The 57671-nt window shown below is 59.3% G+C and carries 48 protein-coding genes (1 of these 48 running past the window's edge); 26 read left to right on the top strand and 22 right to left on the bottom strand.

The features are described 5' to 3' along the window. Positions 1–2043, bottom strand: partial view of a TonB-dependent siderophore receptor gene (locus tag DK871_RS09750; protein WP_161904861.1) — the 5' portion only. It extends 258 nt beyond the left edge of the window; 2043 of the gene's 2301 nt are visible here — the first part of the coding sequence; it begins with the start codon at positions 2041–2043; the stop codon falls past the left edge of the window. A gap of 205 nt (positions 2044–2248) precedes the next feature. On the opposite strand from DK871_RS09750, the gene DK871_RS09745 reads away from it, so the two are divergent. The 4 genes from DK871_RS09745 (at position 2249) to DK871_RS09730 (ending at position 4375) form a co-directional block, all read left to right on the top strand. Then, a complete protein-coding gene (locus tag DK871_RS09745; protein WP_161904860.1) occupies positions 2249–2929 on the top strand; it encodes a Fe2+-dependent dioxygenase in 681 nt (226 codons plus the stop codon). Positions 2930–2931: 2 nt separating this feature from the next. Next, the gene (locus DK871_RS09740) at positions 2932–3690 is read left to right on the top strand and encodes a tetratricopeptide repeat protein (RefSeq protein WP_161904859.1); all 759 of its coding nucleotides are present in this window, start codon (positions 2932–2934) and stop codon (positions 3688–3690) included. A 143-nt stretch (positions 3691–3833) separates the two neighbouring features. Next, on the top strand, positions 3834–4100 hold the full coding sequence (locus DK871_RS09735) for a CopG family ribbon-helix-helix protein (protein WP_032893597.1): 267 nt from the start codon (positions 3834–3836) through the stop codon (positions 4098–4100). Next, positions 4100–4375, top strand: coding sequence for a type II toxin-antitoxin system RelE/ParE family toxin (locus DK871_RS09730; protein ID WP_080765562.1), 276 nt, complete (start codon positions 4100–4102; stop codon positions 4373–4375). Before DK871_RS09735 ends, DK871_RS09730 begins: the two co-directional genes overlap by 1 nt. 66 nt (positions 4376–4441) lie before the next feature. Here the strand turns inward: DK871_RS09730 and DK871_RS09725 are convergent, their stop codons facing one another. The 5 genes from DK871_RS09725 to DK871_RS09705 all read right to left on the bottom strand — a co-directional run bounded on the left by DK871_RS09725 (position 4442) and on the right by DK871_RS09705 (position 9500). Then, a complete protein-coding gene (locus DK871_RS09725; RefSeq protein WP_014716890.1) occupies positions 4442–5605 on the bottom strand; it encodes a type III PLP-dependent enzyme in 1164 nt (387 codons plus the stop codon). A 445-nt stretch (positions 5606–6050) separates the two neighbouring features. Further along, positions 6051–7208, bottom strand: coding sequence for a betaine/proline/choline family ABC transporter ATP-binding protein (locus tag DK871_RS09720; protein WP_003188471.1), 1158 nt, complete (start codon positions 7206–7208; stop codon positions 6051–6053). Further along, positions 7205–7858, bottom strand: coding sequence for an ABC transporter permease (locus tag DK871_RS09715; RefSeq protein WP_003188473.1), 654 nt, complete (start codon positions 7856–7858; stop codon positions 7205–7207). Before DK871_RS09715 ends, DK871_RS09720 begins: the two co-directional genes overlap by 4 nt. 12 nt (positions 7859–7870) lie before the next feature. Beyond that, on the bottom strand, positions 7871–8764 hold the full coding sequence (locus tag DK871_RS09710; RefSeq protein ID WP_003188474.1) for a glycine betaine ABC transporter substrate-binding protein: 894 nt from the start codon (positions 8762–8764) through the stop codon (positions 7871–7873). 19 nt (positions 8765–8783) lie between these two features. Then, the gene (locus tag DK871_RS09705; RefSeq protein ID WP_003188475.1) at positions 8784–9500 is read right to left on the bottom strand and encodes an ABC transporter permease; all 717 of its coding nucleotides are present in this window, start codon (positions 9498–9500) and stop codon (positions 8784–8786) included. Positions 9501–9832: 332 nt separating this feature from the next. Here DK871_RS09705 and DK871_RS09700 point away from each other — a divergent pair, with 332 nt between their 5' ends. Together DK871_RS09700 and DK871_RS09695 are read left to right on the top strand one after the other, a co-directional pair. After that, on the top strand, positions 9833–11416 hold the full coding sequence (locus DK871_RS09700; RefSeq protein WP_020301283.1) for a peptide chain release factor 3: 1584 nt from the start codon (positions 9833–9835) through the stop codon (positions 11414–11416). A 279-nt stretch (positions 11417–11695) separates the two neighbouring features. Then, the gene (locus DK871_RS09695) at positions 11696–11956 is read left to right on the top strand and encodes a hypothetical protein (RefSeq protein WP_161904858.1); all 261 of its coding nucleotides are present in this window, start codon (positions 11696–11698) and stop codon (positions 11954–11956) included. A gap of 80 nt (positions 11957–12036) precedes the next feature. Here the strand turns inward: DK871_RS09695 and DK871_RS09690 are convergent, their stop codons facing one another. The 12 genes from DK871_RS09690 to DK871_RS09635 form a co-directional block, all read right to left on the bottom strand. After that, entirely contained in the window at positions 12037–14295 is a 2259-nt protein-coding gene (locus tag DK871_RS09690) for a TonB-dependent siderophore receptor (protein ID WP_161904857.1), read from the bottom strand. 404 nt (positions 14296–14699) lie between these two features. Continuing rightward, positions 14700–15671, bottom strand: coding sequence for a peptide ABC transporter ATP-binding protein (locus DK871_RS09685; protein ID WP_161904856.1), 972 nt, complete (start codon positions 15669–15671; stop codon positions 14700–14702). Further along, complete coding sequence (locus DK871_RS09680) at positions 15671–16639, bottom strand: ABC transporter ATP-binding protein (RefSeq protein WP_014716896.1); 969 nt, start codon at positions 16637–16639, stop codon at positions 15671–15673. Before DK871_RS09680 ends, DK871_RS09685 begins: the two co-directional genes overlap by 1 nt. Positions 16640–16649: 10 nt before the next feature. Further along, a complete protein-coding gene (locus DK871_RS09675; RefSeq protein WP_003188486.1) occupies positions 16650–17561 on the bottom strand; it encodes an ABC transporter permease subunit in 912 nt (303 codons plus the stop codon). A gap of 10 nt (positions 17562–17571) precedes the next feature. Beyond that, positions 17572–18582: an ABC transporter permease subunit gene (locus DK871_RS09670; RefSeq protein WP_003171721.1), complete on the bottom strand. Its 1011-nt coding sequence runs from the start codon at positions 18580–18582 to the stop codon at positions 17572–17574. 76 nt (positions 18583–18658) lie between these two features. Then, positions 18659–20257 carry an ABC transporter substrate-binding protein gene (locus tag DK871_RS09665; protein WP_032893592.1) on the bottom strand — a complete coding sequence of 533 codons (1599 nt, stop codon included), beginning with the start codon at positions 20255–20257 and terminating at the stop codon, positions 18659–18661. 80 nt (positions 20258–20337) lie between these two features. Further along, complete coding sequence (locus DK871_RS09660; RefSeq protein ID WP_161904855.1) at positions 20338–21735, bottom strand: OprD family outer membrane porin; 1398 nt, start codon at positions 21733–21735, stop codon at positions 20338–20340. Between the two features lie 171 nt (positions 21736–21906). After that, the gene (locus tag DK871_RS09655) at positions 21907–23451 is read right to left on the bottom strand and encodes an ABC transporter substrate-binding protein (RefSeq protein WP_375139734.1); all 1545 of its coding nucleotides are present in this window, start codon (positions 23449–23451) and stop codon (positions 21907–21909) included. A gap of 366 nt (positions 23452–23817) precedes the next feature. Beyond that, positions 23818–25446 carry an ABC transporter substrate-binding protein gene (locus tag DK871_RS09650; protein WP_161904853.1) on the bottom strand — a complete coding sequence of 543 codons (1629 nt, stop codon included), beginning with the start codon at positions 25444–25446 and terminating at the stop codon, positions 23818–23820. 258 nt (positions 25447–25704) lie between these two features. Further along, positions 25705–27306 carry an ABC transporter substrate-binding protein gene (locus DK871_RS09645; RefSeq protein WP_161904852.1) on the bottom strand — a complete coding sequence of 534 codons (1602 nt, stop codon included), beginning with the start codon at positions 27304–27306 and terminating at the stop codon, positions 25705–25707. A 117-nt stretch (positions 27307–27423) separates the two neighbouring features. After that, positions 27424–30756, bottom strand: a complete 3333-nt coding sequence (locus DK871_RS09640; RefSeq protein WP_161904851.1) for a dermonecrotic toxin domain-containing protein — start codon at positions 30754–30756, stop codon at positions 27424–27426. A 182-nt stretch (positions 30757–30938) separates the two neighbouring features. Further along, positions 30939–31652 (bottom strand): SIMPL domain-containing protein, encoded by a 714-nt coding sequence (locus tag DK871_RS09635; protein ID WP_161904850.1) that lies wholly within the window; start codon positions 31650–31652, stop codon positions 30939–30941. Positions 31653–31900: 248 nt separating this feature from the next. Here DK871_RS09635 and DK871_RS09630 point away from each other — a divergent pair, with 248 nt between their 5' ends. The 3 genes from DK871_RS09630 to DK871_RS09620 all read left to right on the top strand — a co-directional run bounded on the left by DK871_RS09630 (position 31901) and on the right by DK871_RS09620 (position 35540). Further along, positions 31901–33163, top strand: coding sequence for an ATP-binding protein (locus tag DK871_RS09630; RefSeq protein ID WP_003188495.1), 1263 nt, complete (start codon positions 31901–31903; stop codon positions 33161–33163). Next, positions 33156–33716, top strand: a complete 561-nt coding sequence (locus DK871_RS09625; RefSeq protein ID WP_003171731.1) for a response regulator transcription factor — start codon at positions 33156–33158, stop codon at positions 33714–33716. The genes DK871_RS09630 and DK871_RS09625 overlap by 8 nt, the downstream gene beginning before the upstream one ends. A 99-nt stretch (positions 33717–33815) precedes the next feature. Continuing rightward, entirely contained in the window at positions 33816–35540 is a 1725-nt protein-coding gene (locus DK871_RS09620; protein WP_161904849.1) for an ABC transporter ATP-binding protein/permease, read from the top strand. A gap of 134 nt (positions 35541–35674) precedes the next feature. On the opposite strand, the gene DK871_RS09615 is transcribed toward DK871_RS09620, so the two are convergent. Next, positions 35675–36112: a YhcB family protein gene (locus DK871_RS09615; protein ID WP_003171734.1), complete on the bottom strand. Its 438-nt coding sequence runs from the start codon at positions 36110–36112 to the stop codon at positions 35675–35677. A gap of 146 nt (positions 36113–36258) precedes the next feature. On the opposite strand from DK871_RS09615, the gene DK871_RS09610 reads away from it, so the two are divergent. The 3 genes from DK871_RS09610 (at position 36259) to zapE (ending at position 39434) form a co-directional block, all read left to right on the top strand. Further along, complete coding sequence (locus DK871_RS09610; RefSeq protein WP_161904891.1) at positions 36259–36888, top strand: alpha/beta hydrolase; 630 nt, start codon at positions 36259–36261, stop codon at positions 36886–36888. 16 nt (positions 36889–36904) lie between these two features. Then, positions 36905–38260 (top strand): tryptophan--tRNA ligase, encoded by a 1356-nt coding sequence (locus DK871_RS09605; RefSeq protein WP_161904848.1) that lies wholly within the window; start codon positions 36905–36907, stop codon positions 38258–38260. A gap of 79 nt (positions 38261–38339) precedes the next feature. Then, the gene (zapE, locus tag DK871_RS09600; protein ID WP_032893582.1) at positions 38340–39434 is read left to right on the top strand and encodes a cell division protein ZapE; all 1095 of its coding nucleotides are present in this window, start codon (positions 38340–38342) and stop codon (positions 39432–39434) included. 138 nt (positions 39435–39572) lie between these two features. Here zapE and DK871_RS09595 read toward each other — a convergent pair whose 3' ends face one another. After that, entirely contained in the window at positions 39573–40493 is a 921-nt protein-coding gene (locus DK871_RS09595; protein WP_178116039.1) for a GlxA family transcriptional regulator, read from the bottom strand. Between the two features lie 220 nt (positions 40494–40713). Between DK871_RS09595 and DK871_RS09590 the strand changes: the two genes are divergently transcribed. Then, on the top strand, positions 40714–41850 hold the full coding sequence (locus tag DK871_RS09590) for an acyl-CoA dehydrogenase family protein (protein WP_161904846.1): 1137 nt from the start codon (positions 40714–40716) through the stop codon (positions 41848–41850). A 113-nt stretch (positions 41851–41963) separates the two neighbouring features. Here the strand turns inward: DK871_RS09590 and DK871_RS09585 are convergent, their stop codons facing one another. Further along, on the bottom strand, positions 41964–43004 hold the full coding sequence (locus DK871_RS09585) for an NADP(H)-dependent aldo-keto reductase (protein ID WP_032893580.1): 1041 nt from the start codon (positions 43002–43004) through the stop codon (positions 41964–41966). Positions 43005–43253: 249 nt separating this feature from the next. Between DK871_RS09585 and rplM the strand changes: the two genes are divergently transcribed. From rplM to DK871_RS09545, 8 genes are all read left to right on the top strand, one after another. Continuing rightward, positions 43254–43682: a 50S ribosomal protein L13 gene (gene rplM, locus DK871_RS09580; protein ID WP_003188508.1), complete on the top strand. Its 429-nt coding sequence runs from the start codon at positions 43254–43256 to the stop codon at positions 43680–43682. A gap of 14 nt (positions 43683–43696) precedes the next feature. Continuing rightward, positions 43697–44089: a 30S ribosomal protein S9 gene (gene rpsI / locus DK871_RS09575; RefSeq protein WP_002555064.1), complete on the top strand. Its 393-nt coding sequence runs from the start codon at positions 43697–43699 to the stop codon at positions 44087–44089. A 266-nt stretch (positions 44090–44355) separates the two neighbouring features. Then, positions 44356–44949: a ubiquinol-cytochrome c reductase iron-sulfur subunit gene (gene petA / locus DK871_RS09570; protein ID WP_161904845.1), complete on the top strand. Its 594-nt coding sequence runs from the start codon at positions 44356–44358 to the stop codon at positions 44947–44949. Further along, complete coding sequence (locus DK871_RS09565) at positions 44949–46160, top strand: cytochrome bc complex cytochrome b subunit (RefSeq protein ID WP_003188526.1); 1212 nt, start codon at positions 44949–44951, stop codon at positions 46158–46160. Before petA ends, DK871_RS09565 begins: the two co-directional genes overlap by 1 nt. Further along, a complete protein-coding gene (locus DK871_RS09560) occupies positions 46160–46939 on the top strand; it encodes a cytochrome c1 (RefSeq protein WP_003188528.1) in 780 nt (259 codons plus the stop codon). The genes DK871_RS09565 and DK871_RS09560 overlap by 1 nt, the downstream gene beginning before the upstream one ends. A 148-nt stretch (positions 46940–47087) precedes the next feature. After that, complete coding sequence (locus DK871_RS09555; RefSeq protein ID WP_003188529.1) at positions 47088–47705, top strand: glutathione S-transferase N-terminal domain-containing protein; 618 nt, start codon at positions 47088–47090, stop codon at positions 47703–47705. 17 nt (positions 47706–47722) lie between these two features. Beyond that, a complete protein-coding gene (locus tag DK871_RS09550) occupies positions 47723–48142 on the top strand; it encodes a ClpXP protease specificity-enhancing factor (RefSeq protein WP_161904844.1) in 420 nt (139 codons plus the stop codon). A 159-nt stretch (positions 48143–48301) separates the two neighbouring features. After that, positions 48302–49051 (top strand): FadR/GntR family transcriptional regulator, encoded by a 750-nt coding sequence (locus DK871_RS09545; protein ID WP_161904843.1) that lies wholly within the window; start codon positions 48302–48304, stop codon positions 49049–49051. A 261-nt stretch (positions 49052–49312) separates the two neighbouring features. On the opposite strand, the gene DK871_RS09540 is transcribed toward DK871_RS09545, so the two are convergent. After that, positions 49313–50470 carry a phospholipase gene (locus tag DK871_RS09540; protein ID WP_161904842.1) on the bottom strand — a complete coding sequence of 386 codons (1158 nt, stop codon included), beginning with the start codon at positions 50468–50470 and terminating at the stop codon, positions 49313–49315. A 233-nt stretch (positions 50471–50703) separates the two neighbouring features. Here DK871_RS09540 and kdgD point away from each other — a divergent pair, with 233 nt between their 5' ends. From kdgD to DK871_RS09515, 5 genes are all read left to right on the top strand, one after another. Continuing rightward, complete coding sequence (gene kdgD / locus DK871_RS09535) at positions 50704–51615, top strand: 5-dehydro-4-deoxyglucarate dehydratase (protein WP_161904841.1); 912 nt, start codon at positions 50704–50706, stop codon at positions 51613–51615. Positions 51616–51669: 54 nt separating this feature from the next. Beyond that, positions 51670–53115, top strand: a complete 1446-nt coding sequence (locus DK871_RS09530) for an aldehyde dehydrogenase family protein (RefSeq protein ID WP_161904840.1) — start codon at positions 51670–51672, stop codon at positions 53113–53115. Positions 53116–53298: 183 nt separating this feature from the next. After that, entirely contained in the window at positions 53299–54663 is a 1365-nt protein-coding gene (locus DK871_RS09525) for an MFS transporter (RefSeq protein ID WP_003188541.1), read from the top strand. A gap of 10 nt (positions 54664–54673) precedes the next feature. Then, complete coding sequence (gene garD / locus DK871_RS09520) at positions 54674–56227, top strand: galactarate dehydratase (protein ID WP_161904839.1); 1554 nt, start codon at positions 54674–54676, stop codon at positions 56225–56227. A gap of 200 nt (positions 56228–56427) precedes the next feature. Next, positions 56428–57369 (top strand): AEC family transporter, encoded by a 942-nt coding sequence (locus tag DK871_RS09515; RefSeq protein ID WP_161904838.1) that lies wholly within the window; start codon positions 56428–56430, stop codon positions 57367–57369. Positions 57370–57671 lie beyond the last annotated feature (302 nt).

Below are 57671 nucleotides of genomic sequence, written 5' to 3'. Positions count from 1 at the left end.
GTCGTAGGTGGTCCACAGGCTGAACGAGTTCTTTGGCGTGTTGGGCATCTGGTTGCCTTTGCTGGAGCCAGCACTCACCACACCGTTACGCCCGTTGAGGCCGGATTTGACCAGTTCGCTGTCCAGATAGCTGTAGCCCGCGAACACCTGCCATTGATCGGTGATTTTGCCGCTGGCGGACAACTCGATGCCGTCGACCTGGGATTCACCGGCGTTCTGGTAGGTGAGTGCATCCACCAGGATGCGGGTGTTTTTCTTCTCGGTGCGGAACACGGCTGCGGTCAGGGACAGGCGGTCGTGGAACAGGTCCCACTTGGTGCCCAGTTCGTAGTTGACGGTTTCTTCTGGCTGCAAGTCGCTGGTGGCGGCACCGGCAGACAGTGGGTTGCCGTCGGAACCTTCGCCTATCAGGCCACCGGCTGGCGTGGCCGATGTGGCGTACGAGGCGTAGATGCTGCCGTTCTCCACCGGCTTCCAGACCAGGCCGGCCTGCCAGTTGAAGAACTGACTGTCGTCCTTGATCTTGCTGCGGGCTTTTACCGTCGCGCTCGGCACTGCGTTGGTGTTGGCTTCGGTGTCAAAGGTGTCGTAGCGCAGGCCCACGTTCAGCAGCCATTTCGGATCGAGCTCGATGGTATCGAACACGTACGCGGCGCGGCTGGTGGCTTTGGTGTTGGTGCCCATATAGTTGCGCGCAATGCTGCCGTTCCAGGCGTCGTCCGGGTTCGGGTTGCTCAGCGACGTGCACTGGCCGCCCAGGCTGCCCTTGGCCGTTGTGCACACCGGGTTGGCGTTAGGGCTGACGGTGTAGCCGCTGACACGGGTTTCTTCGCCGGTAAATTCCAGGCCAGTGGAGTAAGTGTGCTTGAAGCCCAGGGCCTGGAAGCTGCCAAACAGGTCAGTCTGGTTGGTGGTTGTGGTCGTGGTGGAGACACGGCTGTTGGCGCGACGCCAGACGGTGCCGTAGCGGTTGACGTTGAACTTGCTGTCATCCGGCTGAGTGAGCACATAGTCCTGGCCGGTGCTGCCATGACGCAGGGTGTTCTTGAGCGTCATGTTGTCGTTCAGGTCGTGCTCGATGGAGAACGTGCTGATGTCGGCGCGGGTCTTGCGGAAGTCACGGCTTTTCAAACCGTAGAAGTTGTTGCTGTCGCCGCCGTCGTTGGGTTTGTCATGCGCGTGGGCCGTGGCGGTCGCTGAGCCATAGCCATACGGAATCCCCGAATCCGGCAGGTCATCACTTTCCATATGGTAATAGCTGAGGTTGACGCGGGTCGGTGTGCCCAGGCCGAAAGTAAGGGACGGCGCCACGCCCCAACGGTCGTAATTCACCGCGTCGCGACCCGCCACGTTTTGTTCATGGCTCATCAGGTTCAGGCGGAATGCCGCGCTGTCGTCCAGGAACTGGCGGTTCACGTCGAGCACGTAGCGGCGGGTCTGGTCGGAACCGTAGGTAAAGCCGCCGTTGGTGAAGTCACGCGCTTGAGGGGTCTTGCTCACCAGGTTGAGGCTGCCACCGGCCGAGCCACGGCCGCCGAAGGAAGAGTTCGGGCCTTTGCTGACTTCGATGGACTCGATGTCGAAGATCTCGCGGCTCTGGCCGCCGGTATCGCGCACGCCATCGAGGTAGGTATCGCCCTGGGCATCGAAACCACGGATGAACGGACGGTCGCCCTGGGGGTTGCCACCTTCACCGGCGCCGAAGGTGATACCCGGTACGGTGCGCAAGGCATCCTGCAACGAGGTGGCGGCGGTGTCCTTGAGCACCTGCTGCGGCACCACCGTGACCGAACGCGGCGTGTCCACCAGCGGCGCGGTGTACTTCTGCGACGAGGCTTTTTCCACCTGGTAGGAGGTGTTGTCCTGCTCTTGGCCGGTGATGTTGGTGGCGCCGAGGGAGATAGGGTTGCGCTCGCCTTTTGGCTCGGTATTTTCAGCCGCCTGCGCCAGGTGGGCGGCGGAGCCGGCACTCAGGGCAACGCCGATGGCCGAAGCCAGCATGCGTGGTGAACTGACCGGTATTTTTAGAATAGTGCGCGACATGACGTGTCCCTTCCCCAAGGATGTGAGGCCGCGGAATATAGGGCCAACAAGACTTTGTATCAATTGCGAGATATTGCTATTTGCATCAAATTTACATTCTTTACACTTTTTCTTTACGGAATTTGCCTTCTCGTTCGTCCCCGTGTTTTACAGAGAGGATAAGAATCAATACCATTGGCGCCTCTTTGATCGCAGGTATTGCCCCATGTTGCTGCACATTCCCGGCCTGTTCTCTCGCGAGGAGGTGCTGCGCATTCGCCAGGCCCTGGAAGAGACCGAATGGGCTGACGGCAAAATCACCGCCGGGCACCAGTCGGCCAAGGCCAAGCACAACCTGCAATTGCCCGAAGGCCACCCTCTGGCCAAGGAAATCGGTGCGGCGATGCTGGAACGGTTGTGGAGCAACCCGCTGTTCATGTCCGCTGCGCTGCCGCATAAAGTCTTCCCACCATTGCTCAACTGCTACACCGCAGGCGGCAGTTTCGACTTTCATATCGATAACGCCGTGCGCCAACCCAAAGGCAGCCATGAGCGCGTGCGCACCGACCTTTCGTCCACGCTGTTCTTCAGCGACCCCGACGACTACGACGGTGGCGAACTGGAAATCCAGGACACGTTCGGCCTGCAGCGGATCAAGCTCCCCGCCGGCGACATGGTGCTGTACCCCGGCTCCAGCCTGCACAAGGTCAACGCGGTGACCCGTGGAGCGCGCTATGCCTCGTTCTTCTGGACCCAAAGCCTGGTGCGCGAAGACAGCCAGCGCACCTTGCTGTTCGAGATGGACGGCGCGATCCAGCAATTGACCCGCGATGTGCCCGACCACCCGGCGCTGATCCAGCTCACCGGCACCTACCACAACCTGTTGCGCCGCTGGGTCGAGGTCTGAGCATGGGCTTTTTATTGCGCCGCGAAGAAGTGCTCAACGTCGAGCAATTACAAAGCATGCTCGATGATTCCCCGGTGCGCGCCGCCCAGGCCATCCTGATCGCCGCCAAGGCAGGGGTGGTCGATGCCCAGGCCCTGCTCGGGCAAATCTTGCTGCAAGGGCGCGGCATCGAGCGCGATGAGGCCCTGGCACTGCGCTGGTTCCAGATTGCCGCGCAGGGCGGGCACCTGATGGCGCGCAATATGATCGGGCGTTGCCGGGAGCATGGCTGGGGCTGCGCCGTCGATGAAGCCGCAGCCGCGCGGGAATATCGCCTGGCGGCACACGCCGGGTTGGATTGGGGGCAGTACAACTACGCCAACCTCTTGGCTACCGGTCGCGGCATTGAGCAAGACCAGGCCCAAGCGCTGACGCTTTATCGCCAGGCCGCAGTGCAGGGCCACGCCAAGTCGATGAACCTGCTGGGGCGTTATCTGGAAGACGGCCAGTATTGCCCCAGGGATCTAGAGACAGCCGTTGAATGGTACCGACGCTCCGCCGAAGCCGGGGATTTTCGGGGGCAGTTCAGCTATGCAGCGGTGCTGGCGGACAGAGGGAAGATCGACGCTGCGCTGGAATGGCTGCGCAAGGCGTTGGCGGCTGGGAATTTCAAATTCCTGCGAACGGCGCACAAGGCGCTGGCACTGGCCAATGACCCGCAGATTCGCGCCATGGCCGAGGCTTATCAAGGGCACGCGGACCAATTGGAGAAAACGCTGTAGGAACCCGTTTCTACACATTCACGTGTTCCGGTTTGTCGATGAACGGCAAGGATCGAAGGTTGAAGCTCTGGCTTAAGTCACTATGATTAAGCTCGAATCATTTTTAATCGCCTGCTTGTCATTTATCCGCAGAGAGAGTTTTCATGGGTGCCGAAACCAAAGTAATGACAGCTCATATTCCCACTGCCCTTGCTCAGAAAGTTGACCAGATGGCCGCGCGAATGGATCGCTCACGCGGATGGGTGGTGAAACAGGCCCTCGCTGATTGGGTCGATCAAGAAGAAGAGCGCAGCCGGCTGACGCTTGAGGCTATGGCAGATGTAGATGCGGGGCGCGTGATCGATCACCAGGCAGTGCAGGCCTGGGCAGATAGCCTGAGCACCGATTCGCCGCTACCGGTACCGCGCTGATGGAGCTGAGGTGGACAAGTAAAGCCTTATCCGACCTGGCTCGATTATATGACTTCCTCTCTGTTGTAAACCGCGAAGCTGCCGCCCGCATCGTGCAGTCACTGTCTCAAGCGCCCGACACGCTGCTCGATAATCCGCGCATCGGTGAGAGAATTGAAGAGTTTTCACCGCGCGACGTAAGAAGACTTTTAGTCGGCCATTACGAAATGCGCTACGAAATTCAACAGTCGACACTCTACATTCTACGGTTATGGCACGTTCGCGAAGATCGCTGAGGGCGCGTACCACAGACAGAAAAAAGCCCATGAAACGTCATGGGCTTTTTAGTTATAACCGTCTTATTACACGTAAAACGACTTCAACGGCGGGAACCCGTTGAACTCAACCGCGCTGTAGCTGGTGGTGTAGGCACCGGTCGACAACCAGTACAGACGATCACCAATGGCCAGGTTCAGTGGCAGGCCGTACTTGTAGTTTTCGTACATGATATCGGCGCTGTCGCAGGTCGGGCCGGCGATGACCACTTCTTCCATCTCGCCTTTCTTCTCGGTCCAGATCGGGAACTTGATGGCTTCGTCCATGGTTTCGATCAGGCCGGAGAACTTGCCCACATCCGTGTACACCCAACGCTCGACGGCGGTACGCGACTTGCGCGCCACCAGTACCACTTCGCTGACCAGGATGCCGGCGTTGGCGATCAGCGAACGACCAGGCTCCAGGATGATTTCCGGCAGGTCGTCACCGAAGTCTTCCTTGAGGAAACGGATGATTTCTTCAGCGTAGGTTTCCAGGCTGTTGGTGCGGGTGATGTAGTTGGCCGGAAAGCCGCCGCCCATGTTGATCAGCTTCAGGTGAATGCCGTCTTCTTCTTTCAGGCGTTCGAAGATCACCTTGACCTTGGCGATGGCCGCGTCCCACACGCTGATGTCGCGCTGTTGCGAGCCAACGTGGAACGAGATGCCGTAAGGCACCAGGCCCAGGTCGCGGGCGAGGATCAGCAGGTCCATGGCCATGTCGGTCTGGCAACCGAATTTGCGCGACAGCGGCCAGTCAGCAGTGGTCGAGCCTTCGGTGAGGATGCGCACATACACTTTCGAACCCGGCGCGGCCTTGGCGATGTTGCGCAGGTCGGCTTCGGAGTCGGTGGAGAACAGGCGCACGCCCTTCTCATAGAAGTAGCGGATGTCCTTGGATTTTTTGATGGTGTTGCCGTAGCTGATGCGGTCGGCGCTGACGCCGCGGTCCATGACCTTGTCCAGCTCGTAGATCGAAGCGATGTCGAAGCTCGAGCCTTTGTCTTTCAACAGGTCGATGATCTCGACGGCCGGGTTGGCCTTGACGGCGTAATACACCTTGGCGAATTCGAAACCGGCGCGCAGGTCATCGTAGGCCTGGCTGATCATCGCGGTGTCGATCACCACGAACGGGGTTTCTTGCTTGTCGGCGAACGCCTTCATTTTGTCAAAAGTGGCGCGCGCGAAATAATCTTCGACGTTGATCGACATGCTGGGAACTCCTAAGGGCAAACTGAAATTAGCAATGGGTGCAAATGAACGTCCTCCGTATCCCCACTTTGGTTCGCCTACTTCCCAAGGCATGTCGCCGAAAGCAAAAAGGCCACGGGGTAAGTTGCCCTTGGCCTTGCTGTCTCGTCGTCAGTACTTGAGCCGGATGGATCGTTTCCAGCATGGACGTTCGGCGCGAACTTTAGGGCTTGGCGGGCGTGGGATCAACTAAAAATGTCGCGTTTTTGCACGCGTTCGTCGCGCGGCCACGTGCAGCTACTTATGTAACCGACCGGTGTGACGGATTGATGTTCCCCGGATGGGGCCAATCAGATGGATTTGCGGTGTATTCATCGCAGGCAAGCCAGCTCCCACAGGGGAATGCATTCCAACATGAGAACGCAGTTCAAAATGTGGGAGCTGGCTCGCCTGCGATAGCGATCTATCAGGCCAAAGCAGTTTCGGCAGGGGAAACGATGCTGGTCTTGCCCCCACGGGACTTACCAGAACTCAGGTACTCGGCAATCGACTCCTGGGTCACTTCCCCAAGGAACACCCGCTCCGCATCCATCACCGGCAACCACGAGCGGTTGAACTCGTACATACGCGACAGCAGGATGCGCAAATGCTCGTCATACGCCGCCGTGGCGTTGAACTCGCGCAGGTACTGGCCGCAGGTGCCTGCCTGGCGGTGCAGATCGCGGCGGCGAACATAGCCCAACGCCTTGTTCTCGGCGCAGGTGACCACCACGTAGCGGCGGTCATGCTCGTCCATCAGCTCCAGGGCATCGGCCACCGGGGTTTCCGGGCTCACCGACGGGGCGTTGTCCGCCGCGTCTTCTGCTTTCACCAGCAGCAGGCGCTTGAGGGTGCTGTCCTGGCCCACGAAGTTGCTGACGAACTCGTCGGCCGGGTGCGCCAGCAGCGTGTCCGGGTGGTCGATCTGCAGCAGCTTGCCGGCACGGAAGATGGCGATCTTGTCGCCCAGTTTGATGGCTTCGTCGATGTCGTGGCTGACCATGATCACGGTCTTGTTCAGCGCCCGCTGCATCTCGAAGAACTCGTTCTGGATCATCTCGCGGTTGATCGGGTCGACCGCGCCGAACGGCTCATCCATCAGCAGCAGCGGCGCATCCGCCGCCAGGGCACGGATCACACCGATGCGCTGTTGCTGGCCACCGGACAGTTCACGCGGGTAGCGATGCAGGTACTGCTTGGGCTCCAGCTTGATCATGCTCATCAGTTCGCGGGCGCGGTCGTGGCATTTTTGCTTGTCCCAACCGAGCAGCTTGGGCACCACCACGATGTTTTCCTCGATGGTCATGTTGGGAAACAGGCCGATCTGCTGGATCACGTAGCCGATGTTGCGACGCAGGGTCACCTCGTCGAGGTCGGTGGTGTCTTCGCCGTTGATCAAAATCTTGCCCGAGGTGGGCTTGATCAGGCGGTTGATCATTTTCAGCGTGGTGCTCTTGCCGCAGCCCGAGGGCCCCAGGAATACGCAGATCTCGCCTTCGTTGACGGTCAGGCTTACATCGTTGACGGCGGTGACAGTCTTGCCGTTGCTTTGAAAAGTCTTGGACAGGTTTTGAAGTTCGATCATTTGAGCAATCCTTTTGGAGTCAGCGAGCGTTGCAGCCATTGCAGAAGCAGGTCGGCGAAGATGGCCAGAAGGCTGACCAGCACGGCGCCGACGATCAGCATCGACATGTCGCTGCGGCTGATGGAAGCCAGAATCAGTACACCCAGGCCACCGGCGCCGATGGTGGCGGCGATGGTCATCACACCGATGTTCATCACCACGGCGGTGCGTACGCCAGCGAGAATCACCGGCACCGCAATCGGCAGTTCGACCATGCGCAGGCGCTGGCCAAAGGTCATGCCGATGCCGCGTGCGGCTTCGCGAATGCCTGGCTCTACGCCGGTCAGCGCGAGGTAGGTGTTACGCATGATCGGCAGCAGGGAGTAGAGGAATACGGCCGTGATCGCCGGCATTGGCCCCAGGCCCTGGCCGAACTTGGAGTAGAACGGCAGCAGCAGGCCGAACAGGGCAATGGAGGGCACCGTCAGCAGCACCGTGGCACTCGCTTGCAGGGGACCTGCCAGGGTCGGAAAGCGCGTCATCAGAATGCCCAGGGGCACGCCGATAAAGATCGCGAGGATCACGGCGATGCCGACTAGGGTGATGTGCTGCCAGGTCAAGTGCAGGACTTGGGCCCAATCAAGATGGGAAAAGGCGTTCAAAAATTCCATGTCTTCTCCTTTTTAGTTGATTGGATGTTGGCGCAGGAAATCGGCGGCAACGGCGGACGGGCTTTCATGGTCGACGTCGACCCGTGCATTGAGCTGACGCATGGTTTCATCGTCGAACAGATTGGCCAAAGGCTTGAGCTCGGCAGCCAGTTGCGGGTGTTTGTCGAGGTATTCCTGGCGGATCACCGGGGCTGCGGTGTAGTCGGGGAAGTAGTGTTTGTCGTCTTCCAGCAGCTTCAACTTAAAGGCGTTGAGGCGCCCGTCGGTGGTGTAGACCAAACCGGCGAATACCTGGCCGTTACGCAGCGCGGTGTAGACCAGGCCGGCGTCCATCTGCCGGGTGTTCTTGCGCGTCAGGTTCATGTCGTACAGCTTGACCATGCCGGCCAGGCCATCGGAGCGGTTGGCGAACTCGGTGTCCAGGGCGACCAGGCGATGCTCTTTGGTCTCCTGGGCCATGGCTTGGGTGAGGTCGCTGATGCTGTTGATCTCGGGATGTTCCTGCGCGACTTTCTCCGGCAGTGCCAGGGCGTAGGTGTTGCTGAAGCGCGACGGCGACAGCCAGACCAGGCCTTTTTTTGCGTCGAGTTCCTTGACCCGTGCGTAGGACTGTTCGCTGTCGAGTTTCTCGTCGATATGGTTGTAGGCCACCAGCGACACGCCGGTGTATTCCCAGATCAGGTCCAGTTGCCCGCTTTCCTGGGCACTGCGCGCCAGGTTGCTGCCCAGGCCGCCGGTCACGCGGGCGTCGTAGCCCTTGGTGCGCAGGTACTGGGAGGTGATTTCGGCGAGCAGGGTCTGCTCGGTAAACACCCGGGCGCCGATGCGGATCACGGGTTTTTCGGCGGCTTGTGCAATACCTGCAAGCAGCAGGACGCAGCCTAATATCAAGCTCAGTTTTTTCATGTGAATTCCTTTACCGGGCTTAAGACGGGCGCAACCCGCGTTCCAGCCAGAGGCGGCTGGCCATGGTCACCAGGCCATCAAGCAGCAATGCCAGCAGCGCGGTACACGCGGCGCCGAGCAACAGTTGCGGCTGGTTGTTCAGGGCGATGCCGGGGAATATCAGGCTGCCCAGGCTGTTGGCGCCAATCAGGAAGGCCAGCGGCGCGGTGCCGACGTTGATCGCCAGGGCCACGCGCACACCGCCGATGATGATCGGCACGGCGTTGGGCAGCTCCACGCGAAACAGCACCTGGCGCGGGGTCATGCCGATGCCAGTGGCGGCTTCTTTCAGGGAGCCCTGAACGTTTTTCAGGCCTTCGTAGGTGTTGCGCACGATGGGCAGGAGCGAGGCGAGGAACAGCGCGAAGATGGCCGGGCCGCTGCCGATGCCGAGGACGCCGAGGGCGATGGCCAGTACGGCCAGGGGAGGGACGGTGTTGCCGATGTTGAAGATTTGCATGAAACGTTCTGCGCGCCCGACCATATTGGGTCGGCTGAGCAGGATACCGGCGGGGATGCCCACAATCAGGGCTGCCAGCATGGAGACTAGGACGAGAATCAGGTGAGCTTGCAGGTAAAACAACAAATCGTCGCGGTACAGTTCGATCGTGTTGATGCCGATCCAGTGGACCAGCAGGGCCAGGAGAGCGACGACAACCACTGCTCCTATCAGCCCTTTGCCATAGCGAATAGCCACAGGCGGACTCCTTTTTTTCTTCTGTCGGCGAACACATTTCCGAGCGGCAGGGCCATGGCTGGCTGCCTTGGAATGGGTTCGCGAAAAGCAACTCGCCGATACTGGCAATGCAGTATGCGATCGAGCCATGAGCGCAGCCTCGTCAGGCTAACTTGCTGATTTTTCAGCCCCTGTTCCGAGTGCGATAGCAGGGGAGTGGACGTCTCTACCTTTTAAAAGGTTCCACACTTGGGCGCATTTAGCCACCCCCAATGGGCTCAACGGTGGTCCGTACCCTCGCGTTTGCGCTATACTCGCCGCCCTTTTTTGACTCACCTGCCAGGCGATTTCCCATGACCCACCAGGCCGCCGAAGTCGCGAAACGCCGCACTTTCGCCATTATTTCCCACCCCGATGCCGGTAAAACCACCATCACCGAAAAGCTGTTGCTGATGGGCAAGGCAATCACGGTGGCCGGCACGGTGAAATCGCGCAAATCCGACCGCCATGCCACCTCTGACTGGATGGAAATGGAAAAGCAACGGGGTATTTCCATTACCACGTCGGTCATGCAGTTCCCGTATCGCGAGCACATGATCAACCTGCTCGACACTCCGGGGCACGAAGACTTCTCCGAAGACACCTACCGCACCCTCACCGCGGTGGACTCGGCGCTGATGGTCCTTGACGGCGGTAAAGGCGTCGAGCCACGTACCATCGCGCTGATGGACGTGTGCCGTCTGCGTGACACGCCGATTGTCAGCTTCATCAACAAACTCGACCGCGATATCCGCGACCCCATCGAGCTGCTGGATGAAATCGAAGCCGTCCTGAAGATCAAGGCCGCGCCGATCACCTGGCCGATTGGTTGCTACCGCGACTTCAAAGGCGTTTACCACCTGGCCGACGACTACATCATTGTCTACACCGCTGGCCACGGTCATGAACGCACCGAAACCAAGATCATCGAGAAGCTCGACTCCGATGAAGCCCGCGCCCACCTGGGTGACGAGTACGACCGTTTCGTCGACCAGCTGGAACTGGTGCAGGGTGCCTGCCATGAGTTCAACCAGCAGGAATTCCTCGACGGCCAACTGACGCCGGTGTTCTTCGGTACCGCGCTGGGCAACTTCGGTGTCGACCACGTGCTCGACGCTGTAGTGGACTGGGCGCCAAAACCCCTGGCCCGCGTTGCCAATGAACGCACCGTAGAGCCGGTCGAAGAGAAATTCACGGGCTTTGTGTTCAAGATCCAGGCGAACATGGACCCCAAGCACCGCGACCGTATCGCCTTCATGCGTATCTGCTCCGGCAAATACGAAAAAGGCATGAAGATGCGCCACGTGCGCACCGGCAAGGACGTACGCATCGGCGACGCCCTGACGTTCTTCTCCTCCGAGCGTGAACAGCTGGAAGAGGCGTTTGCCGGCGATATCATCGGTTTGCACAACCACGGCACCATCCAGATCGGCGACACCTTCACCGAAGGCGAAGCGCTTGGCTTTACCGGTATCCCGCACTTTGCCCCGGAACTGTTCCGCCGCGTGCGCCTGCGTGACCCGCTCAAGTCCAAGCAACTGCGCCAAGGCTTGCAGCAATTGGCCGAAGAGGGCGCCACCCAAGTGTTCTTCCCCGAGCGCAGCAACGACATCATCCTCGGCGCCGTGGGCGTGCTGCAGTTCGACGTGGTCGCCAGCCGCTTGAAAGAGGAATACAAGGTGGAGTGCTCCTATGAGCCGATCACCGTGTATTCGGCGCGCTGGATTGATTGCAGCGATAAGAAGAAGTTGGAAGAGTTCTCCAACAAGGCTGTGGAAAACCTGGCGATCGACGGCGGTGGTCACCTGACCTACCTGGCACCGACGCGGGTGAACCTGGCGCTGATGGAAGAGCGTTGGCCGGATGTGAAATTCCGTGCGACCCGCGAACACCATTAAGGTTTGAGCGGTTCAGAGAAGGGCGAAGCTGTGATGGCTTCGCCCTTTTTTATGGTCGCCCAAAGGCTAAGTGTGGGAGCGGGCTTGCTCGCGAAGGCGGTGGATCAGCCGACGCATCTGTTGAATGACGCCCCGCATTCGCAAGCAAGCCCGCTCCCACAGTTAATCTCGATTTGACCAGAAATTGGCGCAAACCCTTGATCAGAACTAGCTTCAAAGACTGGCGATGGTAATGGGTCTGTCGCGTGGGCTTTACCTACTGACTGGACGGAATCGATCATGAGTATTTTTCAACGAATAGTGCTGTTGATGAAAGTGCTGGTGCTGTTGTCGTTGGGGATGTCGACGGCCTGGGCGCATAACCCGGTGCAGAGCGCAGCGGTGGTGACGAGTGGCCAGGCATCGCACTTGCAGTTGGCCAAGTCCGAAGCCGAACCAGGCGATCAAGGCCAGGGCGGCAGCGAGGGTGATGATGACTCTACTACCAACGACACTGACAGCGACGACGCAGACGAAGGCGAAGGCGATAGCCAGACGTAGGCTCGCCAAGGGATAGCGCTTCAAACAACCAATGCCTTGGATAGGGTTCTCCAAGGCATTTTTATTGGTCGCCCCTTTCCTCAGAACGATGTGGTCACCGACGCGAAGTAAGCCCGACCCGGCTCATTGTAGGTCTGCGCCCCCGCATCGTCCGCGTTGCCTTTGCGCGACAGGCGCTTGTCCAGCAGGTTGTTGATGCCCACCCGCACGCTCAGGTTCTTGCTGAATTCGTAACCACTGCTCAGGCCCATCAACCCGTACGGATCGACATCCTGCTGGGCGCTGCGGTCATAGCTGTTGGCGCTGCGTGAGTTGAGTGTCGGCGCTTCCTGCTTGCCGTAATAGGTGCCGCTGACCTGGAATGACAGCTTGTCAGTGGCTTGCCAGTCCAGCGTGGTATTGACGGTGTACTTGGGGATGATGCTCAAGGGCTCGCCAGTGTCTTTGTCCTTGGAGTCGATCATGTAGGTCAGGTTGGTGTTCCAGTCCAAGTCATCGCGCAGGCTGATGAACAGGTTACCTTCAACGCCCTGTACCAAGGCTGGGCCGCTGTTTTCCCACTCCAATACACGTCGGCCGTTGCCCAGACGGAACGCCGCCTCGTTACTGGCGTTGATCTTGTTCTTGTAGTCATTACGGAAATACGTCGCACTGGTGCGCCAGGTGCCCTTGTCGAAAGCCAGGCCAATCTCCTTGTTGACGCTGATTTCCGGCTTCAGGTCGCGGTTGCCCACCAGGTAGCAACCGCCCATGTTGGCTTCGCTGGCGTTGCAGCCATTGCCCCGGCTGTACAGTAGATAGTTCGGGTTGGACTGGTACAGGTTGGGGGTTTTGTAGGCGCGGGCGATGCCGCCCTTGATGCTCAGTTCATCGGTCAACTGGTGCGAGGCGTTGAAGCTGGGGCTCCAGTTGCCGCCGTATTCCTCATGATCATCGAAGCGCAAGCCAGGCGTGATCACGGTCTTGCTGCCCAGCTCGATGTTGTCCTCGGCAAACAAGGCGTAGCTTGAAGCGGTGGTCTTGGTGCTGTTGCGGCTGACGCCCGGGATGGCGGGGACGCCGCCGGTGCCTGGGTCGTAAGTTTGCGGGCGCAAAGAGCCTGGGTCGTTCATCGATTCGTAGAGGTATTCGCTGCCCAGGGTCAGCACCTGTTCGGCACCGAGGCTCAGGGGCAGGTTGACCTCAGCGGTGGCCCGGGTATTGCGCAAGCGCGACTCGAAACGACCTGCACTGGCGGAGGGTGCGCCTTCGCCGGAACCGGCCAGGCCTTCGTTGAGGCGCTCGTTGCGGGTCAGGTCGTGGGTCAGCGTGGCAAGGGTCGAGCCCCAGTCGAATTCGCCGCGATGGGTGGCAGAAAAGCTGCTGCGTTGAATCACACTGGTTTCCTTGCCCACCAGGCTTTCCACGAACGCGCCACCGCCGTTGAGCATGGTATCGCCGGCGAAAATATTGCCCTGGCGGCTGTAGCTGGCTTCCAGGTCGAGGGTTTGCTCGGGGGTGAACTGCCAGCTCAGCAAGCCATTCACGTCTTTATTGCGCACGCCTTCGCGGCCGGCTACCAACGAGTCCGGCGTCGCTTGCGCTGCGCGGTTGATGTCGGCGTCATCGGCGTCCGTCTTGTTCAGGCCGCCATAGACGCGGAACGCCAGGGTGTCGGTCAATGGGCCGCTGAGGTTGAAGTTGGTGCGCTTGCTCGCGCCTTCGGCATCGTTTTCGGGGAAGGCGGTGTAGGCGGTCAGCGAGCCGTGCAGTTGGTCGGTGGGGCGTTTGGTGATGATGTTGATGACACCGCCCATGGCACCGGAGCCATAACGGGCGGCGGCCGGGCCGCGCAGGATTTCAATGCGTTCGACTTCTTCGGCCGGTACCCAGTTGGTTTCGCCACGGGTATCACGGTCGCCGCTCCAGCCATAACGCACGGCGTTGCGGGAGGTGGACGGCTTGCCATCGATCAGGATCAGGGTGTTTTCCGGGCCCATGCCGCGCAGGTCGATCTGGCGGTTATTGCCACGGCTGCCGCTGGAACTGTTGCCGGTCAGGTTCACACCCGGCTCGCGGCGGATGATCTCCGACAGATCGTTAGTGGGCGGGCGTTTCTTGATGTCTTCGGCGGTGATGATCGACACGCCGGGCGCTTGCTTGAGTTCTTCGGCGGCGGTGCCCAGTACACGTGTCTCGCCCAGCACCAGGGCTTGGGGCGTGCCATCCACAGGCAGGTCTGTCGCTTGGATCGGCACTTTGTCGCGCTCTTTTTCCACACTCTGCGCCAGTAGCGCGGGGGACGAAAGGGTAGCGATAAACGCCAGCGAGAGATGGCTGAGCCTGAATTGAGACGACATGTCCACAAAGTCCTTTAGGAGGGGCGATTGAACGAGAGGCGTCTGAATTTTTTTCGTGCATCCAGCGCTCTCCGTGCGCCGTAATGGTATTGATTCTCAAACAGAAGTAAATTGCATTTACAATCTATACACTTTTCAAAACGGTCTGGCTCAATGTTTTCAGGCGTTTTGGCATAGATTCAAACGGTATGTTTTTTGTTACAAGCGCGCAAAAAAAAGCCCCTCCGGCCAGACTGATGCGCAATCTGGTGGGAAGGGCGATGGAACTCATTGAAACCGCAGCCCCTTGTAGGAGCGAGCTTGCTCGCGAAGACCCATGGACACCGCGTTAAACCAGACTACCCGCGTTATCGTTGACGTTTTTCGCGAGCAAGCTCGCTCCTACAGGGGGAGGTTGTGTTGCTTCAGGCCACGAATTGCTCCGCGTAGTGGCAAGCCACCTGCCGGTTATCCAACGGACGCAACAGCGGCTCCTCGCTACTGCAGCGCTCAGTCGCATACGGGCAACGCTTGTGGAACGCACAGCCAGGCGGTGGGTTCAGCGGGTTGGGCAGTTCGCCGACAATCTTGATTTTCGGCTTGCTTGGGTCCGGGTGGATGGTGGGGGTGGCCGACAACAGCGCCTGGGTGTAGGGATGCAAAGGCCGTGCGTAGATGTCTTCCTTGGGACCCACCTCAACCGGGCGGCCGAGGTACATCACCATCACATCATCGGCAACGTGCTGCACCACCGCCAGGTTGTGGGAAATGAACACATAGGCGGTGTTGAATTCCTGCTGCAAATCCATGAACAGGTTAAGCACCTGGGCCTGGATCGACACGTCCAGCGCCGAGGTCGGTTCATCCGCCACCAGCACTTTGGGTTGCAGCATCATCGCCCGGGCCAACGCGATGCGCTGGCGCTGGCCGCCGGAGAACATGTGCGGGTAGCGCTGATAATGCTCAGGGCGCAAGCCCACTTGCTTCATCATCGCCTGCACTTTCTCGCGGCGCTCAGCGGCCGACAGGTTGGTGTTGATCAGCAACGGCTCGGCCAGTTGATCGCCGACTTTCTGGCGTGGGTTCAACGAGGCATAGGGGCTCTGGAACACCATCTGCACGTCTTTGCGCAATTGCTTGCGTTGAGCCTTGTCGGCGCCGGCCACTTCTTGCCCGGCGATTTTCAACGAGCCCGACGAGGGCTCTTCAATCAGCGTGAGGGCGCGGGCCAGGGTGGATTTGCCACAGCCCGACTCGCCCACCACGGCGAGGGTCTTGCCGGCTTCCAGCTCAAAAGACACGCCATTAAGGGCACGCACGGTGGCATGGCCCTTGAACAGGCCACGGGACACTTCGTAGTGACGGGTGAGGTCGCGGGCGGTAAGTACGACGGCCATTACGCCACCTCCTGGTTCAGCGGGTAGAAGCAGCGGGCAAGGCTGTTGCTTTTCGGATCAAGGCCCGGGCGCTGGGCTCGGCAGGAGTCCTGCACATACGGGCAGCGCGGCGACAGCAGGCAACCCTGCGGACGGTCATAGCGGCCCGGCACGATGCCCGGCAGCGTGGCCAGGCGCGTAGCCCCCAGGCTGTGCTCGGGAATCGCCTTGAGCAGCGCTTCGCTGTAAGGGTGCGCCGGAATGTCGAACAACTGCGGCACCTGGCCGACTTCCACGGCTTGGCCTGCGTACATCACGCACACGCGCTGGGCGGTCTCAGCCACTACCGCAAGGTCGTGAGTGATCAGCACCAGGCCCATGTTCTGCTCTTTTTGCAGGGCCAGCAGCAGTTCCATGATCTGCGCCTGGATGGTCACGTCCAGCGCGGTGGTTGGTTCGTCGGCGATCAGCAGTTTCGGCTCGCCAGCAATCGCCATGGCGATTGCCACGCGCTGGCTCATACCACCGGACAATTGGTGCGGGTAGGCGTCCATGCGGCTGGCGGCGCCTGGGATTTCGACTTTTTCCAGCAGCTCAATGGCGCGTTTGCGTGCTTGTTTGCCGGACATTTTCAAATGCAGGCGCAGCACTTCTTCGATCTGGAAACCCACGGTGTAGCTGGGGTTCAGCGCGGTCATCGGGTCCTGGAACACCATCGCCAGGTCTTTGCCGACGATCTGGCGGCGCTGGCGGTTGCTCAGCTTGAGCATGTCCTTGCCGTCGAAGTTCAGGGCATCGGCGGTGACGATGCCGGGATGCTCGATCAGGCCCATCAGCGCCATCATGGTCACGGATTTACCCGAACCCGACTCGCCAACGATCGCCAGTACTTCGCCTTTGTCGACCGAAATGTCGAGGCCATCGACCACCGGCACGGCGGTCTTGTCGCCGAAGCGCACGTTGAGATTCTTGATTTCTAACAGTGACATGGGAATCTCCTCAGGCGGCGTTCTTGAGTTTCGGGTCCAGCGCGTCGCGCAGGCCGTCACCCATCAAGTTGATTGCCAGCACGCTGAGCAAAATGGTCAAGCCAGGCAGGCTCACCACCCACCAGGCGCGTTCGATGTAGTCTCGGGCCGAAGCCAGCATGGTGCCCCACTCAGGGGTTGGCGGTTGTACGCCAAGGCCCAGGAAGCCCAGGGCCGCGGCATCGAGAATCGCCGAGGAAAAGCTCAAGGTCGCCTGTACGATCAGCGGCGCCATGCAGTTAGGCAGCACGGTGATGAACATCAGGCGTGGCAGGCCGGCACCGGCGAGGCGGGCGGCGGTCACGTAGTCGCGGTTCAGTTCGCCCATTACTGCGGCGCGGGTCAGACGCACGTAGGACGGCAACGACACGATGGCGATGGCGATCACGGTGTTGATCAGGCCAGGGCCGAGGATGGCGACAATCGCCACGGCCAGCAGCAGCGACGGCAGGGCCAGCATGATGTCCATCAGGCGCATGATGGTCGGGCCGAGCAAGCGCGGGAAGAACCCGGCGAACAGGCCCAGCAGGATGCCCGGGATCAGCGACATCACCACCGACGACAAACCGATCAGCAACGACAGGCGCGAGCCCTGGATCAGGCGCGAGAGCAAGTCACGGCCCAGTTCGTCGGTGCCCAGCAGGAACTGCATCTGCCCGCCTTCCAGCCATGCCGGCGGGGTGAGCAGGAAGTCGCGGTATTGCTCGCTGGGGTTATGCGGGGCAACCCACGGGGCGAAGATCGCGCAGAACACGATCAGCAACATGAACAGCAGGCCGGCAACCGCGCCTTTGTTCTTGGAGAAGGCTTGCCAGAATTCTTTGTACGGAGACGGGTACAGCAGGCTCTGATCGACTGCTGACACTTGAGTAGGTGTGGTCATGGTCATGATCTCAGCGCTGGTGACGGATGCGTGGGTTGGCGAAGCCGTAGAGGATGTCCACCACGAAGTTCACCAGGATCACCAGGCAGGCGATCAGCAGAATGCCGTTTTGCACCACCGGGTAGTCCCGCGCGCCAATGGCTTCGATCAGCCATTTGCCGATGCCGGGCCACGAGAAGATGGTTTCGGTCAGTACCGCACCGGCCAGCAGCGTGCCGACTTGCAGGCCGACCACGGTGAGCACCGGGATCAGCGCGTTGCGCAGGCCGTGCACGAACACCACGCGGGCCGGCGACAGGCCCTTGGCCTTGGCGGTACGGATGTAGTCCTCACGCAGCACTTCGAGCATCGACGAACGGGTCATGCGCGCGATCACCGCCAGCGGGATAGTGCCGAGCACGATGGCCGGCAGGATCAGGTGGTGCAACGCATCCCAGAACGCGTCCGGCTCGTCGGCCAGCAGGGTGTCGATCAGCATGAAACCGGTGCGTGGCTCGATGTCGTAGAGCAGGTCGATACGCCCGGAAACCGGGGTCCAGCCCAGGCTCACCGAGAAGAACATGATCAGGATCAGGCCCCACCAGAAGATCGGCATCGAATACCCCGCCAGGGAGATGCCCATCACCCCATGGTCGAACAGGGATCCTCGCTTGAGTGCCGCGATCACCCCGGCCAACAGGCCCAGGATACCGGCGAACAACAGCGCGGCCATGGACAGTTCCAGGGTCGCGGGGAAGAGGGCGGTGAACTCGGTCCACACGCTTGTGCGGGTGCGCAGCGATTCGCCAAGGTCACCCTGGGCGAGCTTGCCGACATAGTCCAGGTATTGCGCATACAGCGGCTTGTTAAGGCCAAGGCGCTCCATTGCCTGTGCGTGCATTTCGGGGTCAACCCGTCGCTCGCCCATCATGACTTCTACGGGGTCGCCTGGAATCATGCGAATCAACGCAAAGGTCAGCAACGTGATGCCGAAGAACGTGGGGATCAATAACCCCAGTCGGCGGGCAATAAAACTAAACATCTTGGTGTGTACCTCAATCAGCCGGTTAGGCAGGTCCGGCACCGTCAGTGTCGACGGTGCCGAGCGTTTTTCTTATTTACTTCACCTGGGTGGTGGCGAAGTTATTTGTACCCAGAGGGCTTTGGGTGAAGCCTTCTACGTTCTTGCGCATGGCGGTGAACAGTTTCGGGTAAGCCATTGGAAGCCATGGCTGGTCCTTCTCGAAGACATCTTGTGCTTGTTCATAGAGCGCAGCCCGTAAGGCCGGTTCCTTTTCCGCACGAGCCTTGTCGATCAAGTCCTGAAACTCTTTGTTACACCAGCGCGCGTAGTTTTCGCCGTTTTTGGCTGCATCGCAACTCAGGTTTGGTGTGAGGAAGTTGTCCGGATCGCCGTTATCACCGACCCAGCCAGCCGAAACCATGTCGTGCTCGCCGTTTTTAGCGCGCTTGAGCATTTCGCCCCATTCCATGACTTTGATATTGACCTTCAGGCCAACCTGCGCCAGATCCGCCTGCATGCGCTGGGCGCCGAGCATGGGATTGGGGTTGGTTGGGCCGCCGCCGTTGCGGGTGAACAGAGTGAATTCGGTGCCTTCCGGTACGCCGGCTTCCTTGAGCAGGGCGCGGGCCTTGTCCAGGTCACGGGGTGGGTTCTTCAGCTTTTCGCTGAAACCCAGCAAGGTCGGTGGGTAGGGGCCGGTGCCGACCACCGCATTGCCTTTGCCGAACAGCGCTTCGGTGTAACCTGCCTTGTCGAACGCGATGTTAATCGCGTGTCGTACCCGGGCATCGCTCATGTATTTGCGCGTGGTGTTCAATGCGGTGTAGCTGGTGGTCATCGCCGCCAGTTCATCGACTTTCAGGTTCGGGTCTTTCTTGATGCTTGGAATGTCATCCGGCTTGGGGAACAACGCGATCTGACATTCGTTGGCCTTGAGCTTCTGCAGCCGCACGTTGTTATCGGTGGTGATCGCCAGAATCAGCGGGTCGACCGCCGGCTTGCCGCGGAAGTAGTCCGGGTTGGCCTTGAAGCGCGCCTGGGCATCTTTTTGATATCGGTTGAAGACGAATGGGCCAGTGCCGATAGGCTTGGCGTTGAGGTCTTCAGTTTTACCCGACTTGAGCAACTGGTCGGCGTATTCCTTCGAGTGGATTGAAGAGAATGCCATGCCCAGGTCGGCCAGGAATGGCGCTTCAGGACGGGTCAGGGTAAAGACGACGGTGTGATCATCGGTCTTCTCTACGCTCTTGAGCAGTTCCTTGAAGCCCATGCTTTCGAAATACGGGTAACCCACGAGAGATTTGTTATGCCAAGGGTGATTCGGGTCCAGCTGGCGCTGGAAGCTCCAAAGCACATCATCGGCGTTCAGGTTGCGCGTGGGTTTGAAATAGTCGGTGGTGTGAAACTTGATGTCGTCACGCAGGTGGAACGTATAGGTCAGGCCATCGGCGCTGATTTCCGGCAGGTCTTTGGCCAGGGCAGGCACCACTTCTGTGGTGCCGGGCTTGAAGTCCACCAGACGGTTGAACATGGTTTCAGCGGCGGCGTCAGCGGTCACGGCAGTGGTGTACAGGACCGGGTCGAAACCTTCCGGGCTGGCTTCGGTGCAGACCACCAGTGGTTTGGCCGAAACGCCGATCGCCACGCTCAACAGCGCAGCGGCCATGGCGGCTTGTAGTGGGAGCATTTTCATTCAGAGCCCTCTGCAATCGATGGTGCCAGAAAAGCGTAGGCGGCGGGCCCGTCCTGAGCTCGCCGCCTGCCTGGCACTAATTAAAGGATGTTGAACGGGATGGTGGTAACCAGACGGAACTCTTTGATGTTGCCATCAGCTTGTTCGGAGCTGGCACGGTGCGTGACGTAGGTTGCACGGATGGTGGTGGCCTTGAGGGGGCCGCTCTGAATCGCGTAGGTCGAGCCAACGCCGTATTCCTGGTGTTTCTCACCGTCCATCAGGCGCAGGTCGCTGCGCGATTCGCCGGCGACACCATAGGCAGTGCCTTTGTAGTGAGTACCGTCGATGCCCCAACCGCGAGCCGAGTAGATGTTGAATTTCAGGCCTGGTATGCCGTACTCGGCCATGTTGATGCCGTAGGCGATCTGGAAGGACTTCTCGTTCGGGCTGTTGAAGTCAGACGTCAGGGAGTTGGCCAGGTAGATGCCGTTGGTTTCGTGCAGGTAATCGAAGTATTCGTCGCCATTAACAGCTTGGTACGCGAAGGTCAGGCTGTGGGCCTGGTGGGTCAACCCCAAGGACAACGAGTAAGTGTCGTTGTCGATGTCGCCCATCTTCTTGCTGCCGGTATCGGTGGTCTTGTAGTAGTTCAGGCCGGTGGTCAGTGCCAAGGTCTGTGCATCACCCAGTTCGTGGGTCGCGCCGAAGTAGTACTGGTTCCAGAAGTCTTCGACATTGGCGGCGAAGAGGCTGGTTTTCAGGCTCTTGAACGGCTGATAGTTGAAGCCCAGGGTTTTGACTTTGTCGGTTTCCTGGCCATTGCCGTATTCGGAACGGAACTTCGACAGGCTTTGTTCGGTACGCGGCGAAACGCGATCGAAAATACCGCCCTGGAACGACAGGTTACTGAACTCTTCGCTGTTGAAGCTCACACCTTCAAAACTCGACGGTAGGGCACGGTTACCGATGGTGTCGACGATACCCGTGCTGAAGTTTTGACGACCGGCAGTCAGGGTGGTGTTCGACACGCGGAACTTGACGTTAGCCAGGCCCAGTTTGCTCCATTGACCGACTGCGTCACCACCGGAGTCGGCCAGCGTACGGTTAGAGCCACCGGCGATATCCTTGCGGTCGCGGTCAAGGGCGATGAAATTGTAGGCGGCGACTTCGGTGCTGACGCCAACGGTACCTTGGGTGAAACCCGAGGTGTAGTTGAGGATGGTGCCCTGGGCCCAGTTGATACGGCGGGAAATGGGAACTTTCACCCCGTCTTTGCGATAGCTGAAGCGGTCATTGCGAAACCTCATTTCGTTCGCATACCAGTTACGCGTGGTGCCGCCCAAGCTTTGACCATCGATAAAGCCTTTGGCCTCGCTTTGGGCGCTGGTGCCGGCCAGGGTGGTAGGAACGAAGTCCTGGCTTTGCGTTTCAGCGTAGGCGGTGGCCGTGATGCTGCTGATGGCCAAGGCCAGAAGCGCTTTGCTGCTCAGTTTCATGGGTGAAGCTCCTTTGGTTCTCTTTTTTAATGCCGGTCTTTTTGGGTGATCCGGCTATTGGGTGTGGAACTCGTTCAAGCTGTTGCAAACGTTTGGCGTAGGAAATTTCCCAACAAAAGCCTGCACGTTTGCCGGGAAGCGAACCTCGCTCCCCGCCATCCGGTTATTGTCTTATGGGGTGATGCTGACGCCCGAGAACACGTTGCGGCCGAAGGGGCTTACCTTGAAGCCTTCGACTTTGGCGCTTAACGGCTGGTTGACCGTCGAGTGGGCGATAGGCGTGATCGGCACCTGCTGCTTGAGCAATTGCTGCGCCTGTTTGTACAGAACAGTCCTTTGTTCACGGTCGGTCACGACCTTGGCTTGCTTGATCAGCTTGTCGTACGCCGGGTCGCACCACATGGAGTAGTTGTTCCCGCCGATGGCGTCGCAGCTGTAGAGGGTGCCGAGCCAGTTGTCCGGGTCACCATTGTCGCCGGTCCAGCCGATCAGGCTGACATCGTGCTCACCGTTCTTGGTGCGCTTGATGTACTCGCCCCACTCATAGCTGACGATCTTGACCTTGAGGCCGATCTTGGCCCAGTCGTTCTGCAGCATCTCGGCCATCAGCTTGGCGTTGGGGTTGTACGGGCGCTGTACCGGCATGGCCCACAGGGTGATCTCGGTGCCTTCCTTGACGCCGGCGGCCTTGAGCAACTCCTTGGCTTTTTCCGGGTTGTAGGCGGCGTCCTTGATGCTGTCGTCGTAAGACCACTGCGTCGGCGGCATGGCGTTGACCGCCAGTTGCCCGGCGCCCTGGTACACAGCATTGAGGATGCTCTGCTTGTTCACCGCCATGTCCAGCGCCTGGCGTACTTCAAGCTGATCGAATGGCTTGTGGCGCACGTTGTAGGAGATATAGCCCAGGTTAAAGCCCGGCTTGGTCAGCAGTTGCAGGTTCGGGTCGGCCTTGAGGGCTTCGACATCGGCGGGGCGTGGATGCAGGGTCACCTGGCATTCGCCGGCCTTGAGTTTTTGCACGCGCACCGACGCGTCGGTGTTGATGGCGAAGATCAGTTGGTCCAGCTTGACGCGGCTCGGGTCCCAGTACTGTTTGTTGCCCACGTAGCGGATCTGCGAGTCTTTCTGGTAACGCTGGAACACGAACGGGCCAGTGCCGATCGGCTTCTGGTTGATGTCGCTGGGCCGGCCTTGCTTGAGCAACTGCTCGGCGTATTCGGCCGAGAGGATCGCGGCGAAGCTCATGGCGATGTTCTGCACGAACGCGGCGTCGACCGTGTTCAGGGTCATCACCACGGTGTAGGGGCCTGTTTTCTCGACCTTGGCGATGTTCTTGTTCAGGCTCATCCCGTTGAAGTACGGGAACTCGGTAGGGTAGGCCTTGCGAAACGGATGGTCGGGGTCAAGCATGCGGTTGAAGGTGAACAGCACGTCGTCGGCGTTGAAGTCGCGCGTCGGCTTGAATTCCTTGTTGCTGTGGAACTTCACCCCTTCACGCAGGTGGAAGGTGTAGGTCAGGCCATCCGGGGAGATATCCCACTTGGTTGCCAGCCCAGGGACGACGTCGGTGGCGCCTTTTTCGAACTCCACCAAACGGTTATACAAAGGCTCCGCCGCATCGTTGTCGGTGGCGGTGGTGTATTGCGCAGTGTCAAACCCTGCCGGGCTGCCTTCGGAGCAGAACACCAGGCTCTTCTTCTCGGCGGCTTGGCCCATGGTGGCCACGGCCAGCAGGCTGGTGGCAAACAGAGCGGATACAACGGTTGTATGGCGCATGACGTTCCCGGTCCTTGTTTGTAGTTATCAACAGCGAGCCTTCCTGCTGGCGTGCAGCCAGGCAGACTTCACTGATCCCACACGCAGCAAGTGCCCTTCCCCAGAATGATGCCGCTGCTGTCCTACGACCTTATGGGGCGTTGACCTTGCAGTAAATGCGTCAATTCTGACTGACCTTGTAGGCAACGGAGGCACGGGTCGCAGTTCATTGCTGTAAGACGGCAACGCTTGCAAACGTAGTCTGTTTCCTAAGGTCCAGGCGGATGGAATAACGGCGACGTTATGAAACGTCGCCGTTATTGATCCTTACTTGCCGCTGACGCTAACGCCGTAGAAGGAATTCAAGCCAAACGGGCTGATCTTGAAGTCCTGTACGGTATTACGCATGGGTTGATACACCGTCGAGTGCGCGATAGGTGTCATCGGGACTGCATCTTTGAGGATATGTTGCGCCTGCTTATACAGCTCGGTGCGTTTGGCGACATCCGATGTGGCCTTGGCTTCTTTCACGATGCCGTCGAATTTCTTGTCGCACCACTTGGAGAAGTTGTTGCCCGACAGCGAGTCGCAGCCGAACAGCACGTTCAGCCAGTTGTCCGGGTCACCATTGTCGCCGCTCCAGCCAATGATCATGGCCTGGTTCTCGCCGCCCTTGGAGCGCTTGATGTACTCGCCCCACTCGTAGCTGACGATGTTGACCTTCAGGCCGATCTGTTTCCAGTCGTTCTGCAGCATCTCGGCCATCAACTTGGCGTTGGGGTTGTAGGGGCGCTGAACCGGCATGGCCCACAGGGTGATCTCGGTGCCTTCCTTGACGCCAGCGGCCTTGAGCAATTCCTTGGCTTTGGCAGGATCGTACTTGGCATCCTTGATGGTGGTGTCATAGGACCACTGGGTTGGCGGCATGGCGTTGACTGCCAGCTGGCCGGCACCCTGGTACACGGAGTCGATGATCTGCTGCTTGTTCACCGACATGTCCAGGGCTTCACGGACGCGCAGGTCGGCCAGCGGGTTCGCGGCGGTCTGGCCCTTGAGTACTGGCATGACGTTATAGGCGATGTAGCCCAGGTTGAAACCGGCCTGGTGCGGCAGTTTCAGGTCCTTGTCCTCACCCAGCGGCTTGAGGTCGGCCGGACGTGGGAACAGGGTGATCTGGCATTCGTTTTTCTTGAGCTTCTGGATACGTACCGACGGGTCAGTGGTGATAGCGAAGATCAGGTTGTCGATCTTCACGTCTTCAGGTTTCCAGTAGTCCTTGTTGCCGGTGTAGCGAATGTTCGAATCTTTCTGGTAGCTCTTGAACACGAACGGGCCAGTGCCGACCGGCTTCTGGTTGATGTCGGCAGGCTTGCCTTCCTTCAACAGCTGCGCAGCGTATTCGGCGGACTGGATCGAGGCGAAGCTCATGGCCAGGTTCTGGATGAACGCGGCGTCCACGGTGCCAAGGGTGAACTTGACAGTGTGGTCATCGATTTTCTCGATGTTCTTGATGTTGGTGTCCATCCCCATGTCCGTGAAGTACGGGAACTCGGTGGGGTAGGCCTTACGGAATGGATCGTCTTTATTGATCATCCGGTTGAAGGTGAACAGTACGTCGTCAGCCGAAAATTCACGAGTAGGCTTGAAGTACGGGGTGGTATGGAACTTGACGCCTTCGCGAAGGTGGAAGGTGTACGTCAGGCCATCCGGGGAAACATCCCAGCTGGTAGCCAGGCCAGGAACCACGGCGGTGCCGCCACGTTCGAACTGGCTCAGGCGGTTGAACATGGTTTCGGCCGAGGCATCGAAGTCTGTTCCGGTGGTGTACTGGCCTGGATCGAAACCGGCCGGGCTCCCTTCGGAGCAGAACACCAGGTTAGTTGCCGCGAGGGCTACGGGGGCTGCGGCCATAAGGCCAGCGCTCACTAATAACGGAAGGACTGCGTGTTTAAGCATGTTGGCCTCATGATTTGTTGTCATTTTTGGTGGTGAGGGCGACCTCGTGAGTCGGCCTGCGGATACTTATGCAGGCGCCATACCCAATGCAAGATGCAGAGCGGTTGCAAAGGGAAAACTGTGGTACGAACGTACAGGAATGTCGCAATTATGAAAGTTTTGACACAAAAGTGCTTATTTGGAGGGTTTTTTCGGTGCAAATGGCGCACCAAAAAAGCCCAGCCGAGGCGTCTAGCGCACTCGGTTGGGGCGCCGCTGTTACTTATCTAGACCCACACCGTAGAACGGCGTTAGCCCAAACGGGCTGATCTTGAAGTCCTGCACTTGCTTGCGCATAGGCTGGAAAACCGTCGAGTTCGCAATAGGCGTTATAGGTACTTGTTCCTTAAGGATTTTCTGCGCCTGTTGATACCACTTGATGCGCTGCTCGCGGTCGCTGCTGACCTTGGCCTGCTGCACCAGCTTGTCGTAGGCCGGGTTACACCATTTGGCGTAATTACTGCCCTTGACCGCGGCACAACTGTAGAGCACGCCGAGCCAGTTATCGGGGTCGCCGTTGTCGCCGGTCCAGCCATAGATCATTGCATCGTGTTCGCCATTTTTGGCGCGCTTGATGTATTCGCCCCACTCATAGCTGACGATGTTGGCCTTGATGCCGACTTTGGCCCAATCCTGTTGAATCATTTGTGCGGACATCCGCGCATTCGGGTTCGAGGCGCGTTGTACGGTCATTGCCCACAGGTTGATGGTGGTACCTGGTGCAACCCCTGCTTCTTTTAGTAGCAACCGTGCCTTGGTCGGGTCGTAGGGGGCGTCCTGGATTTTCGGGTCATAAGACCACTGCGCGGGAGGCAGTGCGTTTTGCGCCAATTGTCCGGCGCCCTGGTAAACGGCCTTGATGATGGCGGGCTTGTCGATGGCCATGTCCAGGGCCTGACGCACCTTGAGTTGGTCCAGCGGTGGGTGCGTCACGTTATAGGCCAAAAAGCCCAGGTTGAAGCCCGCTTGTTGCAGCACGCGCAGGTTGGGGTCTTGCTTCATGACCTCGATATCGGCAGGGCGCGGGTAACCGCTGACCTGGCATTCGCCGGCCTTGAGTTTCTGCAGGCGCGCGGCGGCGTCCGGGGTGATGGCGAACACCAGGTTGTCGAGTTTCACATCCTCGGGTTTCCAATACTGTGTATTGGCTGCATAGCGAATCTGCGCGTCTTTCTGGTAGCGCTTGAACACAAACGGCCCGGTGCCGACCGGTTGCTGGTTGATCTGCTCGGCCTTGCCTTGTTTCAACAACTGGGCGGCGTATTCGGCCGATTGCACAGAGGCAAAGCTCATGGCCAGGTTTTGCACGAACGAGGCATCGACATTATTCAGGTTGAACCGCACGCTGTGCTCGTCGAGTTTTTCGACGTTCTTGATCGTGGTGTTCAAGCCCATGTCGGTGAAGTAGGGCGATTCGGACGGGTAAGCCTTGCGAAACGGGCTCTCGGCATCCAGCAGTCGATTGAAGGTGAACAGCACGTCATCGGCGTTGAAGTCGCGGGTTGGGGTGAAGAAGTCCGTGGTATGGAACTTGACGCCTTCACGCAGGTGAAAGGTGTAAGTCAGGCCATCCTTGGAAACATCCCAACTGGTGGCCAGGCCAGGTTCGACCTCGGTGCCGCCGCGCTTGAACTGGGTCAGGCGGTTGAACACGGTTTCGGCGGAGGCATCGAAATCGGTGCCGCTGGTGTACTGGCTGGGGTCGAAGCCTGCGGGGCTGGCCTCGGAGCAGTAGACCAGGGTCGTGGCGGCCTGGGTCATGGGCATCAAAGCCAGGAGACCGGTGGCGAGAAGGAGCTGTTTGAAGGCGATTCTGTCCATGGAGTCCCTTGAAGTTGCGGGCAAAAAACTGTCTGTACGAAAACGGAGGTAACTGAGGTTACCTCCGTTGAGGTTTGCCAGGTAGCAGTTGATGCTCGCTTAAGCGCAAAGCTCCTTTTAAGGGAGTGGCGCAACCACTACGTTTGCTAGGCCAGGAGCCGTTTGGTCGATCTTGAATGGCTCATTTACATCGTTTGTAGCGCGTATTTTGAAGCGCTTGGTTATTGTCACCTCGATACCAGGAACCGGGTCGATATCCCGTTCTATATCCTGTATATGGCCAATGCCGATTACGTTGACCTCAGTCACCCCGCTCGCCGGGTCGTAGACGATGGTATAAGAAGGAATGTCTACTTTTAGTCTGAAGTCCTTTTGCAGCTCCGAGTCCTCGAGTGACATAAAGCCCGCCGAAATGTCGGCCATCGATCCTTGGTGAGCGACCTCGGAGATACGCGCCCTGAGATCGGGGTCGGGGATCAGCGTTTCGAACTGTCTGATTCTTGCGTCGCGTATGTCCTCCCCATTCTCTCCGCCTTGATTCAACTCCATGATTTGCGTATCACCGTCTGTTCTCACCTCCACACGGTACGTGCCGCGATTGACGTCTTTGACGAACTGGTCTGAATATGGAGTTGTGCCGTAATCTGCCGGGCCTGCTCTTTCTGTTGTGCTAACAGAAAAGTCATTGTCGGGAACTTCCCAGGAGACCACCAACTTTGTCTGGTCGATACCGTCGCTATTAACGTTTCGAGTGGAAAAAACGTAGTTCTGGCGGCCACTATTTTTTAACAGCTCATCGAATCGCTCTGCCCCGGCTAATTTCTTGCCTTCGAGATCAACGAAGTTGTCCGAAATAGTAGGCGAGATTTTCATGTCTGGATCCAAGGGGGGCGAAACCGAGCGGTGCCACGGCCACTTCACCCCGCCATCGCCCGTTGCACGGGCCCACTCCCCATCACGTCCAGGGGTTATGACGGTCAGCCCCGCGCCGTTCTCGGGATTGATGATCCTGGCAAACGCGTCGCCGGTCCGGTAGCGCCCCGATATCTCAAATACCTTGCTCGTTCCCGTCTCGTCGGTAAGGCGCACAAATTGGCGCAGTGCTCCCTGGCCGTCGGTTACGCGATAGACACCCAGCGCGTCGCGGGTCGCATTCTTGATCAACTGTTCACCCTCAGCGACGGCATAGGGCGCCATTGGCAGGAGCGGTTGGGGTTTTGGCGGTGCCACCCCTGGTTCGCTGACCACGCGTGTGCCGCTGGATGGGCCAGGTATGGGGTCCTCGGTGTTATTGACACGCGGTTGGACACTTGGGGTCGCACCCGGCAGCTCTTGCTCCGGCGGCAGTGCAAAGGGATCTTCAGGGACCGAACTTGCCCCGATTGAGAACAGTGTGTTCAGCAAACCATCGAATGCCCTGGATGCCCCGTTGTCGCGTTCGGCCTCGGTGTCGCCGGAGGCTGATTGTTCTGCCCCCAACGCCAGTTCGGTCAACCCGGCAAGTATCGCTGCGCCGGTAACCGGTGCAGCGATAGGCGCAAGCTTGACCAGCAACCCCGCCGCCACGGTGATGTCGTTCAACCATGTATCTCGGGTCACTTCGCTGTTGGATTTGATGACAGCATCGGCATCACTGGTCATGCGGTTTTTGGCCGAGGTTGCCAATGTGGAGAACACGTCCTTTTCAATCTTCCAGTGAGGACTATTGGTTACCGGTTTTTTCAGGTCCCCGTCGGCCATTTTTTTGAAGAGGGTGACCAGGCCATCTTTTTTGTCACCGACACCCGTAAAGCTCAAACCCGGCACAAAGCCAATTCCAATCTGCGTTAGCGCATCGGGCTTATGGTCCTGGTGATCAATCAACGAAAAGTGCGCGAGCAGCGACGCGCTTTTTTTCGGGTCCAGGGTTTGGTCAATGACCCACTGGTTGAGTTTTTCCAGGGAGTCAAAGCGCAGGAATGCGGGTTTGGCTCCTGGTATGTAAAGCACTTGGCGACCTGTATCGTCAGCGCTGAATCGCACAATGTCGCTGGACGTAAAGCCGTGGATGTCCAGGGCGTGCACTTGTGTGGCACCGTTTATCGGTGCTTTGGCCTTGAGTTGTTCAAGGCTCAGGGGCGCGTTTTCGTCGAGGGGCAGGTTGTCTACAGCGCCCATCACCAAACGGTAGTCATCCCGCGTGAATTGGTGCTCGGGCGCTTGCAGGGCTTGCTCGGCGGGTAATCTGGCTTCGGCCTTTTTCAGTTGCTCGCGGGCCTGGGAAACGAATTCGCCTTTGATTGCCGTCTGATAGTCATCGGTATGTGCGCTCCAGAACGCGTCGAATTTCTGGGTCATTTGGGTTTGAAAATCTGTTTTCCAGCTTTCATGCATCACTTGGGACGGCTTGAGGTCGATTTGATTGTGTTTGCCGTAGCCGCCTTTTTCGCTTTGCCCTGCGGGCTGTGTGTATAACCCCGCATCGAGGTCCAGGTTGCCAGGCACCCAGTCGTGCTCGGAGAAGTTTTTCAGCAGGGCGTCGGGCAATCGCAGCGAAGACCAGGGCTCCTGGAATGTGTGTTCCCAACGGGTCGCCGTGTCCGCGCTTTCGCCGCCTTTGAAGCGATTCAAGTACACGGTGTCGGAATCGATAGGTTTGCCCGTGAGTTTGAGCAACAGTTCATCGGCCCACTTTTTGGCTTCTGCCCGCGTATTGGGCAGGTTGTTGGCGACGTCAACCGCCAGACGCTTGTAAGCCAAAGCCTGCGGTGCGCTGCTGTAGTAGTTGGCGGCGTTGTGTTTTTGCACTTGCAGGGCGTGTGCCGAGCGGCTGCTGGCTGGGCGCAGGTGGTCATCGGCGGGGATAGGGTCGAAGGTGTCCTTATGTTCCAGGTGCCTTATTTGTGCGCGGGCCTGGGACAGTGTTTGCGGCAGGGAAACACCTTCAAAGTTGGCCACCACCTTTGCGCTGACCTGTATTGCGTCTTCACCCAGCCTCACGCGCAACTCACCGCTATTGCCCGGAGCGATGACTTTTGCGGCGGCCAGCAGTGGCCCTGAAATTTGCCCCCAGCCTGATGTGTCCGACAGATGGAAAGTTTTCTTTTTACCATCGACCTCGAAGGACAAGGTACCTGTAGAAGGATTGATTGAAAGCAAGGTGCCCGGGGCGGCGTGTTGTTCGCGCAGCCAGCCCTGTACAACGGCGTTCTCCAAATGCGTGCGATACAGCCCAAGCCATTGGCCCAGCGTGCTTTGGGGCGGCACGGTTATCAGCCCGGCATTGCCGTGTAACACCTTGCGTTGTGCGGCCTCGATATAGGCCTTGAGCAGTGCTGCTTCGTCGAGGTGGACGGCCTTTGCAGTCGATGGCGGCGGTGCTGATGAAGTCTGCACTTGAGTGTTTGAAGTCGGATGGGTGACGTTCGATGGCAGTGTTGAAAAGGCTGTTGGATTAACGGATAAGGACATAAATTCGGCTCTCATTGTGTGAATAAATGCCAGCACAGCCCTCCCTGGTAGCTATGGCAGTAATGAGTCGTGAAAGCCGGGCACTTGATTCCTGCCAGATGTGCTGCTGGATATGACGTGGCGCCAACGCAAAAAAAAGGCGCACGCCCCGTGGGGCTGCGCCTCTGTGCTGTCTAAAAAAGTTACTGTAAAACTTCGATCACGCCGTCGGCACTCATGGTGACTTGGCTGGTGCCGGCTTCCACTTCAGGCGTCGGCGCTGAATCGGCCATGGCGGCCTTCATCATCATGCCGCCATTGCGGGCGTAAGGCATTGGGTAGCCATTGGTGTTGAAGTTCAGGTTGACGATCTTGTAGCCCTTGCCGCCGAGTGCATCGGTAGCCAGTTGCGCGCGGGCCTTGAACGCTGCAACCGCGTCCTTGAGCAGCGCATCTTCGCTGGCCTTGCGCGTGGCGTCGGCAATGGCGAAGTCCATGCCGTCCATTTTCAAGGTGTTCAACAGCTCGCCGGTGAGTTTGGACAGCGCCGGGAAGTCCGCGCTTTCCAGGCGCAGCTCGGCGCGTTCACGCCAGCCGGTGATCTTCTGGTTCTTGCTGTCGTAGATCGGGTAGCTGTTGCGGCTGCCTTGGCGCAAGGTCACGCCTTTGACTTCGCGGGCCTGGCCCAGGGCCTGGTTCAGGGTGGTGGTGATCTCGGCCGCGAGCTTGGCCGGGTCGGCGTTTTGCGATTCGGTGTAAAGGGTGACGATCATCTTGTCGCGGGCCACTTCCTGGCTGGCTTCGGCGCGCAGGGAGATCTGGTTGTAATGCAATGCATCAGCGGCCATGGCCGGCAGGCTGGCAATGGCGCTGGCACTGAGGGTGATGATGGCTGCACTGCGAATGAAACGAGACATGGAAGCTCCTTGAGATAGTCGTGCTCGGTAAGACTGTAGACGTTGGCATTGGGTTCTTCGGGTTTACGAATTAGAAAAAAAAGTTTCAAGCTGCGAGCTGCAAGTAAACGCGAGGTGAACTTGCAGCTTTCAACTTGCGGCTTGTAGCTGCAGCGCCCGCTGCGGCAAAGAGCCACACGTCCAGTGTCCGAGGCGCTGCTTCGTTTATACTCGTGCCGATCCGCCTGCAGCGCTCAACGGGAGAGCTCATGCTCGCCGCCGTAAAACTGACTTCCGCCACTCGCCAGAACCTCTGGCGCCTGACGTTCATTCGCACCCTGGTATTGGCCGCGCAGGCCGGTTCCGTCGGGCTTGCCTATTGGTTCGACCTGCTGCCGCTGCCCTGGCTGCAACTGGCCGTGACCCTGGGTTTTTCCACCGTATTGTGTGTGTTCACCGCCATTCGGTTGCGTACCACTTGGCCTGTGACCGAGCTGGAGTACGCCCTGCAACTGGCCTGTGACCTGTTTATCCACAGCGTGTTGCTGTACTTCTCCGGCGGTTCCACCAACCCCTTTGTCTCTTATTACCTGGTGCCTTTGACCATCGCCGCCGTCACCCTGCCGTGGCGCTATTCGGTGGTGCTGTCGGGCATCGCGCTGACGCTGTACACCTTGCTGTTGGCGCAGTTCTACCCCTTGCAGACATTCCCCATCGCCCGGGAAAACCTGCAGATCTACGGGATGTGGTTGAGCTTTGCCCTGTCTGCGGCAGTCATTACCTTTTTCGCCGCGCGCATGGCCGAAGAACTGCGCCGCCAGGAGGAATTGCGCGCCATTCGCCGGGAAGAGGGCCTGCGTGACCAACAGTTGCTGGCCGTCGCCACCCAGGCCGCCGGCGCCGCCCATGAGTTGGGCACGCCGCTGGCGACCATGAGCGTGCTGCTCAAGGAGATGACCCAGGATCATCACGACCCGGCCCTGCAGGATGATTTGAGCGTGCTGCAGGAACAGGTCAAGCAGTGCAAGCTGACGTTGCAGCAACTGGTGCGCGCCGCCGAAGCCAATCGCCGTCTGGCGGTCGAAATGCAGGACGTCACCCAGTGGCTCGATGAGGCGCTCAACCGCTGGCACCTGATGCGTCCCGAAGCCAGTTACCGTTTCAACCTGCTGGGCCAAGGCAGTGTGCCGCGCATGGCGCCACCGCCAGACCTGACCCAGGCGCTGCTCAACTTGCTGAACAATGCCGCCGACGCCTGCCCTGAAGGCCTCGGCGTGCAGTTGGACTGGGACGCGGAAAACGTCACCATCAGCATTCGTGACCACGGCGCGGGCGTGCCGTTGGCCATTGCCGAGCAGATCGGCAAACCCTTCTTTACCACCAAGGGCAAAGGCTTCGGCCTGGGCCTGTTTTTGAGCAAGGCCAGCGTGACCCGCGCGGGCGGCTCAGTGAAGCTCTATAGTCATGAGGAAGGTGGCACGCTCACCGAGCTGCGCCTGCCCCGTGTCGCACGAGGAGATATCGATGAGTGACGAGATCCAAGTCGAAGGCGAAGAACTGCCGCACCTGTTGCTGGTAGATGACGACGCGACCTTTACCCGCGTGATGGCACGCGCCATGAGCCGGCGCGGTTTTCGTGTCAGCACCGCAGGTTCTGCCGAAGAGGGCCTGACCATCGCCCAGGCCGACCTGCCGGACTACGCCGCCCTGGACCTGAAAATGGACGGCGACTCGGGCCTGGTGCTGCTGCCCAAGCTGCTGGAACTCGACCCGGAAATGCGCGTGGTGATCCTCACTGGTTACTCCAGCATCGCCACCGCCGTCGAGGCGATCAAGCGCGGCGCCTGCAATTACCTGTGCAAGCCGGCGGATGCCGACGACGTGCTGGCCGCCTTGCTGTCCGAGCATGCCGACCTCGACACCCTGGTGCCGGAAAACCCGATGTCGGTGGACCGCCTGCAGTGGGAACACATCCAGCGCGTATTGACCGAACACGAAGGCAATATCTCCGCCACTGCCCGCGCCCTGGGCATGCACCGCCGCACCTTGCAACGCAAGTTGCAGAAGCGCCCTGTACGGCGCTGAACAACGTCTGAACAAACTGCTTCAGGCTGCACGGAGCCCTGAACCGATCGTCTATGATCGGTTCAAACGCCTGTCATTTTTCCCTACCGAGCCTGAACGATGAATCAGAACGCTGAATACCGCGCGGTCAACGACGCGGTGCGTGGGCACTTCTTCCGCCGAACCTGGGCCATGATCACACCCTATTGGCGCAGTGAAGAGAAAGGCAGGGCCTGGCTGTTGCTGGCCGCAGTGATTGGCCTGTCGCTGTTCAGCGTGGCGATCTCCGTGTGGATCAACCACTGGTACAAGGACTTCTACAACGCTCTGGAGAAGAAGGACACCGCGGCCTTCTGGCAACTGATCGGCTATTTCGGCGGGATCGCGGCGGTGGCGATACTCGGTGCAGTGTACCGCCTTTACCTGACCCAGATGCTGACGATCCGCTGGCGCGCCTGGCTCACCGAAAAACACTTCAGCCGGTGGCTGGCCCACAAGAATTACTACCAGCTGGAGCAGGGCGGCTACACCGATAACCCGGACCAGCGGATTTCCGAAGACCTCAACAACTTCACGTCCGGCACTTTAAGCCTGGGGCTCGGCTTGCTGCGTAACGTGGTCAGCCTGATGTCATTCTCGATCATCCTGTGGGGTGTCTCGGGCAGCATCGAAGTGTTCGGCGTCACCATCCCCGGCTACATGTTCTGGTGTGCGTTGCTGTACGCCGCCGTGGGCAGTTGGCTGACGCACCTGATCGGCCGGCGCTTGATTGGCCTGAGCAACCAACAACAACGCTTTGAAGCGGACCTGCGTTTTTCCATGGTGCGGGTGCGTGAGAATGCCGAAAGTATCGCCCTGTACAACGGCGAGCCGAATGAAAGGCAGCGCCTGAGCACGCGCTTTGGCAAGGTCTGGCAGAACTTCTGGGACATCATGAAAGTGTCCAAGCGCTTGACCTTTTTCACCGCCGGCTACAGCCAGATCGCGATCATCTTCCCGTTTATCGTCGCCGCGCCGCGCTACTTCACCGGCAAGATCGAGCTGGGCGAGCTGATGCAAATCAACTCGGCGTTCGGCAACGTACAAGAGAACTTCAGCTGGTTTATCAACGCCTATTCGGAGCTGGCGACATGGCGCGCCACCAGCGACCGTCTGCTGAGTTTCCAGCAAGCCATGAGCGACAACGAGCAACGCACGCCGGCGATCGACGTGCGCCCTGAAGGCGAGCGCCTGGTGATCAACGACCTGGGCATGGACCTGGCCGACGGCCGCCATTTGCTCACCGACGCCGACATGACCGTGGAGCCTGGTCAGCGCGTCATGCTCAGCGGGCGTTCCGGCAGCGGCAAGAGCACGTTGCTGCGGGCGATGGGGCACCTGTGGCCCGCCGGTCATGGCAGCATTCGCTTGCCGGCGACACGCTACCTGTTCCTGCCACAGAAACCTTACTTGCCGATTGGTACGCTCAAGGCCGTGTTGAGTTATCCACAGGACGACAGCGTCTATCCGGCAGAACGTTATGCACAGGTGCTGGAGACCTGCCGCCTGCCGCACCTGGTCAATCGCCTGGATGAAGCCAACCACTGGCAACGCATGCTCTCGCCCGGCGAGCAACAGCGCCTGGCCTTTGCCCGTGCGTTGTTGTTTGCACCGCAATGGCTGTACATGGACGAGGCGACCTCGGCCATGGATGAAGAAGACGAGGCAACCTTGTACCAGGCGTTGATCGATGAGTTGCCGGGGTTGAGCATCGTCAGCGTCGGCCACCGCAGCAGCCTCAAGCGTTTCCACGGGCGGCATGTGCGCATCGACGGTGGTCGGTTGCAGGAGCAACAACTCACTTAAGCTCTTGCCCGCTCAATGTAGGAGCGAGCAAGCTCGCTCCTACATGATGTTCGGTGTTGTCTGATGGTTCAGGCACCCAACAAAAAGCCCGGCTGATCATCGATCAGCCGGGCTTTTTGTTGCTCGAAGATGACTTACTTCTTCAAGCCGTAATGCTCATCCAACATGCCTGGAGCGTTCGGCGTTTTTGGCGCGTAGTCCCGTGGTGGCTCCTGGTTTTCCCGTGGAGGGGTCAGGCGTTCCCGTGGGGTTTGCGGTGCATCGGAATGCAGCGCAGCCAGCAGGCGCTGGCGGGTGATGTCGTCGAGGGCCAGGCGGTTAGCGCCATCGGCGAGGTGATCCTGTACTTCCTGGTAGCTCTGGGTGAGCTTCTTGACCAGGGTCGCGGTGCTGTTGAAGTGGGTAACAACCTCGTTCTGATAACTGTCAAAACGTTCCTGAATGTCATCCAGCTGACGCTGCGTGCGGTTAGGCGCGGCATTGGGCAGCAGGCGGGCAACCAGGAAACCAATGGCGACACCGGCAACCAGGGCAAGAGTCGGCAACAACCAAACTAAGAGCGAGTGTTCCACGAGTCCTTCCTCTATAAACGGCTTTGCTTTACGTTAACGGCTCAAACCTGCGCTGTATACCGCGATTAAGCTCGCAATGATGCCATGCACAGACTTTTAGCTAGACGAGTCGACCCCTTGAGAGGTCACGGAGTTCATCCTTGCTCATGCGTGAAACCCCCGTTTTGATCGATGGCCCGGTGGGCCAATTGGAAGCCTTGTACCTGGATCACCCCGAACCACGTGGCCTGGCGCTGGTTTGCCACCCTAACCCGGTGCAGGGTGGGACCATGCTCAATAAAGTCGTATCGACCTTGCAACGCACCGCCCGCGATGCGGGTTTGATTACTTTGCGTTTCAATTACCGGGGCGTCGGTGCCAGTGCCGGCACCCACGATATGACCGCCGGTGAAGTCGACGATGCAGAAGCGGCCGCCACCTGGCTGCGGGAAAAACACCCGGACCTGCCGATCACCTTGCTGGGTTTTTCCTTCGGCGGTTACGTGGCAGCCAGTCTCGGCGGGCGTTTGGAAGCCAAGGGCGAGAAGCTCGCGCACCTGTTCATGGTGGCTGCGGCGGTGATGCGCCTGGGCGAGTCGGACGTGTTGCCCCAAGGCTGCCCGTTGACCCTGATCCAGCCGGAAAGCGACGAAGTGGTCGACCCGCAAGTGGTCTACGCCTGGTCCGCTGCCCTGAAACGCCCCCATGAGTTGCTGAAAGTGGCAGAATGCGGACACTTTTTTCACGGCAAGCTGACCGATCTCAAGGATCTGGTGCTGCCACGCCTTTCGAATTGATGACAAGCGATCACCCATGACGACCCGTACCCGTATCCTCACCGGCATCACCACCACCGGCACGCCGCACCTGGGCAACTACGCCGGTGCGATTCGCCCGGCGATCCTCGCCAGCGAAGACGCGAATGCCGATTCCTTCTACTTCCTGGCCGACTACCACGCCCTGATCAAATGCGATGACCCGCAGCGCATCCAGCGCTCGCGTATGGAAATCGCCGCGACCTGGCTGGCCGGTGGCCTGGATGTGAACCGGGTGACGTTCTACCGCCAGTCGGACATCCCGGAGATCCCCGAGCTGACCTGGCTGCTCACCTGCGTTGCCGCCAAGGGCCTGCTCAACCGCGCCCATGCCTACAAGGCCTCGGTGGACAAGAACGTCGAAAACGGTGAAGACCCGGATGCGGGCATCAGCATGGGCCTGTACAGCTACCCGGTGCTGATGGCAGCGGACATCCTGATGTTCAATGCGCACAAGGTGCCGGTGGGCCGCGACCAGATCCAGCACGTGGAAATGGCCCGCGACATCGGCCAGCGCTTCAACCACCTGTTCGGCAACGGTAAAGAATTCTTCACCATGCCCGAGGCGCTGATCGAAGAAAGCGTCGCCACCTTGCCGGGCCTGGATGGCCGCAAGATGTCCAAGAGCTACGACAACACCATCCCGTTGTTCACCAGCGCCAAGGACATGAAGGACGCGATCTCGCGGATCGTCACCGACTCCCGCGCGCCAGGTGAGGCGAAGGACCCGGACAATTCCCACCTGTTCACCCTGTACCAGGCGTTCGCGACCAAGGCCCAGGAAGCCGAATTCCGTGGCCAGCTGCTAGAAGGCCTGGGCTGGGGCGAGGCAAAGAACCGTCTGTTCCAACTGCTCGATGGCCAGCTCGGCGAAGCGCGCGAGCGTTACCACCAACTGATGTCGCGCCCATCGGACATGGAAGACCTGCTGCAGGTCGGCGCCAAGAAGGCCCGCGCTGTGGCGGCACCGTTCCTGGCCGAGCTGCGTGAAGCGGTGGGCCTGCGTTCGTTCGTCAACCAGGCGGCGGCGCCAGTCGCCACCAAGAAGAAAGCGGCAAAGGCTGCGCGGTTTGTGAGCTTCCGTGAAGCTGACGGCAGCTTCCGCTTCCGCCTGCTGGCCGCTGATGGCGAGCAACTGCTGCTGTCGCGCAACTTTGCCGATGGCAAAGCGGCCGGCGCGGTGACCAAGCAACTGCAAAGTGGTGATGTGCTGGACGTGCGCGCCGAGGCCCTGAGCTTCAGCGTATGGCTGGACGGCGCCGCAGTCGCTGACAGCGCCGAGTACGCCGACCAAGCATCGCGTGACGCGGCCATCGAAGCCTTGCGCGCTGCGTTAGCCCCAATCGAGGATTAACCCGACCAAGGGTTGATTGCCATTATCCAGGGCCGTCGTTACAGTGTCGGCCCGTTTTTGTTGCCTTGCTAACGAAATTATGACGCCCCTAGAACGATATCAAGCTGATCTGAAACGCCCCGAGTTCTTCCACGACGCGGCCCAGGAAAATGCCGTGCGTCATTTGCAGCGCCTGTACGAGGACCTCGTGGCCGCGTCGCAAAGCAAGCCAGGGATGTTCAGCAAGCTGTTTGGCAAGAAAGACCACACGCCGGTCAAGGGCCTGTATTTCTGGGGCGGCGTGGGCCGGGGCAAGACTTACCTGGTAGACACCTTCTTTGAAGCGCTGCCGTTCAAGGAAAAGGTACGTACGCACTTCCACCGCTTCATGAAGCGCGTGCATGAAGAGATGAAGACCCTGCCGGGCGAGAAAAACCCACTGACCATCATCGCCAAGCGTTTCTCCCAAGAGGCCCGGGTGATCTGCTTCGATGAGTTCTTCGTCTCCGACATCACCGACGCCATGATCCTTGGTACGCTGATGGAAGAACTGTTCAAGAACGGCGTGACCCTGGTGGCCACGTCGAACATCGTGCCCGATGGCCTGTACAAGGACGGCCTGCAACGTGCGCGCTTCCTGCCGGCCATTGCCCTGATCAAGCAGAACACCGATATCGTCAACGTCGACAGCGGCGTCGACTACCGCCTGCGTCACCTGGAGCAAGCCGAGCTGTTCCACTTCCCGCTCAACGAAGCCGCACACGAAAGCCTGAAGAAAAGCTTCCGTGCGCTGACGCCGGAATGCACCCAGGCGGTGGAAAACGACAAGCTGATGATCGAGAACCGCGAAATCATCGCGCTGCGCACCTGCGATGACGTGGCCTGGTTCGATTTCCGCCAACTGTGCGACGGCCCGCGTAGCCAGAACGACTACATCGAGCTGGGCAAGATTTTCCACGCCGTGATCTTGAGTGGTGTGGAACAGATGGGCGTGACCACCGACGATATCGCGCGACGGTTTATCAACATGGTCGATGAGTTCTACGACCGTAACGTCAAGTTGATCATCTCGGCGGAAGTCGAACTCAAGGACCTCTATACCGGGGGGCGCTTGAACTTCGAATTCCAGCGCACCTTGAGTCGCCTGCTGGAAATGCAGTCCCACGAGTTCCTGTCGCGCGGGCACAAGCCCTAATCCATCTCCAGCCCAATGGAGATCCAATGTGGGAGCCGGGCTTGCCCGCGATGGCGGTGTATCAGCCAACTATAGGCTGGCTGATACACCGCCATCGCAGGCAAGCCAGCTCCCACAGTGGTTTGTGTTGGGCTGAGGTCAGGCAGCCTGTTGGAATTGCTGCCTGTACTGGTTCGGCGACAGCTCCGTGTGCTGCCTGAACAACCGCGCAAAGAAACTCGCATCGTCGTAGCCCACCTCATAACTGATGGTCTTGATGCTCTTGCGGCTGCCCGAGAGCAGGCCCTTGGCGGTCTCGATACGCAGGCGTTGCAGGTAATGCAGCGGCTTGTCACCGGTGGCGGCCTGGAAGCGGCGCATGAAGTTGCGGATGCTCATGCCGTGTTCCCGGGCGACGTCTTCAAAGCGGAACTTGTCGGCAAAGTGCTCTTCAAGCCAATGCTGGATCTGCAGGATGATCACGTCCTGATGCAACTTCTGCCCGCCAAACCCGATACGCCCCGGGGAATAGTTGCGCTGCACTTCATAGAGAATGTCGCGGGCCACGGCCTGGGCGATGTTGGCGCCACAGAAGCGTTCGATCAGGTAAATATAAAGGTCGCAGGCCGAGGTGGTGCCGCCGGCGCAATACAGGTTGTCGGCGTCCGTGAGGTGCTTGTCCTGATTGAGCTGCACCTTGGGGAAGCGCTCGCTGAAGGCATTGAAGAAGCGCCAGTAGGTGGTCGCCTCCTTGCCATCGAGCAGCCCGGCTTCGGCCAGCCAGAACACCCCGGTGGCCTCGCCGCACAGCACAGCCCCGCGAGCATGTTGTTCGCGCAGCCACGGCAGCACCTGGGGGTAACGGGCGCACAACACATCGAAGTCGTCCCAGAAGGCCGGCAGCACAATGATGTCGGCGTCTTCGAGGCCCCCGTCCACCGGCATGATTACATCGCTGAAGCTGCGCACGGACTGGCCGTCGGGGCTGACCAGGCGCGTTTCGAACCCTGGGGTCAGGCCCAGGCCTTGCTGTTTGCCATGGCGCAGGCTGGCGAGATGGAAGAAATCCTTGGCTTGCATGAGGGTTGAAGCGAATACCCGATCAATGGCCAAAATGCTGACGCGCCGCAACGGCGTGGAGATTTGGTTAGACATAATTTCATTTATTCTTATAGGGGAAAGTGGTCACCAGACGGCTGGATCGTCTTATTTTTTGTCGCATGTGTCCAGTGTCCCGTGACGCCTTCGGGGCATAGGCTCTGTGGGCTCGTCTTTGTCCGACAATCCACACAGGTGACCCATGATCCCCAGAACCTTGTTCAGCTCGGAGCACGAACTCTTCCGTGAGAGCGTGCGCACCTTCCTCGAAAAGCACGCCGTGCCCTTCCATGGGCAATGGGAAAAGCAGGGCTATATCGACCGTAACCTGTGGAACCAGGCGGGGGAGGCGGGCATGTTGTGTTCCCACCTGCCAGAGGAATATGGCGGCCTGGGCGCGGATTTTCTCTACAGCGCGGTGGTGATCGAAGAGGTCAGCCGCCTGGGTTTGACCGGCATCGGCTTTTCCCTGCATTCGGATATCGTCGCGCCGTACATCCTGCATTACGGCAGTGAAGCGCTGAAGCACAAGTACCTGCCCAAATTGATCTCTGGGGAAATGGTCACGGCCATTGCCATGACTGAGCCGGGTGCTGGTTCCGACCTGCAGGGCGTCAAGACCACAGCGGTTTTGGACGGCGATGAGTATGTGATCAACGGCTCCAAGACCTTTATCACCAACGGCTACCTGGCCGATCTGGTGATCGTCGTTGCCAAGACCGACCCCAAGGCCGGCGCCAAGGGCACCAGCCTGTTCCTGGTGGAAGCCGATACGCCGGGTTTTGACAAGGGCAAGCGCCTGGAGAAAGTCGGTATGAAGGCCCAGGACACGTCGGAGCTGTTCTTCCAGGACGTGCGCGTGCCCAAGGAAAACCTGCTGGGCCAGGCGGGCATGGGCTTTGCCTACCTGATGCAGGAACTGCCGCAAGAACGCCTGACTGTTGCAATTGGCGCACTGTCTTCAGCCGAAGCGGCGTTGCAGTGGACCCTTGAGTACACCCGTGAGCGCAAGGCGTTCGGCAAGGCGATTGCCGATTTCCAGAACACTCGGTTCAAGCTGGCGGAGATGGCCACCGAGATTCAGATTGGCCGTGTTTTTGTGGACAAGTGCATGGCTATGCACCTGGAAGGCAAGCTGGACGTGCCTACCGCAGCGATGGCCAAGTACTGGGCCACGGACCTGCAATGCAAGGTGCTTGATGAGTGCGTGCAGCTGCATGGCGGCTACGGCTTCATGTGGGAATACCCGATTGCCCGGGCCTGGGCGGATGCGCGGGTGCAACGGATTTATGCGGGGACCAATGAGATCATGAAGGAGATCATTGCGCGGGCGCTTTGATTGTTTGGTGCTCTTGATGGCCTCATCGCAGGCAAGCCAGCTCCCACATTCCGATTTGTGAATACATTCAAGTGTGGGAGCTGGCTTGCCTGCGATAGCGGTCTAAGGATCAATCAAGGTGCTGGGTTCGGATGATCCTTCTGAATCGCCTCAATCCCTTCCAACACCTCTTTCGACAATTTCAGATCGGCACTGGCGATGTTGCTGTCCAATTGTTCCAGCGATGTGGCCCCAATAATATTGCTGGTCACAAACGGCTGCTGCGTCACAAACGCCAGCGCCATCTGCGCCGGGTCCAGGCCATGTTCCCGCGCAAGAGCCACATACCGGCTGCACGCCGCTTCCGACTGCGGGTTGAAGTAACGGCTGAAGCGGCTGTATTCAGTCAGGCGTGCCTTGGCCGGGCGAGCGCCATTCTCGTACTTGCCACTGAGCATGCCGAACGCCAAAGGCGAATAGGCCAGCAAGCCACACTGTTCACGAATGGCAACCTCCGCCAGGCCTACTTCAAAGCTGCGGTTGAGCAGGTTGTAGGGGTTCTGGATCGACACTGCACGCGGCCAGCCGCGGGCTTCGGCCAGGGCGAGGAATTTCATGGTGCCCCACGGCGTTTCGTTGGACAGGCCAATGTGGCGGATCTTGCCGGCCTTCACCTGTTCATCCAGGGCTTCGAGCGTTTCCTCCAGTGGGGTGAGGTCGTCTTCGTCCTTGTGCTTGTAGCTCAACTGGCCGAAGAAGTTGGTGCTGCGCTCCGGCCAGTGCAGTTGGTAGAGGTCGATCCAGTCGGTCTGCAGGCGCTTGAGGCTGGCGTCGAGGGCTGCGCCGATGTGCTTGCGGTTGTGGCGCAGGTGGCCATCGCGGATGTAGTCGATGGTGTTGCCGGGGCCGGCGATCTTGCTGGCAAGCACCCAGTCGGCGCGGTCGCCACGGCTTTTGAAGTAGTTGCCGATGTAGCGTTCGGTGGTGGCGTAGGTGTCGGCCTTGGGCGGCACCGGGTACATTTCTGCGGTGTCGAGGAAGTTGATCCCCGCGGCCTTGGCCCGTTCGATCTGCGCGAAGGCCTCTGCCTCGCTGTTCTGCTCGCCCCAGGTCATGGTGCCCAACGCGATGGCGCTGACATTCAGATCGGTGCGGCCCAGCTGTCGGTAATCCATCGGGTACTCCTTCGGGGAAAACAATCATAAAAGCAGGTTGAATTTTTTTTCGCAATCTGCATAATTGCCCACCTCTTTCTGCAGTGGAAGTGATGCGCCGCCTGCCGAAGAATCTTGCCGTTGAACGGACGCGCCGACCCGAGCCCCCGATAGCGTCTGTATCCGGCTGCCTTTGACCTTGTCAAAGTACGCACTATTCAGTAAGATCCGCCGTCTAAATTTACAGGCGGCCCCTGAGGCTATTAAAGAATGACAACTTTTACTGCAAAACCGGAAACAGTTCAGCGCGACTGGTTTGTCGTCGACGCCGCTGGTCAGACCCTGGGTCGTCTGGCCACTGAAGTCGCCAGCCGTCTGCGTGGCAAGCACAAGCCTGAATACACCCCGCACGTTGATACCGGCGACTACATCGTCATCATCAACGCTGAGCAGGTTCGTGTAACCGGCAACAAAGCAAGCGACAAAATGTACTACCGTCACTCCGGTTTCCCAGGCGGTATCAAGTCTTCCAACTTCGAAGGCCTGATTGCCAAGAAGCCTGAAGCCCCGATCGAAATCGCGGTCAAAGGCATGCTGCCTAAGGGCCCACTGGGTCGCGATATGTTTCGCAAGCTGAAAGTCTATGCGGGCGCTGTACACCCTCATGCTGCTCAGCAGCCCCAAGAACTGAAGTTTTAACGGAATAGTTCATTATGTCGGCGACTCAAAATTACGGCACTGGCCGTCGCAAAACCGCAACCGCACGCGTTTTCCTGCGTCCGGGCACTGGTAACATCTCGATCAACAACCGCTCCCTGGACAACTTCTTCGGCCGCGAAACTGCCCGCATGGTAGTTCGTCAGCCGCTGGAATTGACCGAGACCGTTGAAAAGTTCGACATCTACGTCACCGTTATCGGTGGCGGTGTAAGTGGTCAAGCTGGCGCAATCCGCCACGGTATCACTCGCGCTCTGATGCAGTACGACGAAACCCTGCGTGGCGCTCTGCGCAAAGCTGGCTTCGTGACTCGCGATGCTCGTGAAGTTGAACGTAAGAAAGTCGGTCTGCGTAAAGCGCGTAAGCGTCCGCAGTACTCGAAGCGTTAATTCGCTTTACGTTCCACAAAAACGCCCAGCCTCCTCACGGAGCTGGGCGTTTTTTATTGCCTGCGATTTATGCACATTTTTCGCCGTGACAACTTGCCACATCCGTAGACCCCCTATACTACAAGGCCTGGAGGCGGAGCCCTGGGCAATTCCCTTGTCATACGTGGGGCTTTTCATTACCATCCGTCAAAATTTTTATAAGTAAAGATTCAACACTTAGTAGACGCCTGATTTAACAGGCCAAAAAGCTGATGGGAGAGGACTGAATGAGCAATGACGGCGTGAATGCAGGCCGGCGTCGCTTCTTGGTAGCAGCCACATCCGTGGTGGGTGCTGCAGGAGCGGTGGGGGCTGCGGTCCCGTTCGTGGGGTCATGGTTTCCCAGTGCCAAGGCGAAAGCCGCAGGTGCACCGGTGAAGGTGAATGTCAGCAAGATCGAGCCAGGCCAGCAGATGATTGCTGAGTGGCGCGGCCAGCCGGTTTTCATTGTTCGTCGTACCGAGGAAATCCTGGGGAATCTGAAGAAGATCGAAGGCCAGCTGTCTGACCCGAAATCCGAAAAGTCCGACCAGCCCGCCTACGCCAAGAACGAAGCGCGTTCGATCAAGCCAGAGATTCTGCTGCTGGTTGGTCTGTGTACCCACCTGGGTTGCTCACCTACCTTCCGCCCGGAAGTGGCGCCTGTCGACTTGGGCAAAGACTGGGTCGGCGGTTATTTCTGCCCGTGCCACGGTTCCCACTATGACCTCGCTGGCCGCGTCTACAAATCCCAGCCCGCGCCCCTGAACCTGCCGGTTCCTCCTCACAATTACGAATCTGACGACATCATTGTCATTGGCCTCGACAAGGAGAACGCGTGATGAGCAAGTTCATGGATTGGGTGGATGCGCGCTTCCCCGCCACCAAAATGTGGGAAGACCATCTCAGCAAATATTACGCGCCGAAAAACTTCAACTTCTTCTACTTCTTCGGCTCCCTTGCCCTGTTGGTGCTGGTCAACCAGATCGTCACTGGCGTGTGGTTGACAATGAGCTACACGCCGTCGGCGGAAGAAGCGTTTGCTTCTGTCGAATACATCATGCGTGACGTCGAGTACGGCTCGATCCTGCGCCTGCTGCACTCCACCGGCGCATCCGCGTTCTTTATCGTCGTGTACCTGCACATGTTCCGCGGCCTGCTCTACGGCTCGTACCAGAAGCCCCGCGAGCTGGTGTGGGTCTTCGGCATGTTGATCTACCTGGCGCTGATGGCCGAAGCCTTCATGGGCTACCTGTTGCCTTGGGGCCAGATGTCGTACTGGGGCGCCCAGGTGATCATCTCGTTGTTCGGCGCAATCCCGGTGATCGGCAACGACCTCACCCAGTGGATTCGTGGTGACTACCTAATCTCCGGCATCACCCTGAACCGCTTCTTCGCCTTGCACGTGGTGGCCTTGCCGATTGTTATCCTGGGCCTGGTGGTACTGCACATCCTGGCGCTGCACGAAGTGGGTTCCAACAACCCGGATGGTGTGGACATCAAGAAGCACAAGGACGAGAACGGCATCCCGCTGGATGGTATTCCGTTCCACCCGTACTACACCGTGAAAGACATTGTCGGCGTAGTGGTGTTCCTGTTTGTGTTCTGCTCGATCGTGTTCTTTTTCCCGGAGATGGGTGGTTATTTCCTGGAGAAGCCTAACTTCGAACAGGCCAACGCCTTCAAGACACCTGAGCACATTGCCCCGGTCTGGTACTTCACGCCGTTCTACGCGATCTTGCGCGCGATCCCCGACAAACTCATGGGCGTGATCGCCATGGGCGCGGCCATCGCCGTGCTGTTCGTGCTGCCGTGGCTCGACCGTAGCCCGGTCAAGTCGATGCGCTACAAAGGCTGGCTGAGCAAGATCTGGCTGTGGGTGTTCTGCATTTCGTTCGTGATCCTGGGTGTGTTGGGTGTATTGGCGCCCACCCCTGAGCGCACGTTGCTGTCGCAGGTCTGCACCTTCCTGTACTTCGCCTACTTTATTCTGATGCCGTTCTATACCCGGCTCGAGAAGACCAAACCGGTTCCGGAAAGGGTGACTGGCTGATGAAAAAATTACTCGTTGCATTCGTGCTTGCGGCGCTGCCGCTACTGTCCTTCGCTGCCGAGCATGGTGCGGAGCTGGAAAAAGTCGATATCGATGTGTCTGACAAAGCCGCCATGCAGGATGGGCTGCGTACATTCACCAACTACTGCATGGGGTGCCACAGCGCCAAGTTCCAACGCTACGAGCGCGTTGCCGATGACCTGGGCATTCCCCATGAGGTGATGCTCAGCCATGCCGTGTTCACGGGCGCCAAGATCGGCGACCACATGAACATCGGCATGCAGCCGGCCGACGCCAAGACCTGGTTCGGCGCTGCACCGCCCGACCTCACCCTGGTGGCTCGGGTACGCGGTACCGACTGGCTCTACGGTTACCTCAAGTCCTTCTACGAAGACCCTGCGCGCCCCTATGGCGTGAACAACAAAGTCTTCCCGAACGTCGGCATGCCGAACGTTCTGGTCGGCCTGCAGGGGCGCCAAGTGGTAGGATGCAAGCAGGTTCAGGTCGTTGAAGACGGCAAGAAGCAATATGATCCGTTGACCGGCACGCCGCTGACCCATGAAGCGTGCGATCAACTGACCATCGTGCCCAAGACCGGTACGCTGAACGAAGAGCAGTTCGACGAGAAGGTCAAGAACCTGGTGACCTTCCTGGCCTACTCGGCCAACCCGGTCAAACTGCAGCATCAGCGCATCGGTACCTACGTCTTGCTGTACCTGGCTTTCTTCTTCGTATTCGCTTATTTGCTCAAGCGCGAATACTGGAAGGATGTGCATTGATCCAACCGTAAGCAATTGCTGTTAATCTTGCGCGCCCAGCGGCATCTCTGAACACGTAGCGCCGGTTTGAACCGGTCGTTACAGGGATGCTTTCTGGGCGCGCTCGTTTTTGAGCTTTCGATAATTTCAACAAGCGAGGAGGACCGCCATGGGCGTGACCAACCGGTTGGCCTGTTACTCCGACCCCGCCGACCACTATTCCCACCGAGTACGCATCGTGCTCGCAGAGAAGGGTGTCAGCGCCGAGATCATCAGTGTGGAGGCGGGCCGTCAGCCGCCGAAGCTGATCGAAGTGAACCCTTACGGCAGCTTGCCCACCCTGGTCGATCGTGACCTGGCGTTGTGGGAGTCGACCGTGGTGATGGAATACCTGGATGAGCGTTACCCTCATCCGCCTTTGCTGCCGGTGTACCCGGTGGCGCGTGCCAACAGCCGCTTGCTGATCCATCGGATCCAGCGTGACTGGTGCGGGCTGGTGGATGTGATCCTGGATTCGCGTTCCAAAGAAGCCGCTCGTGTGCAGGCGCGCAAGGAATTGCGCGAGAGCCTGACCGGCGTTTCGCCGTTGTTCGCCGACAAACCTTTTTTCCTCAGTGAGGAACAAAGCTTGGTGGATTGCTGCCTATTACCCATACTCTGGCGCTTGCCGATTCTGGGCATTGAACTGCCACGGCCGGCCAAGCCGTTGCTTGATTACATGGAGCGCCAGTTTGCGCGTGAGGCTTTCCAGGCGAGTCTGTCTGGCGCCGAACGCGATATGCGCTAAGGCTTAAGGAGCCGCTGATGAACTCCAGTCGACCTTACCTGGTCCGCGCGCTCTATGAGTGGATTGTGGACAACGATTGCACCCCGCACATGCTGGTCAATTCCGAATTTCCTGCGGTTCAGGTGCCCCAGGGTTTTGCCAGTGACGGACAAATTGTGCTGAACGTATCGCCCAGTGCCGTGCGCCACCTGCACATGGACAACGAAGCGGTGAGCTTCGAAGGGCGTTTCGGCGGTGTGCCCCATACGCTGTTCGTGCCTATCGGTGCCATCCTCGGGATCTATGCCCGGGAAAATGGCCAGGGCATGGTGTTCGATCTGGAGTCGCCTTTAGAGGATGACGAAACGATCGAGAGCGAAGACGGTGATGATGTACCGCCACCGGATACCGAGCCGCCGCGCCCTAGCGGTCGGCCAAGCCTGAAAGTGGTGAAGTAGGCGGATTACGCTTACAGACCCATCTGAAAAATGCCTCGACATCTGTCGGGGCATTTTTTTTGCGTGAAGGATATGGATGAAAGTCGCGCCAGAACGGTGATCGTACAACCACCATGGGCTATGATGCGGTCTTTAGTTCGTCGAGAAAGATGGTTCATCATGGAAAACGCCAGCGCCACCCCACGTCTTCCCCGCAAGCGCCGCAGCCTTGCCCAGGAATTGGTCACGGTGTTGTCCGAGCAGATCCGCGATGGCCAGCTCAAACGCGGCGACAAGTTGCCCACCGAGTCGGCGATCATGGACGCCCATGGCGTCAGCCGTACGGTGGTGCGCGAAGCCATCTCGCGGTTGCAGGCGGCAGGGCAGGTGGAGACTCGCCACGGTATCGGCACCTTCGTGCTGGACACGCCAAGCCCCAGCGGTTTCCGCATAGACCCGGCCACCGTGGTGACCTTGCGTGATGTGTTGGCGATTCTGGAGCTGCGTATCAGCCTGGAAGTAGAGTCTGCGGGCCTTGCTGCCTTGCGTCGCAGCGATGAGCAATTGGCGGCCATGCGTGCGGCCCTCGATGCCTTGAATGAAAGTGCGGCCCACGCCGGCGATGCGGTGGCGTCGGACTTTGCCTTCCACCTGGAAATTGCCCTGTCTACCGGTAACCGCTACTTCACCGACATCATGACCCACCTGGGCACCAGCATCATTCCGCGTACCCGCCTGAATTCGGCCCGTTTGGCCCATGATGATCAACAGCATTACATGAGCCGCTTGAGCCGCGAACACGAAGAAATCTATGAGGCGATTGCCCGCCAGGATTCGGATGCGGCGCGTGCGGCCATGCGTCTGCATTTGACCAACAGCCGTGAGCGGCTGCGCCATGCCCATGAAGAGGCAGAGGCACAGCGCGGCTGAGGTTTGCCCGTGTGGGAGCTGTCACTGAGCCACTGCATTCACAGGCAAGCCCTAATGCCAGTCAGTTAAGTGGTCATCGCCTTCTGTAGGAGCGAGCTTGCTCGCGAAAAACGTCAACGATAACGCGTGTTTGCTGAATGAACGCGGCGCCTGTAAGTTTTTCGCGAGCAAGCTCGCTCCTACAAAAAAGCCTTAACTGACTGGCATTAAGGCAAGCCAGCTCCCACAGTTGATCTCCATTATCTGGAGTACCGCGTCTATTTAGTTGGCGGGTTGGTTTGGCTTGTAGTCCTTAAGCAGCAAGTACGTGCTCCACCCCCACCAATCATTGGTCCAGTGCTTGTCGTTCAAATCATTGACGTCCTTGCGCCGCAGCACCTTGTCCCCCTCCATCTTGAATAGCGGCGAGAAGTTATTCGCCGGGTTTTGCGCGGCGTTCAGGTCGGGCACATACAGCGGTGCCTTGAACTCGGCCGGGGAGGGTGCGATACCGCTGATGAAGGTTTCGAAGATCTCATCCGCCGAGGCCTGTACGGCCCTTTTGACCTGCACGCGATTGTCGGCGTCGATGCTGTCGAAGTAGCGCTTGTCGCCGTAGGCATGCCACTGAGCGCCCATGGCATTGCGCACCTTGAGCCCGAATTTGCTGTCTTCATCGTGCATGAAGCGGCTGATCAGCGAGCCGAGTTCTCCTGGCGTCACCACTGCCGCCAGTTGTTTACGCGGTACCCGCAGGTGGCCGGCGGAAAACAGGTCGGTCAAAAAGTGATCGGCAAAGCTGTTCATGGCGTAGGCCAATTCCAGGGCCTGGTCGGTGCCGGTCTGATGGGCCACCACTGCCTGTTGCAGTGCTGCCGTATGGCCGGCCAAGTAGGCCGACAAGGCCCACTCACCGAAGTGGTCGGCGTTGTCCGCTGCCAGTTTCAGGTAGCGGCCCAGTGGCACGAGGGCCGAAACAGCGCTGCCGCCGCCGGTGATGCGGTTCCACTCCTCGGACAACGTATCACCAAGAGCGTCGTAGGCTTCGTGAGGCTGTTTGCCGTCCTTGATCGCCTGGTTGACGGCGTTGATCTCCTTTTGCATCACCGCCAGGATCTTCTGCGCTTCTTGCCGTGAAGCGGGCAACACGGCGAGCGAGTTGAAAGCGGCGGTGAAGCGTTGCACGCGCTCGGCCGGGGAGTTGCCATCGCTGATCGGTTGGCCGGGGATGCCATAGAAGTCGCCGCCCAGGGCGATTACTTGACCATAGGTCAGCGCGAGCCCGTTGGGTAGGTGCAGTTCGACTTGGCGCGCAGGAATGGCCGAGGCGTCCTTGCTGAAGCGAAGCAGAGTGTCATCGCCGATGGCGGTGTGTTCACCGCCTTCGAAGCGCAGGGTAGGCGGGTTTTTTTCGGGTGCTGCGAGTTCAAGACCTGACATGTTAGCTCCTTGCTATGTCGTAGGAATCTTCCGTGTTAACTGTATGTACATACAGTTATCTGAATCATAGGTGAGAAATTTCCTACGTCAAGAGCCGCGTCTTAAGCCTGCGCAGGATTACGCCGTATGAATTGCAGTTGACGAATTTATTTATAGTTGTACGATGACGTACGACATCATCAAAACCAACAACAACCTTTCGTAAGAAAGTCTTCGCCCAGGGTGTTCGAATAATGAATCCACAAGAACTGAAGTCCATCCTCTCCCACGGTCTGCTGTCCTTCCCGGTGACCGATTTCAACGCCCAGGGTGATTTCCACCAGGCGGGTTACATCAAGCGCCTGGAATGGCTGGCCCCTTATGGCGCCAGCGCCTTGTTCGCCGCGGGCGGCACAGGTGAGTTTTTCTCCCTGGCGGCCAGCGAATACTCCCAGGTGGTGAAAACCGCCGTGGATACCTGCGCGTCCAGCGTGCCGATCCTGGCCGGTGTAGGCGGTGCCACCCGCCAGGCCATCGAGTACGCTCAAGAGGCCGAACGCCTCGGCGCCAAAGGGTTGCTGCTGCTGCCGCACTACCTCACCGAAGCCAGCCAGGACGGGGTTGCCGCCCACGTTGAAGCCGTGTGCAAGTCGGTCAAGATCGGCGTGGTGGTGTACAACCGCAATGTCTGCCGCCTGACCGCACCGCTGCTGGAGCAACTGGCCGAGCGCTGCCCGAACCTGATCGGCTACAAGGATGGCCTGGGTGATATCGAGTTGATGGTGTCGATCCGCCGTCGCCTGGGCGACCGTTTCAGCTACCTCGGTGGCTTGCCGACTGCTGAGGTTTACGCCGCGGCCTACAAGGCCCTGGGCGTGCCGGTGTACTCCTCGGCGGTGTTCAACTTCATCCCCAAGACGGCGATGGATTTCTACCACGCCATTGCCCGCGAAGATCACGCCACCGTCGGCAAGATCATCGACGACTTCTTCCTGCCGTACCTGGATATCCGTAACCGCAGGGCCGGTTACGCGGTGAGCATCGTCAAGGCCGGTGCGAAAATCGTCGGTTATGACGCCGGCCCCGTGCGCACGCCACTGACCGACCTGCTGCCGGAAGAGTACGAAGCCCTCGCCGCGCTGATCGACAAGCAAGGCGCGCAATAAATTATCCACAAGGCCGCTGAGCAATCAGCGGCCTTTTGCGTCAGGAGAAGATTCGTGTCCCAAGCAAAGCGTTTTGAGAACTACATCAATGGTGAATGGGTAACCGGCGCCGACTACTGCACCAACATCAACCCGTCGGATCTGTCCGACGCCATTGGCGAATATGCCAAAGCGGACGTGGCCCAAGTCAACGCGGCCATTGATGCTGCTCGCGCCGCGTTCCCGGCGTGGTCCACCTCCGGTATCCAGGCGCGTCACGATGCGCTGGATAAAGTCGGCAGCGAAATCCTCGCCCGTCGCGAAGAACTCGGCACCCTGCTGGCCCGAGAAGAGGGTAAGACCCTGCCTGAAGCCATTGGCGAAGTGACCCGTGCCGGCAATATCTTCAAATTCTTCGCCGGTGAATGCCTGCGCCTGTCGGGCGATTACGTGCCGTCGGTGCGTCCGGGCGTCAACGTTGAAGTGACCCGCGAAGCCCTCGGTGTGGTGGGCCTGATCACCCCGTGGAACTTCCCGATTGCCATCCCCGCGTGGAAAATCGCCCCGGCCCTGGCCTACGGCAACTGCGTGGTGATCAAGCCTGCCGAACTGGTGCCGGGCTGTGCCTGGGCCTTGGCCGAAATCATTTCCCGTGCCGGTTTCCCGTCCGGTGTGTTCAACCTGGTGATGGGCAGTGGCCGTGTGGTCGGCGACGTGCTGGTCAACAGTCCGAAAGTCGATGGCATCAGTTTCACCGGGTCTGTGGGCGTTGGGCGTCAGATCGCCGTCAGCTGTGTCTCGCGCCAGGCCAAGGTGCAGTTGGAAATGGGCGGCAAGAACCCGCAGATCATTCTCGACGATGCCGACCTCAAACAGGCTGTCGAGCTGTCGGTCCAGAGTGCGTTTTACTCCACCGGCCAGCGTTGCACCGCCTCGAGCCGTTTGATCGTTACTGCCGGAATTCACGACCAGTTTGTCGCCGCCATGGCCGAGCGCATGAAGTCGATCAAGGTCGGTCACGCGTTGAATAGCGGCACCGACATTGGCCCGGTGGTGTCCCAGGCCCAGCTGGATCAGGACCTGAAGTACATCGACATCGGCCAGAGCGAAGGTGCCCGGCTGGTGAGTGGTGGCGGCCTGGTGACCTGTGACACCGAAGGCTATTACCTGGCGCCCACACTGTTTGCCGACAGTGAAGCGGCGATGCGCATCAGCCGTGAAGAGATCTTCGGCCCGGTGGCCAACGTGGTACGCGTGGCCGACTACGAGGCGGCGCTGGCCATGGCCAATGACACCGAGTTCGGCTTGTCGGCCGGCATCGCCACCACCTCGCTCAAATATGCCAACCACTTCAAGCGCCACTCCCAAGCCGGGATGGTGATGGTCAACCTGCCGACGGCGGGGGTGGATTACCACGTTCCATTTGGTGGCCGTAAGGGCTCATCCTACGGTTCGCGTGAGCAAGGTCGCTATGCGCAAGAGTTCTACACCGTGGTGAAAACCAGCTACATCGGTTCGTAACACGCAGCACCCTCCCTGTAGGAGCGAGCTTGCTCGCGAAAAACTCAAATGCACCGCGTGCATCCTGAATGCCCGCGTAATCGTTGACGTCTTTCGCGAGCAAGCTCGCTCCTACAGGGGGGCGCAACCAAGCAATACAAAATCATTACCCGCAAAAAAAATAATTAGTGGGAGTACTTTTACATGCAAGCGACCAAGCCGACCCACGTCCGCTATTTGATCCTGCTCATGCTGTTCCTGGTGACCACGATCAACTACGCCGACCGGGCCACCATCGCTATCGCCGGCTCCAGCCTGCAAAAAGACCTCGGTATCGACGCGGTCACCCTCGGTTATATCTTCTCTGCATTCGGTTGGGCCTACGTGGCCGGGCAAATCCCCGGTGGCTGGCTGCTTGACCGTTTCGGCTCGAAAAAAGTCTATGCCTTGAGCATCTTCACCTGGTCGCTGTTCACCGTGCTGCAAGGCTATGTCGGTGAGTTTGGCGTTTCTACTGCAGTAGTCGCGCTGTTCATGCTGCGCTTCATGGTGGGCTTGGCCGAGGCGCCGTCGTTTCCGGGCAATGCCCGTATTGTTGCGGCGTGGTTTCCTACGGCTGAACGCGGTACTGCGTCGGCGATCTTCAACTCGGCCCAGTACTTCGCCACGGTGTTGTTCGCGCCGTTGATGGGCTGGATCGTCTATCGCTTCGGCTGGCAGCACGTGTTTATCGTGATGGGCGTGATCGGCATTGTTTTCTCGCTGATCTGGCTGAAAGTTATCCACAGCCCGCGCCAGCATCCGATGATCAACGAGGCCGAGTTCAATCACATCGCCGCCAATGGCGCGATGGTCGACATGGATCAGGACAAGGGCAAGGGCAAGAAAACCGACGGGCCGAAGTGGGATTACATCCGCCAGCTTCTGACCAACCGCATGATGCTCGGTGTCTACCTGGGCCAGTACTGCATCAATGGCATCACCTACTTCTTCCTGACCTGGTTTCCGGTGTACCTGGTGCAGGAGCGTGGCATGACCATCCTCAAGGCCGGCTTCATTGCCTCGTTACCGGCGATCTGCGGCTTTATCGGCGGCGTGCTCGGTGGGGTGATTTCCGACTACCTGCTGCGCAAAGGCCACTCGCTGACCTTCGCACGCAAGGCGCCAATCATCGGTGGCCTGCTGATTTCCAGCAGCATCGTGGCGTGCAATTACGTGGATATCGAATGGATGGTGGTGGGCTTCATGGCCTTGGCCTTCTTCGGCAAGGGCGTTGGCGCACTGGGTTGGGCGGTGGTGTCCGACACGTCGCCGAAACAAATCGCCGGGCTCAGTGGCGGCTTGTTCAACACCTTCGGTAACCTGGCGTCGATCACCACGCCGATTGTGATTGGCTACATCATCAGCACCACCGGCTCGTTCAAATGGGCGCTGGTGTTCGTTGGCGCCAACGCGCTGGTGGCGGTGTTCAGTTACCTGGTGATTGTCGGCCCGATCAAGCGCGTGGTGCTCAAGGAGCCGCCGACCCAGGGCCCTGAGTTGACCAACCTTTCTCAAGCGCATTCCTGAGGTTCGTGTGATGCAGTTGATTGAACATGCCGACTCGCCGCGCTCGATCCGTTTGCACGAGCGCGACAATGTGGTGATCGTAGTGAACGATCAAGGGGTACCCGCCGGTACCGAGTTTCCCGACGGCCTGGTCACCGTGGATTTCATCCCGCAGAGCCACAAGGTGACGCTGGAAGACATTCCCGAGGGCGGCCAGATTATTCGCTACGGCCAGACCATCGGTTATGCCCTGGCACCGATTCCCCGCGGCAGTTGGGTGCAGGAGGACCAGCTGCGCATGCCCACCGCACCGCCGCTGGACAGCTTGCCGCTGTCCACCGAGGTGCCTGAAGCCCAGGCGCCCCTGGAGGGGTTTACCTTCGAGGGCTATCGCAATGCGGACGGCACCGTGGGCACGCGCAATATCCTCGGCATTACCACCACCGTGCAATGCGTGACCGGCGTGCTGGACCATGCGGTCAAGCGCATCAAGGACGAGTTGCTGCCCAACTACCCCCATGTCGATGACGTGGTGGCGCTGACCCACAGCTACGGCTGCGGCGTGGCGATTACGGCAACGGATGCCTACATCCCCATCCGCACCGTGCGCAACCTGGCGCGCAACCCCAACCTGGGCGGCGAAGCCTTGGTGATCAGCCTGGGCTGCGAAAAGCTCCAGGCCGGCCAGGTGATGCACGATAACGACAGTTCTGTAGACCTGAGCGAGCCGTGGCTGTATCGCCTGCAGGATTCCAGCCACGGCTTTACCGAAATGATCGAGCAGATCATGGCCCTGGCCGACGTGCGCTTGAAGAAACTCGACCAGCGCCGCCGCGAAACCGTGCCGGCCTCCGAGTTGATCCTGGGCATGCAGTGCGGCGGCAGCGATGCGTTTTCCGGCATCACCGCCAACCCGGCACTGGGCTATGCCTCGGACCTGTTGCTGCGCGCCGGCGCGACGGTGATGTTTTCCGAAGTGACTGAAGTGCGCGATGCGATTTACCTGCTGACTTCACGCGCGCAAAACGAGGACGTTGCCCGTGAGTTGGTCAGGGAAATGGACTGGTACGACCGTTACCTGGCCAAGGGCGAGGCGGACCGTAGCGCCAATACCACGCCGGGTAACAAGAAGGGCGGGTTGTCGAACATTGTCGAGAAGTCGTTGGGCTCCATCGTCAAATCCGGCAGCAGTGCGATCAACGGCGTACTTGGCCCTGGGGAACGCTTCAAGGAAAAGGGCCTGATCTTTTGCGCCACACCGGCCAGTGATTTTGTCTGCGGCACCTTGCAACTGGCGGCGGGCATGAACCTGCACGTGTTCACCACTGGGCGCGGCACACCGTACGGGCTGGCGATGGCGCCGGTGGTGAAGGTTTCCACCCGCACCGAGCTGGCCCAGCGTTGGCCGGACCTGATCGATATCGACGCCGGGCGTATTGCCACGGGGCGGGCGAGCATCGAGGAGCTGGGTTGGGAGCTGTTCCACTTCTATCTGGATGTGGCCAGCGGCAAGAAGCAGACCTGGGCAGAGCGGCACAAGCTGCATAACGACATCACGCTGTTCAACCCGGCGCCCATTACCTGAGACCAGGCGCTAACCCTGTAGGAGCGAGCTTGCTCGCGAAAAACGTCAACGATAACGCGTGTTAACTGAATGAGCGCGGCGCCTGGGAGTTTTTCGCGAGCAAGCTCGCTCCTACATTTGAAGTGCGTTGCCCACACGAACCCGCTCGTACTGGCTTATCATTAGCCAACTAACGACGCCCACCAAGGTTCTCCCCCGGCATGCTGGCAATCTTCCTCACCACCCTCACCATCACCGCGCCGGTGTTTGCCATGCTGTTCCTGGGCGTGTTTCTAAAGCGCATCAACTGGATCAATGACAATTTTATCCACACTGCATCGTCCCTGGTGTTCAACGTCGCCATGCCGGCGCTGCTGTTCCTGGGCATTCTGCATGCCGACCTGCACTCGGCGCTCAAGCCGGGGCTGCTGATCTACTTTTGCGTCGCCACCCTGGTGAGCTTTGCCATGGCCTGGGGCTGGGCGATCTTTCGTTGCAAGCGCGAAGACCGAGGCATCTACGCCCAAGGCGCGTTTCGTGGCAACAACGGGGTCATCGGCCTGGCGCTGGCGGCCAGTATGTACGGCGACTACGGTATCTCCCTGGGCGCGATCCTCGCCGCGTTGGTGATCCTCTTTTACAACACGCTGTCAACCATTGTGCTGGCGGTGTATAGCCCGGTGATCAAGTCCGACCCGTGGAGCATCTTCAAAAGCGTAATGGCCAACCCGCTGATTATCAGCGTGATCGTCGCCGCGCCGTTCGCGTACTTCCAGATCGGCGTGCCCGGTTGGCTTGAGAAATCCTTGCAGTACCTGTCCGACACCACGCTGCCGTTGGCGTTGATTTGCATCGGCGGCACCTTGTCCATGGCCGCGCTGCGCAAGAGTGGCAACATGGCGTTGAGCGCAAGCCTGATGAAGATGATCTGGCTGCCGGTGATCGCCACCCTGGGCGCGTGGTTGCTGGGGTTCCGAGGGCCGGAGTTGGGGATTCTGTTCCTGTATTTCGGCGCGCCGACTGCAGCCGCGAGCTTTGTGATGGCCAGGGCGGCGGAGGGGAATCATGAGTTGGCGGCAGCGATTATCGTGATCACCACGCTGATGGCGGCGGTGACTACGAATATCGGGATTTTTGTGTTGCAGGCGGGTGGTTGGATCTGAAATAGGCGGGCAGCTTGAGGCCCCCATCGCAGCATAGGTATCTACACAACTTTGGTGTGACGCTGGACCTGTGGCGAGGGAGCTTGCTCCCGTGACGGACTGACAGTCGGCGCTGATCTAACTGACACACCACGATCCAAATGTGGGAGCTGGCTTGCCTGCGAAGACGGCCTGACAGGCAACACAGTTGGACCGGGTACATATCCGTTATTTAGGTAACGGCCGCTTAGGGTTCCGCCCTGACGGCGGCTCACTTTTGAAAAGCGCAAAAGTAAGCAAAACGCTCTTGCCCCACCACTCGG

The sequence above is a fragment of the Pseudomonas sp. L13 genome, assembly GCF_009935965.1.
In the GTDB taxonomy this organism is placed as follows: Bacteria; Pseudomonadota; Gammaproteobacteria; order Pseudomonadales; family Pseudomonadaceae; genus Aquipseudomonas; species Aquipseudomonas lactis.
The sequence above is the reverse complement of the archived record's forward strand: the minus strand, read 5'-3'. Positions and strand labels throughout refer to the sequence as shown.

What these genes read in the sequence shown, in the direction of transcription:
- DK871_RS09745 (WP_161904860.1), top strand. Translation starts at nt 2,249, where the DNA reads ATGTTGCTGCACATTCCCGGCCTGTTCTCTCGCGAGGAGGTGCTGCGC.
- DK871_RS09740 (WP_161904859.1), top strand. Translation starts at nt 2,932, where the DNA reads ATGGGCTTTTTATTGCGCCGCGAAGAAGTGCTCAACGTCGAGCAATTA.
- DK871_RS09735 (WP_032893597.1), top strand. Translation starts at nt 3,834, where the DNA reads ATGGGTGCCGAAACCAAAGTAATGACAGCTCATATTCCCACTGCCCTT.
- DK871_RS09730 (WP_080765562.1), top strand. Translation starts at nt 4,100, where the DNA reads ATGGAGCTGAGGTGGACAAGTAAAGCCTTATCCGACCTGGCTCGATTA.
- DK871_RS09725 (WP_014716890.1), bottom strand. Translation starts at nt 5,605, where the DNA reads ATGTCGATCAACGTCGAAGATTATTTCGCGCGCGCCACTTTTGACAAA.
- DK871_RS09720 (WP_003188471.1), bottom strand. Translation starts at nt 7,208, where the DNA reads ATGATCGAACTTCAAAACCTGTCCAAGACTTTTCAAAGCAACGGCAAG.
- DK871_RS09715 (WP_003188473.1), bottom strand. Translation starts at nt 7,858, where the DNA reads ATGGAATTTTTGAACGCCTTTTCCCATCTTGATTGGGCCCAAGTCCTG.
- DK871_RS09710 (WP_003188474.1), bottom strand. Translation starts at nt 8,764, where the DNA reads ATGAAAAAACTGAGCTTGATATTAGGCTGCGTCCTGCTGCTTGCAGGT.
- DK871_RS09700 (WP_020301283.1), top strand. Translation starts at nt 9,833, where the DNA reads ATGACCCACCAGGCCGCCGAAGTCGCGAAACGCCGCACTTTCGCCATT.
- DK871_RS09695 (WP_161904858.1), top strand. Translation starts at nt 11,696, where the DNA reads ATGAGTATTTTTCAACGAATAGTGCTGTTGATGAAAGTGCTGGTGCTG.
- DK871_RS09690 (WP_161904857.1), bottom strand. Translation starts at nt 14,295, where the DNA reads ATGTCGTCTCAATTCAGGCTCAGCCATCTCTCGCTGGCGTTTATCGCT.
- DK871_RS09685 (WP_161904856.1), bottom strand. Translation starts at nt 15,671, where the DNA reads ATGGCCGTCGTACTTACCGCCCGCGACCTCACCCGTCACTACGAAGTG.
- DK871_RS09680 (WP_014716896.1), bottom strand. Translation starts at nt 16,639, where the DNA reads ATGTCACTGTTAGAAATCAAGAATCTCAACGTGCGCTTCGGCGACAAG.
- DK871_RS09675 (WP_003188486.1), bottom strand. Translation starts at nt 17,561, where the DNA reads ATGACCACACCTACTCAAGTGTCAGCAGTCGATCAGAGCCTGCTGTAC.
- DK871_RS09670 (WP_003171721.1), bottom strand. Translation starts at nt 18,582, where the DNA reads ATGTTTAGTTTTATTGCCCGCCGACTGGGGTTATTGATCCCCACGTTC.
- DK871_RS09665 (WP_032893592.1), bottom strand. Translation starts at nt 20,257, where the DNA reads ATGAAAATGCTCCCACTACAAGCCGCCATGGCCGCTGCGCTGTTGAGC.
- DK871_RS09660 (WP_161904855.1), bottom strand. Translation starts at nt 21,735, where the DNA reads ATGAAACTGAGCAGCAAAGCGCTTCTGGCCTTGGCCATCAGCAGCATC.
- DK871_RS09655 (WP_375139734.1), bottom strand. Translation starts at nt 23,451, where the DNA reads ATGGGCCAAGCCGCCGAGAAGAAGAGCCTGGTGTTCTGCTCCGAAGGC.
- DK871_RS09650 (WP_161904853.1), bottom strand. Translation starts at nt 25,446, where the DNA reads ATGCTTAAACACGCAGTCCTTCCGTTATTAGTGAGCGCTGGCCTTATG.
- DK871_RS09645 (WP_161904852.1), bottom strand. Translation starts at nt 27,306, where the DNA reads ATGGACAGAATCGCCTTCAAACAGCTCCTTCTCGCCACCGGTCTCCTG.
- DK871_RS09640 (WP_161904851.1), bottom strand. Translation starts at nt 30,756, where the DNA reads ATGTCCTTATCCGTTAATCCAACAGCCTTTTCAACACTGCCATCGAAC.
- DK871_RS09635 (WP_161904850.1), bottom strand. Translation starts at nt 31,652, where the DNA reads ATGTCTCGTTTCATTCGCAGTGCAGCCATCATCACCCTCAGTGCCAGC.
- DK871_RS09630 (WP_003188495.1), top strand. Translation starts at nt 31,901, where the DNA reads ATGCTCGCCGCCGTAAAACTGACTTCCGCCACTCGCCAGAACCTCTGG.
- DK871_RS09625 (WP_003171731.1), top strand. Translation starts at nt 33,156, where the DNA reads ATGAGTGACGAGATCCAAGTCGAAGGCGAAGAACTGCCGCACCTGTTG.
- DK871_RS09620 (WP_161904849.1), top strand. Translation starts at nt 33,816, where the DNA reads ATGAATCAGAACGCTGAATACCGCGCGGTCAACGACGCGGTGCGTGGG.
- DK871_RS09610 (WP_161904891.1), top strand. Translation starts at nt 36,259, where the DNA reads ATGCGTGAAACCCCCGTTTTGATCGATGGCCCGGTGGGCCAATTGGAA.
- DK871_RS09605 (WP_161904848.1), top strand. Translation starts at nt 36,905, where the DNA reads ATGACGACCCGTACCCGTATCCTCACCGGCATCACCACCACCGGCACG.
- zapE (WP_032893582.1), top strand. Translation starts at nt 38,340, where the DNA reads ATGACGCCCCTAGAACGATATCAAGCTGATCTGAAACGCCCCGAGTTC.
- DK871_RS09595 (WP_178116039.1), bottom strand. Translation starts at nt 40,493, where the DNA reads ATGCAAGCCAAGGATTTCTTCCATCTCGCCAGCCTGCGCCATGGCAAA.
- DK871_RS09590 (WP_161904846.1), top strand. Translation starts at nt 40,714, where the DNA reads ATGATCCCCAGAACCTTGTTCAGCTCGGAGCACGAACTCTTCCGTGAG.
- DK871_RS09585 (WP_032893580.1), bottom strand. Translation starts at nt 43,004, where the DNA reads ATGGATTACCGACAGCTGGGCCGCACCGATCTGAATGTCAGCGCCATC.
- rplM (WP_003188508.1), top strand. Translation starts at nt 43,254, where the DNA reads ATGACAACTTTTACTGCAAAACCGGAAACAGTTCAGCGCGACTGGTTT.
- rpsI (WP_002555064.1), top strand. Translation starts at nt 43,697, where the DNA reads ATGTCGGCGACTCAAAATTACGGCACTGGCCGTCGCAAAACCGCAACC.
- petA (WP_161904845.1), top strand. Translation starts at nt 44,356, where the DNA reads ATGAGCAATGACGGCGTGAATGCAGGCCGGCGTCGCTTCTTGGTAGCA.
- DK871_RS09565 (WP_003188526.1), top strand. Translation starts at nt 44,949, where the DNA reads ATGAGCAAGTTCATGGATTGGGTGGATGCGCGCTTCCCCGCCACCAAA.
- DK871_RS09560 (WP_003188528.1), top strand. Translation starts at nt 46,160, where the DNA reads ATGAAAAAATTACTCGTTGCATTCGTGCTTGCGGCGCTGCCGCTACTG.
- DK871_RS09555 (WP_003188529.1), top strand. Translation starts at nt 47,088, where the DNA reads ATGGGCGTGACCAACCGGTTGGCCTGTTACTCCGACCCCGCCGACCAC.
- DK871_RS09550 (WP_161904844.1), top strand. Translation starts at nt 47,723, where the DNA reads ATGAACTCCAGTCGACCTTACCTGGTCCGCGCGCTCTATGAGTGGATT.
- DK871_RS09545 (WP_161904843.1), top strand. Translation starts at nt 48,302, where the DNA reads ATGGAAAACGCCAGCGCCACCCCACGTCTTCCCCGCAAGCGCCGCAGC.
- DK871_RS09540 (WP_161904842.1), bottom strand. Translation starts at nt 50,470, where the DNA reads ATGTCAGGTCTTGAACTCGCAGCACCCGAAAAAAACCCGCCTACCCTG.
- kdgD (WP_161904841.1), top strand. Translation starts at nt 50,704, where the DNA reads ATGAATCCACAAGAACTGAAGTCCATCCTCTCCCACGGTCTGCTGTCC.
- DK871_RS09525 (WP_003188541.1), top strand. Translation starts at nt 53,299, where the DNA reads ATGCAAGCGACCAAGCCGACCCACGTCCGCTATTTGATCCTGCTCATG.
- garD (WP_161904839.1), top strand. Translation starts at nt 54,674, where the DNA reads ATGCAGTTGATTGAACATGCCGACTCGCCGCGCTCGATCCGTTTGCAC.
- DK871_RS09515 (WP_161904838.1), top strand. Translation starts at nt 56,428, where the DNA reads ATGCTGGCAATCTTCCTCACCACCCTCACCATCACCGCGCCGGTGTTT.